The organism is Synechococcus sp. CS-1326, from assembly GCF_025128115.1.
GTDB lineage: Bacteria > Cyanobacteriota > Cyanobacteriia > PCC-6307 > Cyanobiaceae > Regnicoccus.
The window spans coordinates 1-54325 of the sequence record NZ_JAHLYV010000009.1 but is presented as its reverse complement, the minus strand read 5'-3'; the positions used below and the strand labels follow the sequence as shown (position 1 = coordinate 54325).

Here is a 54325-nt window from a genome sequence, read left to right as displayed (position 1 = left end):
AGGAGCTCTGACTCAATCAATCGTTTGGACTCACTGCAGGCGCTCCCTGGCAACCCTTCAGTGGCTGGCTGCTGAGAGAGCGTGCTGACGGCGCTCCCCGTCGACCCACAGTTCATCGTGGTCGGCATGCTCAAGGGCTAGGTCGAACCAGAAGGTGGTGCCGACACCCTGTTCGCTGACCATCCGGATCCGGCTGCCGTGCTTGTCAAGGATCCCCTGCACGATCGAGAGGCCCAGACCGGTTCCCACTTCGGTGTGAACGGCATTTTCGACCCGGTAGAACCGCTCGAAGATCCGTTGCTGGTCTTCCCTTGAAATTCCAGATCCGGTATCGGCGATCTCCAGCCGAAGGCGGGGCATCGGCGATGACAGGTCGCAGGATGGCCGGGCTGTGCAGGGGGCGGTGCTCGGATCGAGCGGACAGGCATCGGGCCACGGGTAGGCCCTGAGCTTGAGGTGGCCGCCGGCGGCGGTGAACTTGAGGCCATTGCCGACCAGGTTGTCGAGAACCTGCAGGATCAGATCCCAGTTGCCCATCACCCTTGGCAGGTCGGAGTCCACTTCCAGGTCAAGGCACACTCCTTTCTCAATGGCATTGAGCCTGTAGTTGCGAAGGGTCTGCTCGATCGCCGGCCGTAACTCGATCGGCTCCAGATTCCAGATCCGATCCGATTCCAGCCGGGAGAGATCCAGAACGTCATTGACGAGTCGGGTGAGGCGATCCGTTTCGGCATTGGCGATCGCCAGGAACTCCTGGGTTTCCTCCTCGCTGAGCTGATCGCGCAGGTCGTGGAGGGTTTCCACGTAGCTCTTGATGTTGAACAGAGGTGTGCGCAGCTCGTGGGAGACGTTGCTGATGAACCGGCTCTGGGCCGCATTGAGCTCGACCTCGCGGGTCAGGTCCTGGACGGTCATGGCAATGCCCTTGAGGCTTTCACCGCTGACATCCTTGACGCTCTGCAGGACGATCCGCAGCGTGCGGGCCGGCTCCCCGAAGCTGCAGCGAACATCGGCGGTGTCCCTCTCGCCACCCAGCAGGCTGTGCAGCGGTTCCTGCAACTCCATGGCCAGGATCTCGGGCAGCTCATCGCAGAGCTCGTTCCCCTCCAGGTTGCGGCCCTCCCAGCGAAACAGTCGGCGTGCGGCGGGGTTGACCAGCACGATGTTCCCTTCCCCATCGAGCAGGGCGGCACCATCCGCCATGGTGGCGATCAGGGTCTGCTGCTTCACCTGGGCAGCGGTGAGTTCTTCGATGTTGGCGGCGTCGTACACCTCCAGGCGGGATGCCATGTCGTTGAAGCCCTGCAGCAGCTCGCCCAGTTCGCCCCCCACCGGCAGGGAAATGCGGGCCTCGAAGTCGCCCCCGGCGATGGAGCGCACCCCCTCGAGCAGCTCCTTGATCGGCCGGGTGATCGTCAGCGCGTTGAACACCGCCCCGAGAATCACCAGCACCCAGATCGAGATGAACACCGCCACCGTGACTTCGCGGGTGAGGGCGGCACTGGCCAGCACCGCCTCATTGGGATTGATGCCGAGTGCCAGCACCCCGAGGTAGCGACCGTCGCTCACCATCGGCACGAACACATCGGTCACCTGGCCATCGGGGCTGAGGTGCTGACGGATCAGGGGGTTCTGGGGCCGCCGCTGCAGATCGGCGGGCAGCTCCAGCCGGCGGCTGAGCAGCAGCTCGCTGCCACCGTTGGTGGCGCTGATCGGGATCCCCAGATAGATCACCCCATCAGGATCCGCGAAAAAGATGTAGCGAAGGCTGCGGCTGGAGCGCCAGAAGCGCTCGGCCACCGCTGCCAGTTCCCTGTCCCTGCTTTCGGCCACCAGCGGCGTGACGTTGGCGGAAAGCAGCAGACCGAGGTCCCGGGCGAAGCGGGTGTCACTCATGCGGGCATCCCGCTGGATGCTGTGGAAGGCAAAGAATGTGATTCCCGTCATCATCAGGCTCACCACCAGGGTGGCCACGGCGAGCAGCTTGGTCTGGAGGCTGAATTCACCCCACCAGAGCAGGAACGTCCGCCACCAGGAAAGGGCTCCGGTCGTCGGGTTCGCCTCAGGGATCACGGCGGTGCCGGCGGCGGATTGGGGAGCGGCTGGAGTGGCGGCGGTCACGATCGGAACCGTCGTTCGGATGCACCCTAAAGGCTCCTGACCTGATGGCCGATATCCCGGCGGAAGTTGATTCCCTCGAAATGAATCAGCTCCAGGCCGGCGTAGGCGGCGGCGAAGGCGGCGTTGAAATCCTCCGCCTGGGCCACCACGGCCAGCACCCTGCCCCCGGCGGTGCGGCAGACGCCGGAGGAATCCAGCCGGCTGCCGGCATGGAAGAGCTGCCGATCGGCCTCCGAGGAAAGCTCGGTCTCGATCCGATCGCCGAGCCGTGGCTGCTCGGGGTAGCCCGCCGCGGCGGCCACCACGCAGGCGCTGCAGCGTGCCGCCACCGAGAGGGCGGGAGCCTGGTGGAGCTGGCCGGTGGCGCAGGCCAGCAGCACAGCCGCCAGCTCCTCGCCGAGCAGGGGCATCAGGGTCTGGCATTCGGGATCCCCGAAGCGGCAGTTGAACTCGATCACCTTGGGACCATCGGCGGTGAGCATCAACCCGGCGTAGATCACGCCGCGGTAGTTGATTCCACGCTTCTGCAGTGTCCGCAGCGTGGGCTCAAGCACAAGTTGGCGCACCTGCTCCAGGCCGGCGGCGTCGAGCAGCGGTGCCGGGGCGTAGGCCCCCATCCCGCCGGTGTTCGGTCCGGTGTCCCCCTCCCCGATGCGCTTGTGGTCCTGGGCGGGCGGCAGCAGCACCATCGTCGCCCCGTCGGTGAGGGCAAAGACGGATACCTCCGGTCCTGAAAGCCGCTCCTCCAGCACCAGGGGCGCGCTGGCGTCGTCGTCGTTGCCCTGGCTTGAGCATCGGTCGGCGAAGATCGCCTCGATCGCGCTGCGGCAGGCTTCGACCGTATCGGCGACGGTGACCCCCTTGCCGGCGGCAAGCCCATCCAGCTTGACCACCAGCGGTTCGGAACGACCCGCCAGAATGGCCAGGGCTTCCTCCAGGCTTGCAGGGGCCCAGTGGGCCGCCGTCGGCACTCCCGCCTCCTGCATCAACGCCTTGGCCCACTGCTTGCTGGCTTCCAGCCTGGCCCCGTCGGCCCCGGGGCCGAACACCGCCAGGCCTGCCTCCCGCAGCCGGTCGGCCAGGCCGTCGGCCAGGGGTCCCTCCGGACCCACCACGACCAGATCCACCGCCTGCTCGTGGCAGAACCGGATCAGCCCGGCCTGATCGCTGCTGGCGATCGCCAGGGGCTCGCAGCCCGGTTGGCTGGCCGTTCCCCCATTCCCGGGCGCCACCCACACCCGCTCGACGGCGGGAGCGCGACGCAGGGCCCAGGCCAGGGCATTCTCGCGGCCGCCGGAGCCGATCACCAACAGCCGGGATGGAGCGAAGGACGGGCTAGAGGCCTGGGATGTCATCGGATCGATCGGGTAGTGCGGAGGCGGTTCCCTAGGTTGTGCCCCTTGGATCGTCCGCCGTGCCGTTCCTTCTCTACAACTCAGCGGACCCCTGGCGCCGGGTGATCGCCTGGATCGGGGCGTCGGCCCTGGCACCGGCGGGTCTGCTCGGCGCTGGTCTGGCCTCGCTGGCTCAGCCGCTGCCCCTGCCCGTCGAGCCGGCAGTGATCGAGTCGGGTCAGGTGGAGCCGGGTCTGGTGGAGCCGGGCATGGAGGAGACAGTCTTCGCCGCGAGCCTGGCGTCCGCTGATCTGGTGCTGCTGGAAGGGGCCTGTCAGGATTCAGCCCGTTTTGATCGGACCGAACGGTTGCGACTGCTGCGGGAGCGGCTGGTGGCCCTGTGGCCGGCTCCCCAGCCCTTCGGCGTCGTGATCGCCAATGCCAATGCCCTGATCAGCTGCCTGGCACCGGAAGCGGCTCTCGAGGTGCTCGATCGTTTCGGCCCCGGCCCAGGAGTTCAGCGCCAGCAGTGGCTGATTCAGCAGTGGCGCGCGGCGAATGCCGGGCTGAACCACCGCCGCGCCGCTTCGGCCCTGCGGCGGCTGGCGGCAGGAAATCCGGCCAGCCTTGAGGCCATGCCCCTGCCGATGCGGCTCCGGGAGGACGGCAGCCTCGATACCCGCCCGGCCCTCGACGTGCTGGCGGACCACCTGACGACCCTGGGCCGGAACGAGGAAGCCGCGGCCCTGCTGCTGGCGGGACGGCTGCCTGGACGTGTCGCCGCCGAACGGCTGCAACGGGCCGCCCAGTTGCTGGATTCCGTGCCGCAGGCGGAGCGCGATCGGTTGCTGGAGCTGGCCCTGGATCAGGCCGCCGCCGCTGCCGCCTGGGGGATGGCGGCTGAACTGCTTGATCTGCAGAGGGCCATGCAGCAGCGGGCCGGCGGAGATGGAGCGGCGGCGGCGGCGCGGCGGTTGCGGCTGAGTCAGCGGATCGACGATGCCTACGCCGAATGGCGGCTGCGCCAGCAGGACAGCGGCCAGACGGCCCGCGCCGATGACCTGGAGCGGCAGTTGCGTTCGCCCCGGGCGGCCGGGGGGCACGCCGCCAGCCCCGCCGATGGCCCGACTCTCCTCCCTTCACCATGACGACGTATCAGCTCGGTCCCCTGCTCTACGAGGGCAAAGCCAAACGGGTGTTCCAGACGGACCGGGACGACGTGCTGGCGGTGGAGTTCAAGGACGACGCCACGGCGTTCAATGCCCTCAAGAAAGCCCAGCTGCCCGGCAAGGGGCCACTCAACTGCCGGATCTCGGCCCTGCTGCTCGAACGGCTGGCGCTGGCGGGCATCCCCACCCATTACCTGGGCATCGACGGCGATCGCTGGATGCTGGTCCGTCCGGTCCGGGTGATCCCGCTCGAAGTGGTGATCCGCAACGTGGCGGCCGGCTCGCTCTGCCGGCAACTGCCGATCGCCCCAGGCACCGTTCTGGAGCCGCCGCTGCTGGATCTTTATTACAAGGATGATGCCTTCGGCGATCCACTGCTCACCGAAGCCAGGCTGGAGCGACTGGCGCTCGTGACCCCGGAACAGCGCTGTGAACTGGAGCGGCTGGCGCGCTGGGTGAACGCCGAGCTGCGGGAGCTGTTCACCCAGGTGGAGCTGGAATTGGTGGATTTCAAGCTGGAATTCGGTTTCACCACTGATGGTGAGCTGGTGCTCGCCGATGAGATCAGTCCCGACACCTGCAGGCTCTGGGATGGCCGCATCGAGGACCCAACCGACCGCATTCTGGACAAGGATCGGTTCCGCCAGGATCTCGGCGGGGTGATCGAAGCCTATGGGGAGGTCTTCAAACGGGTCCAAGGTGTTTGCCCTGAACCCCACCTCTACCGGTAAGGTCACGCCAATTTGCGGCTTAGCCGCGTTGCCTCGGAGAACCATGGGTGGCACCCGCAACGCCCTGATGCGCCATTCCCTCCCTGACCGGCTCGCTCGCCGCGGCAGTCGCGGCCTGAGGGTGAGCCTGCCGCTGCTCGGGGTGCTCGCCCTGCTCGCTCCTGAGCGGGTGCTGGCCCAGTCCCAGCCTGCTCCAGCCGCCACCGAAGCCGCCCCCCAGGCTTCACCCCCCGCTGCGGCGCCCGCCACCCCGCCGGCCGGCTTCGAGCCGGTCCTGCCAGGCCCTGCCGCCTCCCCGCCAGCGGCCAGCCCGGGCAGCCTGGCGCCGGCGGCACCCGCCGAGCCCAAGGTGCTGATCAGCGAGGTGGTGGTCAATGGCCTTGAGGGTCACCCGGAGCGCGAAAGACTGGAGCTGGCCGTCTATGACGCCATGGTTGTGCGGCCCGGCAGCCGCGTTTCCCGCTCCGAGCTGCAGACCGATCTCGCTGCGATCTATGCCAGCGGCTGGTTCTCGGATGTGCGGATTCAGCCGGTCGACGGCCCGCTCGGCGTGCAGCTGGTGGTGATCGCCACCGCCAATCCCGTTTTGCAGAAGGTGGAGCTCGACACCGCCAAGGCCAAGCTTCCTGCCGAGGTTCTCCAGGACACCTTCGCCGCCGACGTCGGCAAGACCCTGAACCTCAACACCCTGCAGGGCCGTCTGCAGGAACTGCAGAAGTGGTACGCCGACCAGGGCTACTCCCTGGCCAGGATCACCGGCCCCAGCCGCGTCAGTCCGGAGGGTGTGGTTCTTCTGGCGGTCCGGGAGGGAACAGTCCAGGCGGTGGAGGTGCAGTTCCTCGACAAGGAGGGCTCCGCCACCAACGAAAAGGGTGAGCCGATCCGCGGCAAGACCAAGCCCTGGGTGGTCAGCCGCGAGATCTCGATCCTGCCGGGCCAGACCTTCAACCGCCGCAACCTCGAGGAGGACATCAAGCGCCTCTACGGCACCGGGCTGTTTGCCGATGTCAAGGTGACCCTGCGGCCCGTTCCGGCCCAGCCTGGTGAGGTGGTGATCGTGCTTGGGGTGGTGGAGCAATCCACCGGCTCCCTCTCCGGCGGCCTGGGTTACAGCCAGAGCCAGGGTGTGTTCGGCCAGGTGCAGCTCCAGGACAGCAACCTGAGGGGTCGAGCCTGGGATGTGGCCCTCAACTTCACCTATGGCCAGTTCGGCGGCCTGGCCGACCTGTCCTTCACGGATCCGTGGATCAAGGGGGATAAATACCGCACAGCTTTCCGTGCCCGCCTGTTCATCAGCCGGGATGTGCCGCAGATCTACCAGAGCCAGGAAAACGGCAACATCAACACCGCCTCGGATTTCTACGAAGCTCCTGGCACCAGCCTGGCTTACAACATCAACTCCGATAACAACCCCGAAGGCCGGCGCTTCGACTCGGTTGGTGAAGCCGAATCCGATTCCCCGGGGAACAGCTGGTTCGATTACGACGGCAACTCGATCGCGATCCAGCGGGTGGGCGGCAACATTCAGTTCGTGCGGCCGCTCAATGGTGGAAATCCCTTCAGGAAGGCCCTCTGGAGTCTGGTGGTGGGGGCCAGTGCCCAGGAGGTGAGGCCGATCAACTTCGCCGGTGAATCCATGCCCTTCGGTGTGAGCACCAACAACTTCGACGGCTCCGAGGCTCCGATCGAGAACGTGGTCTGCGTGGCGTTCAACTGCGCCACCACCAACCAGTTGGTGGCGGTGCGGGTGGCAGCCACCCGCAACACGCTCAACGATCCCCGCAATCCCACCTCCGGCAATTTTCTCAGCCTCAGCACGGAGCAGTTCGTTTCGGTCGGGCCCGATTCACCCACCTTCAACCGCCTGCGCGGCAGCTATTCCTATTTCATTCCAGTCAATTGGCTGCGGTTTTACAAGGGCTGTCGGCCAAAACCCGGTGAGGCGGCCGACTGCAAGCAGGCCCTGGCCTTCCAGGTCTCGGCCGGCACCAACGTCGGCGACCTGCCCCCCTACGAGGCCTTCTGCATGGGCGGCTCCAACTCGGTGCGGGGCTTCGCCGACTGTGACCTCGGGGTCGGCAAGAGCTTTGGCGAAGCCACGATCGAGTACCGCTTCCCGCTGTTCTCCGTCGTGAGTGGATCGTTCTTCGTGGATGGCGGCACCGATTTCGGCTCCCAGGCCAGTGTCCAGGGCAATCCAGGTGGTCTGCTGGCAAAACCGGGCAGTGGCTTCTCGGTGGGCACCGGTCTGATCGTCACCACTCCGGTCGGTCCACTCCGGCTGGAGGTCGCCAGCAAGGACTTCAGCGGTGATTGGCGCTTCAACCTCGGTGTCGGCTGGAAGTTCTAGCCATGGACTGGCCCAGCGATTACAGCCAGGCCTGGACCCTGGCGGCACCGGTGGAGCGCTCCGGGGTGGGCCTGCACAGCGGCAACCTCTGCCGGGTGCGCCTCGAGCCCAGTGATCAGCCAGGTTTTCAGCTGGGCTGGCTGGATCAGCCGGGCAGCTCTGTCAGCCGGCTTCATCCCGGCCTGGTGTGCGAAACCCAGCTGTGCACCGCCCTGAGGCTTGATCAACGCCGCCTCGCCACGGTGGAGCATCTGCTGGCAGCCCTGGCTGGGACGGGCCTCAGCCAGGTGACGATCCTGGTTGAAGGGGATGAGGTGCCGCTGCTTGATGGCTCCGCACTGTCGTGGGTGGAGGCGATCGCCGAGGCGGGCCTCCAGCTGGTGGGTGAGCGGGAGCCGTTGCAGGAGCTCGCTTCACCGCTCACCCTGCAGCAGGGCCGGAGCTTCGTGACCGCCCTGCCCAGCCTCCAGCCCTGGCTGGGAGCGGCGATCGAGTTTCCCCAGCCGGCGATCGGCCGACAGTCCTTTTCCCTGGAGCTCACGCCTCGGCGCTTCGTTGAGGAGATCGCCCCGGCCCGCACGTTCGGCTTTCGCGAGCAGGTGGAGCAACTGCAGGCGGCGGGGCTGATCAAAGGTGGGAATCTGGGCAATGCCCTGGTCTGTGATGGCCAGCAGTGGTTGAATCCTCCTTTGCGCCTCGAACAGGAGCCGGTGCGCCATAAGCTGCTGGACCTGCTGGGCGACCTGGCGCTGGTGGGCTTGCCTCGAGCCCAGGTGTTCGCATACCGCGGTTCCCATGGGCTGCACACCGCTCTGGCGGCTGCCCTGGCTGCTCACTCCCGATCTGCCTGAAGCCCGTTGACCGTTTCTCTTGCCGGCTCACCCCTGCTCACCAGTGAGCAGATCCTCAATCTGTTGCCCCACCGCTACCCATTTGCCCTTGTGGACCGGGTGGTCGAACATGAGCCTGGTAAGCGGGCGGTCGCCATCAAGAACGTCACCCTCAACGAGCCCCATTTCCAGGGCCATTTCCCGGGTCGTCCGATGATGCCGGGGGTGTTGATCGTCGAGGCGATGGCCCAGGTGGGGGGACTGATCATTGCCCAGATGCCTGAGTTGCCGAAGGGGCTGTTCGTCTTCGCCGGGATCGACGGGGTGCGGTTCCGGCGGCCGGTCGTGCCTGGCGATCAAATGCGGATCAGCTGTGAGCTGCTGGCCATCAAGCATCGGCGGTTCGGCAAGGTGAGGGGAGAGGTCACGGTCGATGGACAGCGCGTCTGTTCAGGAGAACTGATGTTCTCTCTGGTGGACTGAGGCGATGACCAGCGCAGCCGTGGAAACCTCGATCCATCCCACCGCCTTGGTCGATCCCCGCGCCAAGCTGGCTGTCGGCGTGGCGATCGGGCCGTTCTCCGTGATCGGCCCTGAGGTGCAGATCGGTCCCGGCAGCCGGATCGGGCCCCATGTGGTGATCGAAGGCCGCGTTCGGATGGGTGCCCGCAACCGGGTTTTCCCCGGGGCCTGCATCGGCCTCGAACCCCAGGACCTCAAATACAACGGGGCCCCCACCGAAGTGGTGCTCGGTGACGACAACACGATCCGGGAATGCGTCACGATCAACCGGGCCACCGCCGATGGCGAGCAGACCCGGCTTGGCAACGGCAATCTGCTGATGGCCTATTGCCACGTCGGCCATAACTGTGAACTGGGCGATGGCATCGTCGTGGCGAACAGCGTGGCGATCGCCGGCCATGTGGTGATCGGCGATCGGGCCGTGATCGGTGGGGTGCTCGGCATTCATCAGTTCGTCCACATCGGCACCCTGGCGATGGTGGGGGGCATGAGCCGCATCGACAGAGATGTCCCCCCCTTCGCCATCGTCGAAGGCCACCCCGGACGGCTGCGGGGACTCAACCGCATCGGCCTGCGGCGCAGCGGCCTGGCCGAACGGGCCGCCGGTGCCGAACTCAGGCAATTGCAGGAGGTCTGGAACCGCCTCTACCGCGGCGACGAGGTGCTGGTCCAGGCCCTCGCCCGCATCCGCCAGGACGAGCTGCTGCCGGCGGCGGAGCAGCTCTGCAGCTTCCTTGAAGCCTCGATCACCCCCGGACGCCGCGGTCCCCTGCCGCCCCATCGCTGATGGTGCGCTTGCTGATCAGCACCGGCGAGGTGTCGGGGGATCTGCAGGGTGGGTTGCTGATCCAGGCGCTCCATGCCGAGGCCAGGCGCCGGGAGCTCGACCTCGAGATCATCGCCCTGGGTGGGGAGCGGATGGAGAGGGCCGGTGCCCGGCTGCTGGCCAATACCGCGCCGATGGGTGCCATGGGTCTGTGGGAGGCACTGCCGCTGGTGCTCCCCACCCTGCGGCTGCAGCGGCGGGTCGGCAGGCTGCTGCGCCAGACCCCACCGGATGGGGTGGTCCTGATCGACTACATGGGAGCGAATGTGAGCCTCGGTCTCAAGTTGCGGCGCCAGCTGCCGGGGGTTCCGATCACCTACTACATCGCCCCCCAGGAGTGGGCTTTCCGGATCGGCGAGGGGGGCAGCACCCGTCTGATCGGTTTCACCGACCGCATCCTCTCGATCTTTCCCGAGGAGGCCCGCTTCTACGGCGAACGGGGGGCCGATGTGACCTGGGTGGGCCACCCCCTGCTCGACACGCTGGGTGACCTTCCCGGCCGCGAGGAGGCCCGCCGTGAGCTGGGCCTCCTCGCGGAAGAGCGCCTGCTGCTGCTGCTGCCCGCCTCCCGCAGCCAGGAGATGCGCTATCTGGTGCCCAACCTGGCGGCGGCGGCGGCGGAACTGCAACGGCTGCGGCCAGGTCTGCGGGTGATGGTGCCGGCCGGTCAGGCCGCCTTCGAGGCGCCGCTGGCGGCGCTGCTCCGCCAGGCCGGCGTGCAGGCCGAGGTGGTGCCCGCCTCGGACGCCGATCGGCTGCGGCCCGTTCTCTCCGCCGCCGCCGATCTGGCGCTCACCAAATCGGGCACCGTGAATCTGGAGCTGGCCCTGCGGGGGGTTCCCCAGGTGGTGGGATATCGCGTCAGCCGTCCGACGGCCTGGCTGGCCCGCCACCTGCTGCACTTCCGGGTCGACCATATTTCGCCGGTCAACCTGGTGCTGGGGGAGCGCCTGGTTCCGGAACTGCTCCAGGAGTCGTTCACAGCGGCGGCCGTGGTGGCTGCGGCCCTGCCCCTGCTCGATCCCGGTGAAGCCCGTGAGCGGATGATCGAGGGCTATGGGCGCCTGCGCCTCTGCCTCGGTGAACCTGGTGTCACCGGGCGGGCCGCCGTCGAGATCCTCGATCACCTGGCGATGGCGCAGCCGTCAGCAGCGGCGGCTGCGTTCAGCCCGGCAGGATGAGTGGATGGCCTCCACCAGCACCCCCGAGCCGATCCTGCCGATGCAACCGAGCCGAGCCTGGAAGTCCCGGCTGTGGTCAGGGGTCGCCCGTCCGCTGCTACTGGGGCTGCTGCTGCTTGTCGTCGCCGCCGCACCCGCCCAGGCGGCGATCGAGGAGGCGGTGTTCGCCGGCGGCTGCTTCTGGTGCCTTGAACACGATCTGGAGGGGCTCCCAGGCGTGGTGGAGGCAGTGAGTGGCTACAGCGGCGGCTCCAGGCCGAACCCCACCTACCGCCAGGTGACGGCTGGGGGTACGGGCCACCTGGAAAGCGTGCTGGTTCGCTTCGAGACCAGCCGCATCAGCTATCCCACCCTGTTGCGCGCCTACTGGCGCAACGTCGATGCCCTCGATGGGGGCGGCCAGTTCTGTGATCGTGGGGCCTCTTACCGGCCGGCGATCTTCACCAGGGGAACGCGGCAACAGGAGCAGGCCCAGGCCAGCCTTCAGGAGGCGGCCCGGGAGCTCAGGCAGAACCCGAGCTCGATCCGGGTGCAGATCCGTCCGCTGCAGCGCTTCTGGCCCGCCGAGGGATACCACCAGAACTACGCCGAGCAGAACAAGCTCAAATACAACTACTACCGCTGGTCGTGCGGCCGTGATCAGCGGCTCAATCAGGTCTGGGGCAGCAGGGCCCGCAGTTCCGTCCCATGGGCTGGAGCCAGGCCCTGAAGCCTGTTCAGAACGCTTCGATGTGCCTAGGGTGGAAATCCCAGACGGGAGGGTGGCGAATGTATCTACTGACGATTCGCGATGGTTTGACCACTCGGCACATCGGACCCTATGAGAGCCCGAAACAGGCTGCCGACGACCTGGAACGGCTGAGCAGCAGCCTCGGCGAGCGGGCTCGCTGGCAGATCCATGCCCTGGAATCACCCGAAACCCTGCTGGCAGCCCTCGAACCGGTCGCGATCTGAGCGGCAGGATCGAGCTGCAACCGAGCGAAACCGGGGCGAGGCTTCAACGGGCATTCCTGGGGTAGCCCCGCAGCAGGCCGCTCTCCACCATCAGCCCCACGCCGGCCACCACGCAGATCAGCCCGAGGGTGCCATACCAGAACCAGGGCCCGGCCGGCGAGACCATCTGGTTCAGCAGGGCCACCTTCTGCAGGGTCCGGCGGGTCACGGCCTCACCGACCAGGCACAGGCCCATCGGCAGCAACAGCACCCCGAGCTGGGCGCCCAGATACCAGCGGATCTTCTGAACGGCCATGGCCTCGCTCTGGAGCGTCTGCAGCCAACCTAGGCGCGGCCACCCTGGCTCACCCAGTTCACCAGGGTGCGCACCCCGAAGCCGGTGGCTCCGGCCGGATCCAGCCCCCGTCCCTTGTCGCTCCAGACGGTGCCGGCGATGTCCAGGTGGGCCCAGGCCGTGGCCGGGTCTACGAAGTCCTGCAGAAACAGGGCGGCGGTGATCGAACCGCCAGGCCGTGGGCCGGTGTTCTTCAGGTCGGCCACCGGGCTCTTGAGGCCCTCCTTGTAGGAGGCCTGGAGCGGCATGCGCCAGAACTGCTCACCGCCCTGGCGGCCGGCGTCCAGCAGGGCCGCGGCCAGTTCGTCGCTGGGGGACCAGAGGCCGGCGATCTCCTCACCCAGGGCGATCACGCAGGCGCCGGTGAGGGTGGCCAGATCAACGACCGCATCGGGCTCAAGGCGACTGGCGTAGACCAGCGCGTCGGCCAGGGTGAGCCGGCCCTCGGCATCGGTGTTGTTGATCTCGATCGTCTTGCCGTTGGAGGCGGTGAGAATGTCGCCGGGATGGATGGCGTTGCCACTGATCATGTTTTCGCAGGCGGCCACCAGCACATGGACCTCCACGTCGGCCGGCCGCAGTTCGGCGATGGCCCGGGCGGCGCCGAGCACGGCGGCGCTGCCGCCCATGTCGTACTTCATCATCTCGATCTGGGAGCCTGCCGTCTTGAGGTTGTAGCCGCCGGAATCGAAGGTGACGCCCTTGCCGATCAGCACCAGTCGGCGGCTGGCCCCGTCGGCTGGCCGGTAGGTGAGGTGAATGAACTTGGGAGGCAGGCAGGAACCCTGGGCGACCCCGAGGTAAGCGCCCATGCCGAGGGCCTCGCAGTCGGAGCGCTCCAGCACCTTGAGTTCCAGGCCGAACTCCCGGGCGATGGTGGCGGCGGTGTCGGCGAGGGCCTGGGGGGTGACCACGTTCGGAGGGGCCGCCACCAACTGACGTGCCAGCTCCACGCCCGCGCAGGTGGCCTCCAGGCCGGCAAGGCCGGCTGCGGCCGCCTCCGGCAGGCCCAGCAGGGTGACCGTCTGCGGCAGGTGCCGGGGTTCCGGCTCGCTCTTGAAGCGTGGGTCGGTGTAGAGGGTCAGGCGAACCGCCTCGGCCATCAGTCGGGCGGCCATGGCGGGCTCCAGCTCCGCGCTGGGCAGGGCGATGCCGAGCTCGGTGGCCCTGCCGGCGGCTGCCGCCCTGGCAATCGCCGCCACCGCGCTGCGCAGGCCCTGGCCATCGAAGTGGGCCGATTCGCCCAACCCCACCACGATCAGCTGGGCGGGGGAACGATCCAGCAGGGAGAGGCTGAGGGTTTCACCCGGTTTGCCCTTGAACTTGCGATGCTCGAGCAGGCTGATCAGGCCCTCACCGAAGCGGGCCTGCAACAGCTGGCGCGACTCCCCGTCATCGCCCTGGAAGATCCCCACCGCGAGGGTCTCGCCGTCCCATTCGCTCAGGGGGATGGGGGAACAGCGGAACTCCATGGGGCCAGGACTGGGGGCCGTGATCGTAGCGATGCCACCTGGTGCGGCCCTGACCTGGGGCCGGCCGCGCTCAGGCCGGATCGCTGGTGAACGGCGTGGCCCAGCGCTGGCGGGTCTCCTTGTTGAACGGCGGCAGCCAGCGGCGGATCAGGGCCTGCTCCAGGGCACGACGCGACCTGGCTGCCGCTGGCACATCGCACCAGAAGCGGATGCTGAGCCGGGTGGTCAGCTTGGCCTGCAGCATGGCTTCGGCGTAGGCGGACAGGTAGGTCTTGCAGTCGTGCTCTCCTTTCCAGCGAAGCTCGGCCCGGCCGGTTTCGCCCACATAGAGCAACAGGGAGGTTTGCAGGTGGGGTGGCTGGTCGATCACCACATAAATGGCCGCTCCCCCCTGGGGCGGCTGGGGCCAGCGCCAGAACTGCAGGCTCTGGGGGGCCAGGGCGAGGGGGTTGAAGCCGCTCGCCAGGCTTTCGGGGCCCGGAAGCTGGCCGGGGAACTCCGGCGGGAACAGCCAGCCCTGTTCCCGGCAGGGGGCTCCGGCCGGATCAGTGGCTGGCCGGGTTGGATCGAACAGCGGCTGCTGAAAATCAGCCAGCCGCCCCTGCCAGGCGACCAACTGGTGCCGGAGCAGCGGCAGGGCAGTGGTTCCGTCGAGCGGATCCGATCCGGAGCCCGGCTCGAACAGTTCTCCCTGCCGGCCCGGGGCCCGGCTCAACGGGAGGGAGGGCCATCACCGGGCCGGGGCAGATCCGGACCCACCGGCCCCTTGCTGAAGCTCACCTTGCCGATCAGGCCTTCCACCAGATCGGCAGGGAGGGCCAGCCGCTGCTGGAGGTCGGCGAGATCCTGGAACGGGCCCCGGCTGCGCTCCCGCACCAGCCGCTGGCAGCGCTGGGCATCGAGGGGCAGACGGTCGTGGAGTTGCTCCACGCCGCAGCGGTTCAGGTCGATCGGGGCGGACCGGGGCGGGGCGGCATCGCCATACCAGCGGAAGGCGAGCAGAGGTTGCCAGCAGCGGATCCGCTCCTCCGGCAGCGTCAACAGCCGTTGCAGATCCTCGACACCGCTCAGCTGCACGCCACCGGCCTGCAGGCGCAGCAACAGGTCCACCTGGCTGGGGGTGCAGCCGGGCAGGCGCAGCCAGTCGGCCGCCGTGGCCCGGTTCACATCGAGGCGCCAGCCCAGGGCCGCCGCCTGCCGCACCTCCTCGGCGTTGCGGAGCCGCAGGCCGGGATTGCCGGCCAGCTTGAGGGCGAGCAGGTCACGCTCGATCGCCTCGGCCTCCGGCTGGTGCGGGCTGGACGGGGGGGGGGCCGGGCGCCCGGCAGGTGCCGGCAACTGGCCGGTGGCGACCAGAAGCCGGCGGGCCATGCCATCCAACCAGTGCCCTTTGGCCATGGTGGCACTCGCCCAAACGCACGTCTGGACTGAAGTTAGCGGTCATTGCCGCCCGATTACGTCAATCCACACTCCCCTGGAGGCGGTGGGCCGCTCAGAATCAACGGCAACGCACCACGCCTGGCCTCTGCCATGGGATTCTTCGAATCCGAAATCGTTCAGGACGAAGCCAAGCGGCTGTTCGGCGATTACCAGCAGCTCACCCAGCTCGGTGGCGACTACGGCAAGTTCGATCGCGCCGGCAAGAAGCTGTTCATCGAGCGGATGGAGGAGCTGATGGATCGCTACCGGGTGTTCATGAAGCGCTTCGAGCTCTCCGAAGACTTCCAGGCCAAGCTCACCGTGGAGCAGCTGCGCACCCAGCTGGGTCAGTTCGGCCTCACCCCTGATCTGATGTTCGTGCAGATGAACCAGACGCTTGAGCGGATGAAGAGCGAGCTGGAGAAAGCCGGCTGAGCAGCGGCGGCGAACAGCCGGACGCCGCTGGGTACGATCCGGCTGGGTCAAGCGATGCTGCCGGGGGATGGCCATGGGTGCTGATGCATTGCCGGGCTGGTTGGAGCGGGGCATGGCCGATCTCTTCCCCACCGGGGCTGAGGACAACCCCGATCAGCGTCTGACGGCCCGGCTGGCGGAAGCGGAGCGCAGCGGCCGCCCCCTGCGGGTCAAGCTCGGCATCGACCCCACCGGCACCGACATCCATCTGGGGCACGCGATCCTGTTCCGCAAGCTGCGGGCCTTTCAGGACGCGGGCCACACCGCAGTGCTGATCATCGGTGATTTCACCGCCCGCATCGGCGATCCCACCGGCAAGAACGCCACAAGGGTGCAGCTCGGCGCCGCTGCGGTGGAGGCCAATGCCGCCACCTACCTGGCCCAGCTGGGTGAGGGGCTGCCGAAGGAGCGGGCCCTGCTGGATTTCGAAACCCCCGGCCGACTCGAAGTGCGCCGCAACAGCGAGTGGCTCTCAAGCCTCGATCTGCCCAGGGTGATCGAGTTGCTGGGCACCGCCACCGTGGGTCAGATGCTGGCCAAGGACGATTTCTCCAGGCGCTACGGCGGCGGCCTGCCGATCTCCCTGCACGAGTTCCTCTACCCCTTGCTGCAGGGCTACGACTCGGTGGCGGTGCGCTCCGACCTGGAGCTGGGCGGCACCGACCAGAAGTTCAACGTGGCGATGGGCCGGGATCTGCAGCGGCACTTCGGCCAGAAGCCCCAGTTCGCCCTGCTGATGCCGATCCTGCCGGGGCTCGATGGTGTGGCGAAGATGAGCAAGAGCCTGGGCAACACCTTGGGTCTGCGGGAAGATCCGCTCTCCACCTATTCGAAGCTCGAAAAGCTGCCGGACGCGGTGGTGGGCGACTACCTCACCCTGCTCACCGATCTGGAGCCGGTAAGCCTGCCGGCCTCCCCGCGCGAACGTCAGATGGCGATGGCGCTGGAGGTGACCGCCGGGCTGCATGGTGAGGCGGCAGCCCGGGCGGCCCAGCTGGATGCGCGGCAACTGGTGGCGGCGCCCCATGGCAGGGTCGGGATGGCCGGCGCGGCGGGGATTCCAGCGGCACAGGGCGCCCAATCCGTTCCTGAACTGTCTCTGAAGCCCGTGAACTTCCCGGCCAAGGCGTTCTATCTGCTCAGTGCCCTGGGGCTCTGCGTCAGCAGCAGCGAAGCCCGGCGCCAGATTCAGGGGGGTGGCGTGCGCCTGGATGGCGAGAAGCTGGCTGATCCGAACCAGGAGTTCAGCGCCGCCGCAGAGCTGGAAGGAAGAGTGCTGCAACTGGGCAGGAAGACGTTCCGGCGGTTGGTGATCTGATGACCATCTCCCTCAGCCCTGCCGGGCGGATCATCCTGGCGCTCGATCGGCCCGATGCCGCCGCCGCCCTCGAACTGGCCGGCCGGATCCCCGGGTTGCGGCGGGTGAAGGTGGGGCTGGAGCTGTTCACCGCCGCCGGCCCGGCCGTGGTGAGCGCCCTGCGGGAGCGGGGTCTCGGCGTGTTCCTCGATCTCAAGTTCCACGACATCCCCGCCACCATGGCCGGCGCGGTGCGCAGCGCCGCCCGGCTGGGGGCCGAGCTGATCACGGTGCACGCCGCCGCCGGCCATCAGGCCCTGGTGGCGGCCCAGGCGGCGGCGCTGGAGGGGGCCGCCGCCGCTGGTGTGGCGCCGCCAACCCTGCTGGCGGTCACAGTGCTCACCAGCTGGGATCCGGCCTGTTTCGCCGCCGAGCTGGCGATCACCGAGCCGCTGCCCAGCCATGTTCTCCGGCTGGCGGGTCTGGCGGCCTCCGCCGGGATCGGCGGTGCCGTCTGCTCCCCCCTGGAGGTGGCGGCGTTGCGGGCCATCCACCGGGAACCCTTCACCCTGGTGACCCCCGGCATCCGCCCGGCCGGCAGTGGCAGCGGCGATCAGGTGCGGGTGCTCACCCCGGCCGAGGCGATCGCCGCCGGGGCCAGCTTCCTGGTGATCGGTCGGCCGATCAGCGCCGCCGAGGATCCGGCGGCGGCCTTCGAGGCCTGCTGCGCCGAGCTGCAGGCCTGAACCGCCCGGGTAACTGGCTGCGATGCTGGGCTTCATGGTGATGACGCAGGCGGAACCCGTTGATGTCGTGGTGGTGGGAGCTGGCCTGGCGGGGCTGGTGGCGGCGCTGGCCGTGCAGCGGGCCGGCCGCTCGGTGCGCCTGATCGAGGCGGATGCCCGGCTCGGTGGGCGGATGTGCCGGCAGAGCGTGCGGCTCGATGGGGAGCTGACGCCAGGGGGCTGCCCGGACAGCTGGATCGACCTGGGCGGCCAGTGGGTCGGCCCCAGCCAGAGCCGCTTCCTCGCCCTGCTGGATCAGCACGGCATCCGCCGCTTCGACTCTCCCCACGACGGTGAAACGGTGCTGGTGTTCGGCGATTGCCGCTGCACCTTCGCCGGATTCTTCCAGGGTTTCCCCGAAGGCCAGCCGCCGGCCGTGCCAGCCGCCGACTGGGACGATGCCATGGCGGCTCTGGCCCGCTTCCAGGCGCTGGTGGCCCAGTTGCCGGAAGGTCACCCCCACCACCATCCCGCCGCTGCCGAACTGGATCGGCTCAGCTTCCAGGACTGGATCGACGCCCACACCCACACCCCGTTCGCGGCCTGGTATTTCGCCTATTTCTGTCGGGCGGTCGGTTTCCTGGGCCCGGCTGAGCCGGAGCAGGTGTCGCTGCTGCATGTGCTCTGGGGCCAGCGCACCGCTCCCCAGGGCGAGCAGCCGGAGCAGGAGCTGCTGCATGGCGGCGCCGGCCAGCTGCCGGCCCTGCTGGCGGCGCAGCTGGCTGAGGGGGTGGTGCGGCTGGGCGAGCCGGTGCTTGCCGTGCTGCAGCCACCACAGACGTCCGCGGCGGATTGTTTGGTTCGGGTCCAGACCGGCCAGGCGGAGTATCCCTGCCGCGCCGCGATCGTGGCGATGCCGCCGGCGCTGGCGGCGCGGCTCCGTTTCACGCCGGAGCTTCCCGCCGACCGCCAGGAGCTGCAGCAGCAGATGGCGATGGGCGCCTGCGCGAAGCTGCTGATCGTCTATGCCACGCCCTGGTGGCGTGAGCTGGGGCTCTCGGGGATCGCCATCGGCGATCGCCCCTGGGTGGAACTGGTGGCCGACAGCTCCGATCCCGAGACCGGTTGCGGCGCGCTGGCCGCCTTCGTGGTGGGCCACCGCTACCACCGCTGGGCGCCGTTGAGTGAGGCGGAACGGAAGGAGGCGGTGCTGGGCGATCTGGCCGCCTATCTGGGCCCGGCGGCCCTGACGCCTGTGGCCTACGTCGAGAAGGACTGGCCGGCGATGCCGTTCGTGGGTGGCGCCTACGCCGCCTGGATGCCGCCGGGGCTCTGGAGCCGCTGTGGCGATGCCCTGCGCCGGCCCCATGGCCAGGTGTTCTGGGCGGGCACCGAGGTGGCCGAGCGCTGGCCGGGCTTCTTCGATGGGGCGGTGCGCAGCGGTGAGGAGGCCGCAGCGGCGGTGCTGGAGCGGCTGGGCTGATTCGGGCGCAGCCGCTTCCATACTGGAATCCGCCTTCTGTGGCTCCGCAGCTCCGCCGATGCCAAGGATCCTTGCCTGCCTGCTGACCCTGCTGCTCCTGGTCACGGCGCCGTCCGGGGCCCGGGCCGAGGGTGCCCCCTTCTCCCTTCCTCCCCTGCCCTACGGCAACGATGCCCTGGAGCCGGCGATCGACGCCACCACCCTGGCGATTCATCACGACCGCCATCACCAGGCCTATGTGACCAACCTGAACAGCGCCGTGGCAGCGGATCCGTCCTTGCAGGGCCAGGGCCTGGAGGCCCTGCTGAAACGGCCTTCGCGTCGCTCGGCCGCAGTGCGGAACAATGCCGGAGGCCATTGGAACCACAGCTTTTTCTGGGAGTCTCTGGCGCCGCCGGGCCAGGGCGGAGCGCCGTCGCCGGCGTTGCTCGCGGCGATCGATCGGGATTTCGGCTCGTTTGAGCAGTTCCAGGCGGGCTTCAAGGCGGCTGGTCTGCAGCGCTTCGGATCGGGATGGGTGTGGCTGATCGTCAATCCGAAGGGAACGCTTGAGCTGGTGAGCACCGCCAACCAGGACAACCCGCTGATGGATGTCAGTGATCGGCGGGGCATCCCGCTGCTCGGCAACGATGTCTGGGAGCACGCCTACTACCTCCAGTACCAGAACCGCCGCGCCGACTATCTCGAGGCCTGGTGGTCGGTGGTGAACTGGGAGGCGGTGTCGAGGCGCTTCGCGGAGCAGCCGGTCTGATGGGGATGGGCGAGAGCGGCCGTCCAGCGGCATCAGGCGTGATCAAACGGCTCGACCAGGCCCTGTTCGATGCGGTCGCGGACCAGGCCCGTCGATCGCCGCGGCTGCGGTGCAATCACAATTTCCATGCCGAGCCCGAGCCGGTGCAGCGTTTTCTGAATGTGCTGCAGCCCGGCACCTACGTGCGCCCCCACCGCCATCTCCGCCAGGAACCCGGTGCGGCGTTTGAGTGCTTCGTGGTCCTGCAGGGGGCGATCGGCGTGTTGCTGCTCAATGGGGCCGGCGATGTGCTGCTGGGCGAACGGCTTGAGGCGGCCGGTCCGCTGCGGGGCATTGAGCTGGCCGATGGCCAGTTCCACACCCTGGTGGCCCTCCAGCGCGACTCCGTGCTGCTGGAGGTGAAACAGGGCCCCTACATCCCTGCCCAGGACAAGGATTTTCTGCCCTGCTTCCCGGCGGAGGGCAGCCCTGCCGCCGCTGCCCAGGTGCGGGCCTGGACACAGCTGTTCGGCTGAACGGCCCCCTCCGGCCGCCTGGCCGTCAAAGCCCCGCAGACTGTTGGCCCCGGTCGGCGATTCCGCCGCCCTTGAGAGCCCCATGCCAAGCGCCAAGGTCCAGGCCGCCCAGCCCGCCCTGGGCTTCATCCAGCCGGCCTACACGCCCTGGCTGCATCGCCTCTGCCGGCTGGCCCTGCCGGCCGTGCTCGGCTCACGGCGGATCGGCATCGGTGCGGTGAGCGGCGTGGTGGAGCTGGCGGAGTTGTGCGCCGCGGCCCAGAACGGTGAGGTGCGCCTGCTGATCGCCTTCCGGCATCCGAGCACCACGGATCCGCTGGTGATGGCCCAGCTGCTCTGGAAGGAGGTGCCCCGGGCGGCCCGCCGCCATGGCATCCGGCTGGCCCATCCGGTGCACAGCCAGTTCCTCTACGACCGGGGAATCCCCCTCTGGGCCGGTGCCGCCGCCGGCTGGATGCTGGCCAGGCTGGGTGGAGTCCCGATCCAGCGCGGCAGGCTCGACCGCCGGGCCTTGAAGACGGCCCGCCATCTGCTCTGCTCGGGCCCTTTCCCCCTGGCGATCGCGCCGGAGGGGGCCACCAACAACCACGACGAACTGCTGGGCCCCCTGGAGCCTGGCCTGGCCCAGATGGCGTTCTGGTGCTGCGAAGATCTCGTGGCCGAAGGGCGGGAGGAGCGGGTTGTGATCGTGCCGGTCGTGCTGCGCTACAGCCTGCTGCATCGGGACTGGGCACCGATCGACCGGTTGCTCACCGCCCTGGAGGGCGTGCTGGGCATCACGCTCCCCCCTGCCGGGGCGCCGGCCCTTCCCACCGAGGAGGCCGACCACCGCTACGGCCGTCTGCTGCTGATCTCCGGCCGCTTGCTCACCCAGCTGGAACACTTCTACCGGCTGGGCAGGGGCGAGGAGCCTGGGCTGACCCCCGGCGATCCCGCCCTCTCGGCCCGCCTGAGCAGGCTCCAGGCAACGGCCCTTGCGGCAGCGGAATCCCACTTCGATCTGCAGCCGAGGGGCACGATCCTGGAGCGCTGCCGCCGGATCGAGCAGGCCGGTTGGCAGGCGATCTACCGCGACGACCTGGCCGCCTGCGCCCCCCTTGAGCGCAGCCTGGCCGACTGGTGTGCCGTCGAAGCGGCCCGCCACCTCGACCACATGCGCCTGGTCGAGTACTTCGCCTCGATGGGAGATGCCTATGTGGCCGAAAAGCCCAGCGTCGATCGCTACCTTGAGGTTCTGCTGATCCTGTGGGATGCGATCGCCTGGATCCGGGGCCGGCGGGGCGAGCGGCCGCCGGCCCCGGCGGCGCGGCAGGTGAGGATCATCGTCGGGGATCCGATCGAAGCCGGCCCACGCTTGGCCGACTACCGCCGCGATCGCCGCCTCGCGGTGGATCAGCTGACCGACGTGCTCCGCGCCAGCCTGGAGGCGGCGATGCTCGATTGAGCCAGGCAGGGCCCTGCCGCTTCAGGCGGCCAGCGACCGCAGCGGCACCAGCTGGCCATAGAGCGCTTCGAGAGCCTCGATGTTGCGGGTGAGGGTGTATCTCTCCAGCACCCTGGTCCTGGCCCGGCGCCCCAGTTCGGCGCTGAGCACCGGTTGATCCCGCAGCACCGGCAGCAGGGTGCGCAGCTGGGTGGTGACCCCCTGGGTGCTGATCACGATCCCGGCGCCACCTTCCAGAACCTCCCCGTCGGCGCCGGCATCGGTGGCCACACAGGCGGTTCCGCAGGCCATCGCCTCCAGCAAGGCCAGCGACAGCCCCTCCACCAGGGAGGGCAGCAGGAACACCTCGGCAACCTGGAGCAGGGCCACCCGCATCGCCTGGTCGGCTTCGTATCCCCACCAGGCCACATCCGGGTCGTCACCACTGGCCATCAGGGAGCCGCGCAGGGGACCGTCTCCGACGATCAGCAACAGGCAATGGCGGGGCCGCACCAGCCGCCAGGCCTTGAGCAGGGCCTCCACGTTCTTCTCGGTGGCCAGCCTGCCCATGTACAGGAACACGCGCCGACCCTGGAAGCGCAGGCGCAGCTGGGCCAGCTCCCCCGTCCCCCCATGGGCCGGGGCGGGCTGCCAGCGGTCGGTGTCCACCCCGTTCGGGATCACGGCCAGGCGCTCCTCCCGCACCCCCAGCCTGGCCAGCACCTCCGCCTGCCGCTCGGAGAACACGATCACCCGGTCAAAACGGGCCAGGGTCGGTGCGTACAGCTGATAGGTGAGCTGCTGGGTGCCGGCGGTGAGGTTGCGCAGGCTCGCGTCAAAGGCCGGATGGAAGGTGGCCACCAGCGGCACACCCAGGTGCTGGCAGAGATCGGGCAGGCGGAAATCCAGCGGCGACAGGGTGAGGCTGGCGTGGACCAGATCGGGCTTGAGCTGCTCCAGCGATTCCCGCAGCTCCCGCTGCGCCCCGGGCGAGGGAATGGTGTACACCTGCGACTTGACCAGATAGGGCAGGGCCACTTCACGGCTGCCATCTCCAGGTGGCCCGACACCCCTGGCGGATCTCAGGGCTGCCGCCGCGCTCTGCCTGCCATCGGGGTTGAGGGTGTCCCAACCGAGGCCAAGGCCCGTGGAGGGGGTGTCGAAATGGATGAAGCTGATCCGATGACCCCGCTCCCGGAGCCGCTCAGTGGTGGACAAGCCATAGGAGACATTGCCGCAAAACGGAGATTTCTTGCCCAGCCAGGCGATATGGGCCACCTGCCGCCGTTCTTCCGATGAAGAAGATTAGCAGCGCCGCCAGGGACGCTCCAGCAGGGCGGCCACAAAGGCGATGGCGGCCAGGATCCACAGCACCGGCAGCAAGCCGTAGCGGCTCACCACCGTTCCGGCCAGCACCAGCGGCAGGCTGAGGGCGATGTTGATCAGGTTGTTCTGCAGGCCGAACACCTTGCCGCGCATCGGCTCGGGCGTGTCTTCCTGGATGGTGGTCTGGGCTGGGATCGCCAGCAGTGAGGCCCCGATCCCCAGCAGCGTGCAGAGGCCAAGCGTGAAGATCAGGTTGCCGCGCACCTGGCCCAGCAGCACCAGGCTGAAGGCGATCGTGGCCAGGCCCGTCGAGGCCATCACCCGGCGGCTGACGCCATGGCCGAGCTGGGCGACGGCAAGGGCTCCGGTTGCCATGCCCAGACCGCTCATCGCCAGCAGGGTGCCGAACTGGGTGGGTCCAAGGCCCTCGATTGCGCCGGCCAGGCTGATCGCCAGGACATAGAGCGCCGCCAGAATGCTGTAGAGCAGCACCAGGTGCAGCATGGCGCTGCGCACGCTGGTGCGTTCCCGCAGCACCTGGATGCCTTCGGCGATTTCACTCCAGACGCTGGTGCCTTCGGCTTGGCGCGGTTCCTCACGCATCGGAATCGTGCTGATGATGAAGGCCGCCAGGCCGTAGCAGAGCGGCAGCAACAGGAACTCTCCTCCTTTGAAACCCACTTCCGCCAGGCCGTTGCGCAACAGCCTCAGCACCGGATCGCCGAGGGCGAAGCCCACGATCGTGGCCCCCATGCTGGTGGCCTGATAGAGCGAATTCGCCGCCAGCAGCCGCGTGCGCGGCACCAGCAGCGGGATGGCCGCCTGCTCGGCCGGGGCGAAGAACTGGGTGAGCACCGACTCCAGGAAGGTCATCACCACCAGCCACCAGTAGCCCCAGCTCAGGCCGAGCCAGTAGGGCCCTGGCACCAGGGCCAGCGGGGCCAGCGTCACCAGGCCGGCCCGGAGGGCATTGGAGGCCACCATCACCTGCCGCTTGGGCCAGCGATCGGCCCATACCCCGGCCACCGTGCCGAGGAACATGGCCGGCAGGGTGTTCGCCACGTAGATCCCGGTGGCCAGCAGGGTGATCATCTGGGTCCGGGTCTCCAGATCCAGTCGCAGGCTGGCCGCCGCCTCGGCCAGGGCGCCGTTGTCCTGGGGGGTGTCCGTCACCCAGTACTGGGCGATCAGGAACACCATCAGCACGATGTAGAACTTGTCGGCCAGCTGGGAAAAGATCTGCCCCAGCCACAGCCTGCGGAAGCTGGGCAGGGCAAGCACGGCCTCGATCCCCTCCTGCCTGGGCGGCACGGCCTCGGCGGGAGCGGGCGGGGGTGTGGGTCGGGAGAGTCCGCTCAAGGTGTCAGCCGTTCGGCGGCAATGATGACCCAGAGCCCAGCGTCAGTCGCGTGGCGGGCTCGAAACAGCCGCGCAGCAGTGCGGGAGAGCGGCAGCGGCGGCCGAGATGCTCCCCGCACCAGACTTCCACCAGTTGAAGCAGACGCAGCCAAACCAGCACCGGTCCGATCAGGGTTCCATCCTGGCGGCGCGGCAGACCAGGCCGGGGCAGGCGCTGCAGCAGGGCGAGTTCCGAGGCGTTGAGCACCAGCACAGCCCCCGCTTCGGCCCCAACCACCAGCCCCTCGCTGGGCAGGAGGCTGCAGCGCCAGGCGCCGTTGCCGAGGGGGGGATCAAGCGCCAGGCCGCTGCGGGCGCAGCTCTGCAGCGGCAGGCCGTAGCCGCCCAGGGCAAGCAGGTGGACGCAGCCCTGCACCGCCACCGCCAGGGCCTCCAGGTTGTCCTGCCGGCCCTGCACCACCAGCTCCAGGCGACCCAGCTGCATCACGAGATCATCGAGGATTCCGGCCACCCCATCGCCGCTGGGCACCAGCAGCAGGGCGAGCTCGCTGAGGGTCTGGGCCGCGGCAAGGGTTTCCAGCCGTTGGGCCAGGTGGCTGAAGCTGCGCAGCACCTTGAGCTGCCGGACCCGCCGCAGGCCGCTGCCGCCACTCACCTGCAGCTGCAGCAACGACAGCGGCACCGCCGCCGCCAGGCTGCTGCGGGGCCTTCGGGCACCGGGAACGGCCAGCCGGGTCAGGCCCTCAGCATCACTGAGCAGGGTGAGCAGCCGATCGTTCTCACCCAGGGCGCCGCACTTGAGCGAAAGCCCTTCGAGCCGCCCATCCGGGCTCACGCCGGCACACCGCCGGACTCACGGCCGGCGGGGGGGCGCCGCATGGCCTCGATCAGGGCCACCCCGCGGCTGGTGCCCAGCCGGCTGGCGCCCGCCTCCACCAGGGCGAAGGCCTGCTCCAGGTTGGTGATCCCGCCGGACGCCTTGATGCCGGCCCGTCCCCTGGCCAGTTCCCGCAGCAGGCTCACCTGCTCCACCGTGGCCGCCGGACCGAAGCCGCTGCCGGTCTTGAGAAAGGCGGCTCCGGCATCGATCGAGGCCTCCACCAGCAACTGCAAGGCCTCGGGGCCGAGCCGCCCCGCCTCAAGGATCACCTTCACCGGCAGACCCAGCGCCACGATCGAGCCGATCTCGTCGTAGACGGCGCTGCCGTTGCCATCGGCGAGGGCACCGAAATCAGGCACCATGTCGAGCTCATCGGCGCCGGCTTCGGCAGCCGCCTCAGCCTCGGCCTGCTTGACCCGGCTGGGCACGGCGCCGAACGGGAAAGCCACCACTCCGATCAGTTTCACCCGGGTGTCGCTGCCGAGCCGCTCCCGGGCCACGGTCAGCCAGCGGGAGGCCACGCAGACGCCGGCGAAACCGAAATGCCTGGCCTGGTCACAACAGATTTCAATCGCTGCTTGACCCTGGTGAGGGTCGAGCAGGGCGTGGTCGATCAAGGGGGCAAGGTCGGGGCGATCGCGGGCCAACGGTTCAGGACTCCCGGGCTTGGATCACGCCGTAGCCGCCGTGGTTGCGGTGATACACCACCTGGATGCCGCCGCTCTGCCGGTCCCGGAAGACATAGAAGTCATGGTCGATCACTTCCAGTTGATCAAGGGCTTCCTGCAGGGACATCTCCGGCATGGCGTAGTACTTGCGCCGCACCGCGGGAGCCGGCAGGGCAGGCTCGCGACCGCCGATCAGATCGCCGGGCAGCTCCGTTGCTGCGGCTGCCTCCAGGGAGTCCGGTCCGTCCTCCTGCTGTCCCACCGGGCGATCGCCGGCGAACAGCTCACCGCCATGGTGCTCGGTGAGGCGCTCCTTGTAGCGCTTCAGCTGGCGGCTGAGCTTGCCGGCCACCATGTCGATGCTGGCGTAAAGGTTTTCGCTGCGTTCCTGGGCCCGGATCACCGTGCCGTTGGCGAACACCGTCACTTCGGCGGTCTGCTGGGTCACCCGTGGATTGCGGGCGACGGAGAGGTGGACATCGGCCTCCTTGACCAGCCCCTCGAAATGGCTGATCGCCCGGCTTAACTTGGATTCGGTGTAATCGCGAATGGCCTGGGTGACGTCGAGATTGCGCCCGTGGATCAGTAGCTTCATCGAACACCTCTGCGGGAGAGACGGCTGCAACGCCGGCAGCAGGATCGAAGCGTTGCTTCAACGATTCGATCGTTTTCATCGTACGAAGACCGGCCGATGAATCCTGGCCTCGATGCAATCCTTTTTGTTCCGGATGCCCCTGTACCGTTCGCACGGGCCTGGCGTTGGCAGCGGTTGCTGCAGGAGCGCCTGCTGGCCGATTCCCGGGGCCCGGAAGCCCTGCTGATCCTCCAGCACCCCAGGTGTTACACCCTGGGCCGCGGCGCCAGCGAGGCCCATCTGGGTTTCGATCCGCTCGCCCCCCCCGCCCCCCTGTTCCGGATCGATCGGGGTGGCGAAGTCACCCATCACCTGCCCGGTCAGCTGGTGGCCTATCCCGTGCTCAACCTGCAACGCCATGGCGCCGATCTGCACCTCTATCTCCGCCAGCTGGAGGGGGCTGTGCTCGATGTGCTCGGCCAGCTCGGTCTGGCCGGCGAACGCATCGATGGCCTGACCGGAGTCTGGCTGGAGGGCCGCAAACTGGCGGCGATCGGCGTGGGGGCGAGGCGCTGGATCAGTCAGCACGGCCTGGCCCTCAATGTGAACTGTGACCTCTCCGGTTTCGCCGCCATCGTTCCCTGTGGCCTGGCTGATCGAGCCGTCGGCCGACTGTGCGACTGGTTGCCGGGCCTGGGCATCGACCAGGTGCAGCCGCTGTTGAGGGAGGCCATCGCCACCCGGTTCGGGTTGACGCTCCGCCCACCGGTTGGCACGGAGAGGCTCTGGGGGTGATAAGGCTGGGGCCAGTTCAGCTGGAAAGCACCGTGACCGGGAAGGCGGAGATTCACTGGCAGGCCGATCAACGCGACAGGCTCGCTCTGGCTGAGGCCACCGACTGGAGTGAGCTGGTGGGCCTGGAGCAGCTCTGGCCCGCCCTGGCCAGGCGCTACGGCGAGGCACCCGCCCTGGAAGCGCCCCATGCCAGTCCGCCTGAAACCCTCAGCTTCCAGCAGCTCGACGCAGCGATCAGCACGGCTGCCAGCGCCTTCGCGGCACTTGGCGTGCGGTCTGGTGATGTGGTGGCCCTGTTCGCGGAAAACTCCCCCCGCTGGCTGGTGGCTGACCAGGGCCTGATGCGAGCCGGTGCCGCCGATGCGGTGCGGGGGAGCAGCGCACCGCTCGATGAGCTCCGCTACATCCTCGAAGACTCAGGCGCGATCGGCCTGGTGCTGGAGTCGAAAGCCCTGTTGCAGCGGCTCGAGCTCAGCGACCCCCAGCTGGAACGGCTTCGCTTCGTGCTCGTTCTCGACGATGGCCCGGCCGAGCTCACCCCAGCCACCGCCCCTCCAGCCACCACCACCCCGGTCAGCGCCTTGCTGGACTGGGCCGCGTTCCGGCAACGGGGGCTGGCGGCGCCGCTCCCTCCGCCACCTTCGGGAGGGGCACAGCGGCTGGCCACGCTGCTTTACACATCCGGCACCACCGGCCGCCCCAAGGGGGTGCCGCTCAGCCACGCCAATCTTCTCCACCAGCTCGCCACCCTCGGCGTGGCGGTCTCGCCCCGACCGGGCGATCGGGCCCTCAGCGTGCTGCCGATCTGGCACGCCTATGAGCGCACCGCCGAATACTTCCTGCTCTCCTGCGGCTGCCAGCAGGCCTACACCACCCTGAAGCACCTCCGCACCGACCTTCAGCGGGTGAGGCCCCAGTACATGATCAGCGTGCCCCGCCTCTGGGAGGCGCTGCTGGCCGGATTCGAGGATGCGCTGGTGGCCATGCCGGCCTCGCGCCGTCGGCTGATCGAGCGGGCCCTCGGTCTGAGCCGATTCCATGCCCTGCAACGTCGCCGTGCCCTGGACCTCACCCTGCAGCCCGAACCAGCGCCGCAGCGCCTGCTGGCGGCCTGCCTGGTGGTGGTCAGCTGGCCCCTGCATGCCCTCGCTTCGCGGCTGCTCTGGCCGAAGGTGCGCCAGCAGCTGGTGGGGGGGGTGATGCGCACGGCGATCAGTGGTGGCGGCGCCCTGGCTCTCCATGTGGATGGCTTCTTCGAGGCGATCGGCATCGAGCTGCTGGTGGGCTACGGACTCACCGAAACCAGTCCGGTGCTCACCTGTCGCCGCCGTTGGCACAACCGCCGCGGCAGTGCCGGTCAGCCCCTGCCGGGAACGGCGCTGCGGATCGTTGATGCCGAGAGCGGTGCGCTGCTGGCCCTGGGCGAACGGGGCCGGGTGCTGGGCCGCGGGCCCCAGGTGATGGCGGGCTACTTCGGCAAGCCCGAAGCCACCGCCGCCGTGCTGGATGGTGCCGGTTGGTTCGATACCGGCGACCTGGGCCACCTGATGGCCGATGGCACCCTGGTGCTCACCGGCCGGGCCAAGGACACCATCGTGCTCAGCAGTGGCGAGAACATCGAGCCCGGCCCCCTGGAGGAGGCCCTGGTCGCCCATCCGCGGGTGGAGCAGGTGATGCTGGTCGGCCAGGACCGCCGCCAGCTGGCGGCTCTGGTTGTGCCCAGGGGGGAGAGTTTCGATCGCGAGGAGCTGCGGACCCTCAAGGGTGCGTTCAACCGGCTGCTGGCTGCCCGTCCCGGATCCCGCCCCGATGAACGATTGGCCGGCGTGGCGGGGGTGGAGCCGTTCACGATCGAGAATGGCCTGCTCACCCAGACGCTCAAGCAGCGCCGTGATCGGATCACCAGCCGGGATGCGGCGGCGATCGAGGCCATCTACCGCAGTTGACCCCTGGTCGCCGGGCTGACAGCCTGAACGTTCTTACAGGCATGTCATGTCCGAGGGCCAAACGCTGACGATCAAACGCACGATCACGGTGCGGGCCGTGGTGACTCCCCGCTGGAAGGAGGATGCCGAGCGCGAACTGAGCGCTGCGGTGAGCAACTCCGACCAGCAGCTCGCCCAGCTCGAGCAGGAGGGCCAGCAGCTGGTCGATGAAATCCGCAGCCAGAGCTTCAATCCGCTCGATCCGCGGGTGCAGGAGCAGGTGGGCTCGGTGCAGCAGCAGGTGGCGGCCAAGCGGGCCGAACTGGAGGAGCAGAAGCGCACCCTCCTGGAGCAGCAACGTCAGGTGCGGGAACTGGATTTCGAGCAGGTCGTCGACCAGGGCCAGATCGAGGGTGCCTGCAAGGTGAAGGTGGGGGACAACCTGGTTCAGAAGCTGCAGGTGGCCGTTCTGGTTCGCGACGGGGTGATCGAAGCGATCGAGGGGGGCTGAGTCCTGGCGGGGCACCCTTAAAATGCCGGTGCTCGCTGCCCCTTTGGATCAAGATTTTGGCGACCCACGACATCTTCATGCCCGCCCTCAGCTCCACCATGACGGAGGGGAAGATCGTCGAGTGGCTCAAGAAACCCGGCGATCCGGTCGCCCGCGGTGAGTCGGTGCTGGTGGTGGAGTCGGACAAGGCGGACATGGACGTGGAGGCCTTCCAGGCAGGCTTCCTCGCCGCCGTGCTGATGCCGGCGGGGCAAACGGCACCGGTGGGCGAAACAATCGGTCTGATCGTCGAAACCGAGGCCGAGATCGCCGCCGCTCAGGCCAGTGCCCCGAGCGCCCCCACGGCCGCCCCTGCCATTCCGGTCGCTGTCGCTGTCCCGGTAGCAGCGGCAGTTGCAGCGCCGGCTCCGCCCCCTGTCCCCGCCCCAGCGGCGGTTGCAGCGGTTGCTCCGCCGGCGGTGCCTTCCCCGCCCCCCGCAGCGGGCCGGCTGGTGGCCACCCCACGGGCCCGCAAACTGGCCACGCAGCTCGGGGTGGCGCTGGAATCCCTGCGGGGCAGCGGACCCCATGGCCGCATTCAGGCCGAAGATGTCGAGCTGGCCAGCGGCCAGTCCGTGAGCGTGCCGCGGGTGGCCGAAGGCACCGCGGCCTTTGCACCGGCTGCCGCCGCCGCCGCTGGCAACGGGGCCGCCCGGGCCGCCGCCCCGGCCGCCGCCTCTGGCCAGGCCTTCGGGCGCCCTGGCGACACCGTGGCCTTCAACACCCTGCAGCAGGCGGTCAACCGCAACATGAACGCCAGCCTCGGCGTTCCCTGTTTCCACGTCGGCTACACGATCACCACCGACAGGCTTGATGCCCTCTACAAGACGGTCAAGGGCAAGGGGGTCACGATGACCGCCCTGCTGGCCAAGGCGGTCGGTGTCGTGCTGGCCAGGCACCCCCAGGTGAATGTGGCCTTCACCGAAGCCGGCATGGCCTATCCCGACCGGGTGAACGTGGCGGTGGCGGTGGCCATGGACGACGGTGGCCTGCTCACCCCCGTGCTGGTCGATGCCGACAAGACCGATCTCTATTCGCTCTCCCGCAGCTGGGCCGACCTGGTCGCCCGTTCCCGCACCAAGCAGCTCAAGCCGGACGAATACAGCACCGGCACCTTCACCCTCTCCAACCTCGGCATGTTCGGGGTCGATCGCTTCGATGCGATCCTGCCGCCGGGTACCGGCGCCATTCTGGCGGTGGCCGCTTCCCGTCCCACCGTGGTGGCCGGAGCGGATGGCTCGATTGCCGTGAAGCGGCAGATGCAGGTGAACCTCACGGCCGATCACCGCGTGATCTACGGCGCCCACGGGGCGGCCTTCCTCAAGGATCTGGCTGCCCTGATCGAAACCAACCCCGAAAGCCTGGCCCTCTGAGGTGAAGGGGGTCGAGTCCGAAGGCGCGGTTCACCCGGACCTGCTGCTCTCCAGCTATGAGTTCGTGCTGCCGGAAGCCTGCATCGCCCAGCGGCCGGTGGAACCCCGTCATGCGGCCCGCCTGCTGGCCGTTGATGCCGATTCCGCCTGCCGGCACCTGACGGTCTGGGACCTCCAGAACGAGCTTCTGCCGGGGGATCTGCTGGTGGTCAACGACACCCGGGTGCTCAAGGCACGGCTGGCCGCTCGCCGGGCCAGCGGCGGGGCGGTGGAAGTGCTGCTGCTGGATCCCCTCGGTGACGGCTGCTGGCGTGCCCTGGCCCGGCCCGCCCGGCGACTGAAGCCAGGCGAATGGCTCCAGCTCGAAGCGCCCGACCAGCCGGCCCTGGCCGTGGAGGTGGTGGCTCTGGAGCGGGAGGCCGGCACCCTGGTGATTCGCTTCCCCGCCGATCGGGATACGGCTGCGGCGATCGAGGGGTTGCTGGATCGTTACGGGGAGATGCCGTTGCCCCCCTACATCCATCAGCACGAGCCGAGCGACGATGAGCGCTATCAGACCCGCTTCGCCGATCGGCCCGGTGCGGTGGCGGCACCGACGGCCGGTCTGCACTTCAGTGATGCCCTGCTGGCGGCCCTGGCCGAGCGGGGTGTGACGATCGCCCGGATCACCCTGCACGTCGGCCTGGGCACCTTCCGGCCGGTTGAGCGTGAAGATCTCTCGGGGCTGGAACTGCACAGCGAGTGGGTGGAGCTGAACGCCACCGCGGTGGAGGCCGTGGCGGCCTGCCGCCGCCGGGGTGGCCGGGTGATCGCGATCGGCACCACCAGCGTGCGCTCCCTGGAAGGGGTGGCTGCCCTCCATGACGGTCAGCTGGTTCCTTATCGCGGACCGGTGAATCTGGTGATCCAGCCCGGTTTTCGCTTTCAGGTGGTGCAGGGGTTGTTGACCAACTTCCACCTGCCGCGCAGCTCGCTGCTGCTGTTGGTGAGCGCCCTGGTGGGCCGTGAGCGGCTCCTGGAGCTGTACGGCACGGCGATCAAGGCGGGCTACCGCTTCTTTTCCTACGGAGACGCGATGTGGATCCCGCCAGCTGCGGTTCTGGAGAGCGCCCGGCCGACAGCGGCGGAGCCCTCAACGCAGGCGCCGCCGCAATCAATCACCGGCTGATCGCTCAGGCCGCCGCCAGGTTGGCAGCGACAAAGTCCCAGTTGACCAGCTTGTCGAGGAAGGTGGTCATGTAATCGGGACGCCGGTTCTGGTAATCCAGGTAGTAGGCATGCTCCCAGACATCCATGGTGAGCAGGGCCGTCTGGCCATGGGCCAGGGGGAGATCCGCGTTGGCGGTCTTGGTGATCTTGAGGGTGCCACCATCCAGCACCAGCCAGGCCCAGCCACTGCCGAACTGGGTGGCTCCCGCCGCCTTGAACTGCTCCACGAAGGCTGCATAGCTGCCGAAATCTGCGGCGATCTTCTCGGCCAGGGCTCCAGCGGGGGCGCCGCCACCACCGGCCTTCATTCCCTGCCAGTAGAAGGTGTGATTCCAGACCTGGGCAGCGTTGTTGAAGATGCCGGCCTTGCCGGCATCACCGGCCACCGCCACGATCACCTCTTCGAGGCTCTTGGTTTCGAGGTCGGTGCCTTCCAGCATCTTGTTGAGATTGGTCACGTAGCCGGCATGGTGCTTGCCGTGGTGGAACTCCAGGGTCTGGCGGGAGATGTGGGGTTCAAGCGCTTCGAGGGCATAGGGAAGCGCGGGCAGCTGGTGGGTCATGGGGAATCAGGAAGGTTGACGGAGATGCGCTGGTGACGAATACGCCGACTGGCCGGCCATGGTGAATCGGCCGGCAAGCCGCTCAGCCCTGTGACAATTGTAACAATGGCTTCGTAGACGTGGCTGCGTAGACGTGGCTGTTCAGCCGCCGATGCCGAGCAGCTCCACCTCGAAGATCAGGGTGGCATTGGCGGGAATCACGCCACCGGCGCCCCGCTCGCCATAGGCCAGATCGGGCGGGATCACCAGCTTGCGCTTGCCTCCCACCTTCATGCCGGCCACCCCTTCATCCCAGCCCTTGATCACCCGACCAGCGCCGAGGGGGAAGCTGAACGGACCGCGTCCATAGCTGCTGTCGAACTCCTTCCCACTGGTGAGAGTGCCTCTGTAGTTGACCTGCACGGTTTGCCCGGCGCCGGCTTCAGGGCCCTCACCAACCAGAAGATCGGTGATGCGCAGGCCGCTGGCGGTGGTGCGTTCCGGGGAGGCGGTGAGTTCACCTCCGAGGGCACCCGCCCCGGCCTGGGCGAGGGTGTTGCTGTCGGAAACGATCGGGTCGGGAGCCATCGCGAACAGGGTGGGATTGGGGTCGTCGGGGTCGAGCTCGAAGCGGTTGTCCGCGGCCTGGCTGACGGCGGGCCGGGCAGCGGGGATGGGGGCAGCCGCCGCGATCGGGCTGGCCGCCTCCACGCCGCTCGGGGCGATCAGCTGGCTGAACAGGGCCACAAGCAGACAGGCCACGCAGACGGTGGCACTGATCAGGATTTCGCGCATGACGCGGCGGCCGCCACAGAGACATTCAATTCTGCCAGGCGCCGCTTCGCCCCCAGCCGCCCGCCAGGGGTCAGTCCGGGACGTTCTCCGATTCCCGCCTGGAGCGGAGCAGCTGTTCGAGTCGGTCGATGCGTCCACGCAGTTCATCGATCTCCTTCTGCCGCGCCAGGCCCACGTCCTGAAGGAAGTGGTCGATGTTGCGCTCCATCTGGCGGCTGGCCTGCTTTTCCAGCTCGGGGTTGTCACCCCGCAGGGCCCGCATGACATCGTCCACCAGGGCGGTGGCCTGGCCAGGGTCGAGCTGGCCGCTCCTCACCCAGTCCTGGGTCACACTGCGCAGGCGATCCGCCACCAGGGAACTGGTGCCGAGTCCTCGGAGCAGAAGCTGTTGCAGCAGGTTGTCCCTGTCCATGGCGATGTGTTGGTGCTCGTTCTGATCATGGTCATCGGTTTGGCTCCAGGTCATGGGCGATGACCGCCAACCCGGCTGGGTGGTCTCCACACCCGTGGCAGCTCTGGCCGGTGGGCTGGCCGGCCTGAGCCTCGCGCCGCTCGGCTGGCCGCCCGTGCTCTGGCTGGCTCTGGTGCCGCTCTGGGCCCAGACCCAGCGTCAGTGGGCTCGCCACCGGGTTGCTGGAATCGGCGCCAGCCTCCGGGCGGCGGCGCTGTGGGGTGGCTGCGGGGTGCTGGTCAGCCATCGCTGGCTGCTCTGGCTCCATCCTCTCGACTGGTTGGGGGTTCCGCTGCCGCTGAGTTTGCCGATCTGTCTGCTGCTCTGGCTGGCCTGCGGCCTGGCGGCCGGATTGCTGGTGGCCCTCTGGTGCGGTCTGGCGCGCTGGCTGGGGCCGTCTCGCTGGAGCACGGCTCTGCTGCTGGCGGGGTTGTGGGGGCTGGCTGAGGTGCTGCTGGCCCGCAGCCCCCTCTTCTGGCTGGGGCTGGGCGCGGCCCCGCTGCCAGGGGACCGGGCCCTGGCGGGGCTGGCGGCCATCGGCGGCAGTGGGATGGTGGCGGCGGCCCAGTTGATGCTCGGCTGGTGGCTCTGGCGAGCCCTCGGCGCCCCGCCGGCGCGACGGCAGCGCTGGTGGCTGGGCTTGATCGCCGTGGGGGTGGCGCTGCATCTGCTGGGCTGGAGCCAGCTCAGAGTGTCCCGGGCAGAGCGCGGCGAGCCGGTGGAGGTGTTGGTGCTGCAGCCGGCGGTGCCCACCCGGGAGAAGTTCGCGCCCAGCCAGCAACAGCGCCTGCTGCAGCGGCTGGCTGCGGCCCGGCGGGAGGCGGCCCGGCTCGGGGTTGACAGCCTGCTGCTGCCGGAGGGTTCCCTGCTCCGGGGCCAGGCGCTGCCTGGCCCGGAGCCGGTGGAGGTGATCGCCGGTGGCTTTCGCCTTGAGCGGGAGGAGCTGCGCAGCAGCGTGCTCCGGTTCGAGCCTGGGCAGCTGAACCCCTCCGGCTGGATCGACAAGCACCGGCTGGTGCCGCTGGGGGAATGGGTGCCGCTGGCCGGACTCTGGCGCTGGAGCGGTCTGTCCGCCGTCGGCGGTGTGGAGCCCGGCGATCCCTCCCGGCTGCTGCAGCGGCCGGCTGGGGCCATCGGCGTGGCGATCTGCTACGAGATTTCCGATGGCCAGGCACTGGCGGCAGCCAGCCGCGGTGGTGCCGGCTGGTTGCTGGCGGCGGCCAATCTCGATCCCTACCCCGCCCTGCTTCAGCACCAGTTCACGGCGCTCAGCCAGTTACGGGCGATCGAAACGGGTCGCTGGCTGGTCAGTGCCGCCAACACCGGCCCCAGCCTGGTGATCAACAGCCAGGGGGTGGTGATGCAGCGTCTCCCCGCCAATCGAGCGGCGACAGCCCGGTTCAGGCTCGAAGCGCTGAGCCGGCTGACGATGTATGCCCGTTGGGGGGAGCTGCCCCTGGGGCTGCTGCTGCTTCTGGCGGCCTCGGCCTCGGCCCTCAGCTCTGGGCGCATCAGCCGACAGCCAGGCGGCGAAACGGGGGCAGAGCAGGAGCTCCGGCCATGAAAAAACCCCGCGTCAGCGGGGTTTGGGGAGAAACCACAGGGGTGTGGATGCTGGTTGGCAGCTCAGTAGCGGCTGCGGCCACCGCCGCCACCGCCATAACCGCCGCCGCCACCACCACCGCCGCCGCCGTAGCCGCCGCCACCACCGCCGCCGCCGTAGCCGCCACCGCCGCCACCACGGTTACCGCCGCCGCCACCGCCGCCACGGGGCTCGGCTTTGTTGACGCGGATCATCCTGTTCATCCATTCGACGTTCTGGAGATCGTCGATGGCTTTCTGTTCTTCGGCATCATTGGCCAGTTCGACAAAGGCAAAACCGCGCTTGCGGCCGGTTTCCCGGTCGAGCGGCAGGCTGCACTGACGAACTTCTCCGTATTGACTGAAAAGGTCACGGAGATCCTCCTGTTCGGCGTCGAACGAAAGGTTGCCTACGTAGATTGTCATGTAACTGGGAAAAACTTGAACTGATCCGTCGAGGGCTCTAGCCCAGTTGTGAGCTAGCCAGAGATCTATGAACCTTGATCACCCTACATCCCACCGGCGGCCGAATCCGCTCCCCAGTCCCATTCGAATCCGATCTTCACCCGGTCTTTACCGAAGTCTGGCTTCCATGTCACATCGTGATCAACTGTTGCGTGAACTGGACCAGCCTGGTCAAGGCGGCGATCGCCGGGTCGAAACCCTGATTCAGGCCCTTGAGCAGGAGGAGCCGGCCGATCTCGAGCGGCAGCGGGCGCTGCTGGAGGGGGTATGGGAACTGCGCTGGAGCAGCAGCCGTCTGCCCTATCTCCTGGTGGCGCCCTGGCTGGAGAATCTGCAGATCCTCCTGCCGGAGCAGGGGCGCGGCATGAATCTGCTGCGTCCGGCCGGTCCGCTCGGGGCCCTGGCCGCCATCAGCATCGAAGCCAGCCTTGCGGTGGTGGGTCCCCAGCGTGTCAGCGTCGCGTTTGAGCAGGGTGGCTGGCTGGGTCCTCGCTTCGGTGAGCAGCGGCTGCGGTTGTTCCGGGCCGTTCGCCAGCCCTATCCCGCCTGGCTCGACATCACGGTTCTCGACCAGGACCTCCGCATCTGCCGTGGCAATGCCGGCACCGTCTTCGTCCTGAAGCGACGGACCGATCTGCGTCCCGGCGATTTCCTGTCTGTGGCCTGAGCCTGCCTGGACCTCCTGAGTGGTGCGTGGCACCTTGTGGCGATGAGCCGATTCCCCGACTTGCCTCCCGAGGTGGTTCTGATGGAACCGATGAGCTTCGATGAGGTGATGGCGGCCGTCCATGCCGTGCGGGAACGCAAGACGGTGTTGCTCAACCTCAGCTCGATGCCCCCGGAGGAGGCCCAGCGCTCCGCCGATTTCGTGGCCGGCGGCGTTTTCGCCCTCGACGGTCAACAGGAGCGGCTCGGGGAGCTGGTCTTCCTGTTCGCTCCCTTCGGAGTGGAAATCACCCGGGATCCCGGCGGATTGAGCGAGCGCTGAGCCCGCCGCAGGGGGATCGCCGGCTTCAGCCTGGGCAATCCAGGCCGAAGTGCCGCAGTCCCTCGGCAATGCCGGCGCAGCCATGGGCTTCGGCCAGGTAGGTGTTGGGAAGCTCGGGATGCAGGGCCCGCAGCTTGGCTTCGGCGTTGCCCACCATCACCCCATTCAGGCCGGTCTGGAACATCGCGAGGTCGTTGAGGGTGTCGCCGGAGGTGACCACCCGGCCGTGGGGGAGATCGAGCAAGGCCAGCAGGTTGAGCAGGGTGGAGCCCTTGTTCACCCCGGCGGGAAGCACATCGAGATACTGCTCATCGGAGAGCAGACAATCCACCCCGAGCTGCTCCAGGCTCTGGAGAATGGAGGCATCGAAGACCCGGGGCTCGTAGTTGAAGGAGTAGCGCCGCTCCACGTTCCTCAGCTGGGGGCTCAGCCCCGCCAGGCCCTGCAGGCAGCCGTCGAGCCGGGGCCGCACCGCCTGCCACTGGGCCTCGATCGGATCGACGGCGATCGGCACCGTTTCGAGGCTGCTGCCGCAGGCCACCGTGCAGCCCACATCGCTGATCACCAGGTGGGGAGTGGGGGGAGCGAGCCCGTTGTCGCCAGCGAGCAGCCCCCGCACGGAGGCACGGTCGCGGCCGGTGCAGAAGATCTGCAGCACCCGCTCGCGCCGGTTTTCCAGCCAGTGATAAAGCCGGCGCCGCTGGTTCACCGTGCCGCCCAGCAGGGTTCCATCCAGATCCATGACCAGGATCAGTTCCGGCTGCTCCGGCAGGCTGCCGCTGATCTGGGAGGTGAACTGTCGGCGTGAGAGGGTCACGGCCTGGTCCATCGCGTTGGCGGGGCTGCAGAACGATCGGGCGTCGGTGGCCAGTGAGCGGCCCGGGGAGAAGCCCGGGGAGTGGCCAGATGGAGCTGATTGTCCCAGGGGGGAGAGGCCTCAGCCTGTCAGCTGCTGGCGCCGCAGACGTTCATAGGCCTGGCAGAACGGCTCCCCCAGGGAATCCCGCAGAATCCGGTCGTTCGCGAAGGCCTCCAGGGCCTCGTGCGGGCTGGCCGGCAGGGGCCTGGCCGCTGCGCCGGTGGGGGGATCGGTGTAGGTGTTGGCGTCGCTGCGGGGGCCTGGATCCAGGCCCCTCTCGATCCCATCGAGACCGGCGGCGAGTACGGCGGCCGGCAGCAGATAGGGGTTCGCGTCCCCGTCGGCCAGCCGCAGCTCCAGGCGCTGGTCGTCGGGGATGCGCACCATGTGGGTGCGGTTGTTGCCGCCGTAGCTGATCCAGCCCGGCGACCAGGTGGCACCGGAACTGGGGGCCCGCCCCGCCAGCCGCCGGTAGCTCTCGGCGGTTGGATTGGTGAGGGCGCAGAGGGCGGCGGCATGCTCCAGCACGCCGGCCAGGAAGGCATAGGCCAGTTCGGAGAGGCCCTGCTCACCAAGCGGGTCGTGGAAGAGATTGCGGCCGTCCGCGTCCCAGAGCGAGTGGTGGAGGTGGGCACCGTTGCCGGTGAGCGCAGCGAACGGTTTGGGCGCAAAGCTCACCTGTGCCCCCTGCTCCTCCGCCATGGCGCTGGCCATCACCCGGAAGAAGGCGTGGCGGTCGGCGGTCACCAGCGCATCGGCGAAGGTCCAGTTGATCTCGAACTGGCCGTTGGCGTCTTCATGGTCGGCCTGGTAGGGGCCCCAGCCCAGCTCCTCCATCGCCTCCAGCAGCCCGCCGATCAGGGGCAGCTGGCGCATCAGGGCCAGCTGGTCGTAGCAGGGCTTGCTCTGGGTGTCGGCGTGATCGGCGATCGCTTCACGGTCCGGCGTCAGCAGGAAGAACTCCGCCTCCACGCCGGTGCGGAACCGGTAGCCCAGGGCGGCGGCCCGCTCCAGCTGCCGTTTCAGCACCCAGCGGGGCGACTGCTCCAGGGGCTGGCCTTCCACCACCAGGTCGGTGGCCACCCAGGCCAGCTCCCGCTGCCAGGGCAGCACCATCAGGCTGGCCGGATCCGGCAGCCCCAGCACATCGGGATCGGCGGGGGTCATGGCGAACCAGGCGGCGAAACCGGCGAAGCCAGCTCCCGCCCGGGCCACGCTCTCCACGGCGCAGGTGGGCACCAGCTTGGCCCGCTGCACGCCGAACAGATCGGCGAAGGAGAACAGGAAGTGGCGGATGCCGTGGCTGGCGGCGAAGCGGGCCAGGGCGGCGGGGTCTTGGGCGGTTGGGTCTGAAGCGGTCATGGGGTTCAGGTGGGGCAGAGACGATCGAGGGCGGCGCGGATCAGGGCCTGCTCCCGCGGCGCGTCACGGGGATTGCCGGCCCGGTGCCCCAGCACCGATTCGATCCGCTCGAAGCGGCTGCCGGGGATCAGGGCCGCCTCGGCTGCACAGTCGTCGGGGAGGAAGTAGAGATCGTGGCTTCCGGCCATCACGGTGGTGCGGGCCTGGATCGCTCCCAGGGCCGCCGCCAGATCGCCGGGCTGCGTGGAGCCATTGGCGGCCGCCATGGCGAGGGCGAGGTCGTTGTCCAGCCAGGTATCGAGCATGGCGACCAGGTCGTGGGGGTCGTGGCGGCGGTAGGCGGGCAGCCAGCTGCGCTCCACATAGTCGTCGACCGAGGGATAGCCGAGCGCCTCATGGCGGCGTTCGCGGTAGAAGGCCTGGCTGGCGGCCCAGCTGGCGTAGATGAGTGCAAAGCTGCGCAGGCCCTGCTCCGGCAGGGCGCGGAAGCGGAGGCCGTCCCAGGCCGGATCGGCGGTGAGCGCCTGGCGGAGGCTCAGCAGGAACAGGCGATTGTGGGGGGTGGTGCGGGCCGTGCCGCAGAGGCAGAACAGCCGCTCCACCGCCGCCGGGGCCAGGGCGCCCCAGTGATAGGCCTGCTGCGCCCCCATCGACCAGCCGTAGATCAGGGCGATCCGCTCCACGCCGAACCGCTCGGTCACCAGGCGTTGCTGGGCGCGCTGGTTGTCGCGGTGGCTGATCACCCAGCCGTCTTCCCGCAATCCCATCGCGCTGTTGCTGGGGCTGCTGGAGCGGCCGTTGCCGAACTGGCTCACCAGCAGCACGCACCACCGCGTCGGGTCGAGGATCGGACCCACCACCCAGTCGATGTCTTCCGGCCAGGCGCCGTAGGAGCTGGGATAGAGCACCAGGTTGGAGCGCTCGGCGTTGAGTGTGCCGTACACCCGGTAGGAGAGCTGGGCCTCGCTCAGCTGCCGGCCGCAGTGGAAATCGAAGCATCCGAGCGCGAAGGATCGGTCGCCGCTGCTGGCCGGGGCGGCAAGGGCGGCGGCGGCGGTGCTCAAATCGCCGGAGCGGGGCTGGCGGCTGGGGCGGGCAGGGCGAGCAGCTGCGGATCAGCCAGAAAGCGGCGGTGCAGCGCCAGGTAGCCGGAATCCAGATGGCGCAGCCGGGGTGCCAGCCAGGGGTGGGTTGCCGGCAGGGCGTGAAACGGCACCGAGGCGAACAGATGGTGTTCGGCGTGGAAGGGCATGTTCCACATCAGCCAGCGCAGCGGCGCCAGGGTTTGGGTGGTGCGGGTGTTGCTGAGCCCATCGGTGCCGGTGTCGCAGCCGCCGTGCTCGGCCAGCAGCACAAAGCGCAGCAGCGGTTGCCCCAGCGTCAGCGGCAGCAGCCAGTGCCAGAGCAGAAAGCCATTGCCGCCCGGCAACGACAGCAGCAGCAGCACCCCGTAGAGGGCCGCCTGTTTCAGCAGCGAGGCGCGCACCGCAGCGGCCGCTTCGGCGGGGATGTAGGGGTTGGCGCTGAAATCGCCACGCAGGCCGCGGGCGTGGCCGCGCAGCTTGGCGGCCCACCAGGGCAGGCCGCTCAGTTCCAGCAGGTAGCCCCAGCGCGTGGTGGGCGGCTGGTCTTCCAGTTCCGGGTCGAGGCCCGGCTGGTGGGTGTAGCGGTGATGCCACTGGTGGTAGCGGCGGTAGAAATCGGCGTTGTAGAAGCTCAGCACCCCGGCCCACCAGGCCACGGCATCGTTGACGGCGCGGCTGGCGAAGGCGGTGCGGTGGCCGCATTCGTGCATGGCGCAGAAGGCGAAGGCCAGGCCCCAGCCGCAGAGCAGCAGGGCCGGCAGGCGCAGCAGCAGGCTGAGCCGCTCATCGCCCCAGACCCAGCCCGCCGCCAGGATCAGCGCCGCATGGAAGAGGGTCTGCAGCCAGCCGGCCCGATCAGAGCGGGCGTTGAGTTGGCGCAGGCTGTCTGCGGGGATCAGGCTGCTGTTATGCGTCGGGATGTCCACGGCCGTCATGAGCCAAGCAATGCCGTGCATTCCAGTTGGTCCTGGCTGCCGTCGCGAGGGCGGAGCCGCCACTCGATCCGCTGGGCGATGTGGTCGGCGTCGCTGCCCACGCCGCAGAAGCGGCCGGAGCCCCAGGTGTGAAGCCACGGCAGGCCGATGAAATAGAGACCTTCGGCTCCGGTGAGGCCCCGCTGGTGCACCGGTTCGCCGCTGCCATCGAACACCGGCACCTCCACCCAGCTGAAATCGGAGTGGTAGCCCGTGCACCAGATCACGGCCGCCAGCGGCTCTGCAGCCAGGTCGAGTCGGCTGCTGCCGGTGTTCGGCGCCGGGCGCCAGCAGGGTTCGTAGGGAGGGTCGTGGGGAACGTCCAGGTCGGTGGCGTCGATGTGGGCGTCGATGCTGGCTCGGATGCGGTTGTAGACGGCATCAGCGCCATCGAGGTTGGCGGCCAGATCGGCGGCGAAGCTCAGCCCCGTGACGGCGATCCCCTCCAGGCGGCCGTGCAGCACCATGCCTTCGCCGGCCCGCTGGCGCAGGTCGATCTCGCGGCCACCGTCGCGGCCGGTGAGGTAGTGATTGGTCTTGTGCCGCACGGCACGGGGATCGTCGTGCGCGTCGATGGGGGTGGAATACACCCCCATCCGCTCCAGCCACTCAACCACGTCCCGGCCGCGGTAGCGCCGTGGGGAGCGGGGTGCCGATCCGACGCTCAGATGGACGCGGCGCCCGGAGAGAAAAAGGTCTTCGGCGATCTGACAGCCCGACTGGCCGCTGCCCACCACCAGCACCGGCCCCACCGGCAGCTGGTCTGGGCGGCGATAGTCGCGGGCATCGAGCTGGAGCACCGTGGCTGGCAGTCGCTCGGCAAGCGGGTGGCGGCGCGGCCGGTGGTAGGCGCCGGTGGCGATCACCACCTGCGCGGCCTCCAGCACTCCGCCGCTGGTGAGCAGCCGGTAGCCGCCGCCGCAGCGCTGCAACCGCTCGACGCGCACCCCTTCTCGGACATTCACCCTGGCGCGATGGGCGAAACGGCGCAGGTAGGACACGATCGCGTCGCGGCCCATGAAGCCATCGGGGTCGTCGCCGTCGTAAGGGAAGCCGGGCAGGCGGCACTGCCAGTTGGGGGTGACCAGGCAGAACGAATCCCAGCGCTGCGCTTCCCAGGCGTGCCCGACCCGGTGCCGTTCCAGCACCAGGGCGTCGATACCGCGTTGCTGGAGGCAGGTGGCCACTGACAGCCCCGCCTGGCCGCCGCCGATCACCACCACCGGAGCGGCGGCCGGCGACGCCAGCGGGGCGGCGTCGGACGAGCGGACTGGGGACGCCACGGACAGGCTGTGATGGAAGTTCATCGTGAGCCGCAGAGCGGCAGGCCGGTGGTAGCGAGCAAGACCAAACTTCCGGCCAGGGCGCCCGGCTGGTTTGGTGCCTGCCGATACACAAGTTCACACACGCCTGGTGCAGGGTCGTGACGCCGTTTCCATGACAGGTCGCTGGTTCATGCCTGAGGTCACCCGCCCCGCCAATCAACCTGGCGATTTCCTCGTGGATTACGAGGAGAAGGTGTTCCCCGATGTGAAGGCGGAACTTGGCGAAAAAGCGCTCATCACCTTTCACACCGTGGCCTTCGAAGGCTCGATCGGCCTGGTGAACCTGCTGCAGGCCAGTCGCCTGATCAACAAGGGCTTCGACACCTCGATCCTTCTGTACGGACCCGGGGTCACCCTCGGGGTGCAGCGCGGTTTCCCCAAGCTCGGGGATGCCGCCTTCGACGGCCATCTCAACTTCAACGCCCGCCTGCAGAAGTTCATGGACCAGGGCGGCAAGGTGTATGCCTGCCGCTTTGCCCTCCAGGCCCTCTACGGCCACGGCGAAGGGGCGCTGATGGCGGGCATCACCCCGGTGAATCCGCTCGATGTGCTCGACATCGTGCTGCTGCACCGCAAGGAAGGCGCCTTCATCCTCGACACCTGGACGCTCTGACGATGAACGGCCCGATCGTCGTGGCCGCCGCCCAGATCCGTCCGGTGCTCTACAGCCTGGAGGGGTCTGTGGAACGGGTGCTGGCGGCGATCAGGGAGGCGGCCGGCCAGGGGGTGCAGCTGATCGTCTTCCCCGAAACCTTCCTGCCCTACTACCCCTATTTCTCCTTCGTGGAGCCGCCGGCGCTGATGGGCCGCTCCCACCTGCGCCTCTATGAGCAGGCGGTGACGGTGCCAGGCCCGGCGCTTCGCCGCATCGCGGCCGCCGCCCGCGAGCACGCCATGCACGTGCTGCTGGGCATCAACGAACGGGAGGGCGGCAGCCTCTACAACGCCCAGCTGCTGATCGACGCCAGCGGCACGCTGCTGCTGAAGCGGCGCAAGCTCACCCCCACGTATCACGAGCGCATGGTGTGGGGGCAGGGCGATGGGTCCGGCCTCACGGTGGTGCCCACGGCGCTGGGACGCATCGGTGCCCTGGCCTGCTGGGAGCACTACAACCCCCTGGCCCGCTTCAGCCTGATGGCCCAGGGGGAGGAGATCCACTGCGCCCAGTTCCCCGGGTCGCTGGTGGGCCCGATCTTCAGCGAGCAGACGGCCGTGACCCTGCGGCACCACGCGCTGGAGGCGGGCTGTTTCGTGGTGAGTTCCACCGCCTGGCTGGATCCGGCGGATCTGGAGCGGATCACCACGGATCCGGCGCTGCAGAAGGCGTGCCAGGGGGGCTGCCACACCGCCGTGATCAGCCCGGAAGGCCGCTACCTGGCGGGTCCGTTGCCGGAGGGGGAAGGGCTGGCGATCGCCGAGCTCGACCCGGCCCTGATCACCAAGCGCAAACGGATGATGGACAGCGTGGGCCACTACAGCCGCCCCGACCTGCTGGGCCTGCGCCTCGATCGCACGCCGGCGCGTCAGGTGCAGGAGCAGGGAGACGGCGGAGCGCCCGCCGCCCTGCCGGCACTGCTGGAGCCGTTTCCGGAGCTGCTGCCGCACCCCCTGGCGGTCGTGCCGCCCCCGCTCGTTTCCCATCCGGAGCCGGTTCCCCATGGCTGACCCCCGCGACCATGCCGCGCTGGCGCGGCTCGTCACCGACCTGCAGGTTCAGGGCCTCGTGGAACCTGGGGTGCCCGGCAACAAGGGTCGCCGCGGCGGTGCCGGCCCCTCCGACCACCGCGCCCTCAGCCTCGATGGCACCACGGTGATGGTGCCCGTCTACAGCAGCGCCGCCCAGCGCTCGCCCTATCGCCTGGAGGCCGGCGCCGCCGGGCTGGAGCTGCGGCGGGAGGCGCCGCTGGGGGTGGCGGTGCAGGTGGAGGCTCCGCCGGAGCCGCGCTTCTACGGCCTGCACACCGCCGACGGCACGCCCTACCGCTCGATCGCGCTGCTGCACAGCCGCGATGTGCTGGCCACCACGCTTCTGCAGACCTGCATCCGCTTCCGCGACCGCAGCCAGTCGTGCCAGTTCTGCGCCATCGAGCAATCGCTTGAGGATGGCCGCACCGTGGTGAGAAAGACCCCGGCCCAGGTGGCCGAGGTGGCGGAAGCAGCGGCGCGGCTCGATGGGGTGCGCCAGCTGGTGATGACCACCGGCACCCCCAACAGCGACGACCGCGGCGCCCGCCTGCTGGCCGAGACGGCAGCGGCGGTGAAGGCGCGGGTGAACCTGCCGATCCAGGCCCAGTGCGAGCCGCCGGAGGATCCGATCTGGTATCAGCGCATGAAGGACGCCGGCGTCGACAGCCTCGGCATGCACTTGGAGGTGGTGGAGCCCGATGTGCGGCGCCGCATCCTGCCGGGCAAGGCGGAGCTGAGCCTGGAGCGCTATTTTGAAGCGTTCGCGCAGGCGGTGGCGGTGTTCGGCCGCGGCGAGGTGTCCACCTATCTGCTGGCGGGGCTGGGCGACAGCGCCGCCGCGATCGTGGCCTGCAGCGAGCGCCTGATCGCCGCCGGTGTGTACCCCTTCGTGGTGCCATTCGTGCCGATCAGCGGCACGCCGCTGGAGCACCATCCCGCGCCCAGCGCCGCCTTCATGGTGGAGATCTACACAGCCGTCGCCCAGCAACTGGCGGCGTCGGATCTGCGGTCTGCCGCGATGTCGGCGGGCTGCGCCAAGTGCGGCGCCTGCTCGGCCCTGTCGCTGTTCGAGCAGGCGGCCACCCCTCCGGCGGGCGGCGGCTCCGCCAGCGCCTGATGTTCTTCATTGATCCCTCCAGCCACGAGATCGGCCGCAGCCCCACCTCGGCGCCGGCCGCCTTCACCCCATCGGTGCGCTGGGGCCTCGGCATCGACGCCGAGGATTTCCGCCTCTCGCCCTCGGCCAGCTCCGAGCGCTTCTCCTTTCATCTGCTGCGCCCCGGCACACCGCTGCTGGCTGGCTACTGGCACCTGCGCCGCCGCATCTTCTGCCAGGAGCAGCACCTGTTCGAAGCCTCCGACCGCGACGATCGCGATGGGGTCGCCACGCCGATCGCGGCGATCGCCCATGGGGCCAACCGGGCGGGGGAACACCAGGGCGGCACGGGGCCGGTGGTGGGGGTGGTGCGGATCCTGGAGCAGGAACCACGGCTCTGGTACGGCGGCCGGCTCGGTGTGGATGCCGCCTTCCGCCGCCACAACCAGATCGGCAAGGGCCTGATCTGGAAGGCCGTCACCACCGCGAACGGCTGGGGCTGCGACCGCTTCCTGGCCACGGTGCAGGAGCAGAACGTGCGCTTCTTCCAACGCCTGCACTGGCGCTCGGTGGAGCGGCTGGAGATCAAGGGCCTGCCCCATCACCTGATGGAGGCCGACCTCAGCTACTACAGCCCGTCGCGGGAACGCCGCCCGGTGGCATGAGCGCCATCGACCTGGCGCCGCTGGCGGCGCGGCTGCGTGCCCTGGCCGGCCTGCAGGGCAAGCGTGCCATCCAGCACCCCGCCGCCCATTTCCCGCACCAGCCCTTCGCCGCGCTCGGCCCGGCCGCCCTGCTCGGCGATGACGCCGCCCTGCTGCCGGCCAGCAGCGGCCAGCTGCTGCTGGCCAGCGAGGGGATGGATCCGGGCCTGCTGATCAAGGATCCCTGGTTCGCCGGCTGGTGCGGGGTGCTGGTGAACCTCAGCGACATCGCCGCGATGGGCGGCCGGCCGCTGGCGCTGGTGAACAGCCTCTGGTGCCGCGACGCGGCGCGGGCCGAGCCGGTGCTGGCGGGCCTGCAGGCGGCGGCGGCGCGCTTCGGCGTGCCGGTGGTGGGCGGCCACACCAACCTGAGCAGCCCCTATGACGCGCTGGCGGTGGCGGTGCTGGGCACGGCCGCCGGGGCTGTGCTCTCGGCCCGGTTCGCCCGCCCCGGCGACCGTTGCTTCCTGCTGGTGAATGGCGACGGCCAGATGCGCCACCCTGATCTGTTCTGGGATGCGGCCACCACCGCGGCGCCGGAGCTGCTGCGCCGCCAGCTGGCCCTGCCGGCACAGCTGGCCGAAAGTGGTGTGGTGCATGCCGCCAAGGACATCAGCATGGGCGGCCTGGTGGGCACGGCGGTGATGTTCTGCGAGAGCGCCGGCTGCGGCCTGGCGCTGGAGCTTGAGGCGATCACCCCGCCTGATGGCGTGCCGCTGGACGACTGGCTGGCCTGCTTCCCCAGCTTCGGCTTCCTGCTGGCGGTGGCCCCGGAGCAGGAGCCGGCCCTGCGGGAGGCCGTCGCGGCAGAGGGCCATGGGCCGGCGCTGATCTGCCAGCCGATCGGCAGCTTCACGGCGAAGCCGGGCGTGCGCCTGCGGGCCGGCGGTGGCGAGGAGCTGCTGTGGAGCGGCGCCGAGGCGCTCACCGGCTTCGGCCCGGTGCCGTCGGGGTAGGCGTGCAGCTTTCACCGCCAGTGCTTAGCACCGTTCACCGCTCAACTCCACCTTCTGCTTTCCGGCCATGCCCGAAGTGTTGCTCCAGCTCGAATGGCCCGATGGCCACCTCACCACGCTCTACTCGCCATCGACGGTGATCCTGCAGCACCTGAAGCCCGGCGAGCGGCTGCCGGTGGGGGAGCTGCAGCAGCGCGCCGAGCGTGCCCTGGCGGAGGCGTCCGAGCGGGTGCGGGCCCGCTACGGCTTCGCCTGCACGCGCACCGATGAGGAGCGCAGCAAGTTGCGCCACACCGCCACCGCCTACGCCGCCGACCAGTTCGTTCAGATCAACGCCGCATGAACGTCTCCTTCCTCGCCAAGTTCCGCGGTGACCGGGCGCCACTGCCCCCTCGCCCAGCCGGCCGGGCCATCGCCCTGGCCTGGCTGGGCGGCTTCCTGGCGATCGCCGCCGTTGCCCTGCTGCGCCTTGGCCTTGGCCAGGAACTGGTGCTCGGCTCCTTCGGCGCCACCTGCGTGCTGGCCTTCGGTTACCCCGATGTGCCCTTTTCCCAGCCGCGCAACATCGTGCTGGGCCACACGCTCAGCTCCGCCGTGGGTCTGCTGTTTCTCAGCCTGTTCGGACCGCAGTGGTGGGCCATGGCCGCTGCCCTGGCCACGGCGATCGCCGTGATGATGGCCACCGGCACCGTGCACCCACCGGCCGGCTCCAATCCGGTGATCGTGTTCCTGCTGCAGCCAGGCTGGGGCTTTCTGCTGTTTCCCACCGTGCTGGGCGCCGTGATCGTGACGGCGGTGGCGCTGATTTACAACAACGCGGTGAGGGTTGGCAGGTATCCGAAGTATTGGTGAACTTGATTGCTGAAACCAGGCAACGCAGCAATCAACCAGCAGGTGCGGCTCGGGAAGATTGGCCGAGTCTTCCAGGCTCTCGTCGCGGAGCCAGAAGAGATCAAGCTCACCTTGTGGCAGGCCACGACTTCATCAAGGTCGGCGCGGGCCATGCGCTTGGTCTTGAGGGTGAGGTGAATGTTCGGGCGCAGGTCGTACACCCACACGGTTTTTGTCCACGGAGCTTCCGCACCCGGCCGCGGTCGAAGAACAGCACTTTGGCCTTCACGCCCTGGGCGTAAATGATGCCGGTGGGCAGGCGCAGCAGGGTGTGGACCTCACATTCCTTGAGCAGATTGCGGCGCACGGTTTCGCCGGCGCCGTACCAGGAAGGCTTCAGCAGCTGCCACCCAACCCTCACCCCGGGTGCACCACCCGCTGCGGGAAGGGGATTTCGATGCCTTCGCTGGCGAAGGCGTGCCAGACGGCCGTGGACACCTCGCTCTTGATGCCGGCGTTGTCCATTGGATTGGCGATCCAGTAGCGCAGCGCGTAGTTGATGCCCGAATCGCCATAGCTGAGCAGGAGGGCCTTCGGGGCGGGCTGGGGCAGCACCCGCGGGGAGGCCAGGGCCACCTGCTCCAGCAGGCGGATCACCAGCTCCGGGTCGTGCTGATAGGCGGCGGATACATCCACCTGGCTGCGGCGCATGCGGTCGCTGCCGGTGTAGGTGGTGGTGGTCTTGGTGAAGAAGTCCTGGTTCGGCACCACCAGCTCGGCGTTGTCGCGGTCGCGCCAGAGCACCGCCGCCCGCATGCCGAGGCTGCGCACCTCACAGGGGTCGCCATCGATGAACAGGATCTCGCCAGGACCCACCGACCCCTCGAACAGCAGCCACAACCCACTGATGAAGTTCGAGAACACCTCCTTCACGCCGAAACCCAGCCCCACCGACAGACCGCCGGCCACGGCGGCGATCGCGTTGGCGTTCAGTCCGATCCGGTGCAGCACCCAGAGGAACCCGCCGCCCACCAGCAGGTAGCGGCAGGCGATCTGGATCGCTTCGCGGGTGCCCCGGCTGAATCCCAGCAGCCGCTGCAGCAGGCTGCCCAGCCAGGTCACCGGAAACTCCGAGAGCACCACCAGGAAATAGGGAATGCTGAACAGCAGCACGATTCCGCCGGTGGTGAGCGGTTCGTTGAACAGGGGAAAGAGTGGAATGTCGGCAAAGTCTTCCAGTGAATCGAACTGATTCACCAGGGACCCCGCCAGGAACAGCAGAAAGATCGGCTTGATGATCCGGCCGTACAACCGATCGATCGGCGTCGCTCCGAAGCGCTGGGTCAGCAGCACCCGCCCCGCGATCAGCACCTGCCAGATCGCATAGATCCTCACCGTGTACTCCACCAGGCCGCTCGGTTGCCCGAGCACCTGGAGCAGCTGGGCGCCGAGCCGCAGCGCCAGCAGCAACCCGAGTGTGCCCAGCAGCCGCACCACAGGGGCGCGCGCGGCCAGGCGGGGTTGGATTCCCCAGCGATAGCCCAGCATCAGGGCGGCGATCATCAACCCCTGCAGCAGCACCAGGGGGCGGCCGAGGTAGCCCAGCCAGCCGGAGATCTCGATGAGCAGTTTGTCCATCGGCCGGGCTTCAGGGGGTGTCCAGGTCGGGGGGGGCGCCGGGATCGTTCAGGTCCCGGAGCACCCCAGGAGCATCGATCGTTCCCACAATCAACTGACGCAGGAGGTCGTGCAACTGGCCCACCCGTTCCTCCACGCTGTCGGGATGGCGGAAGCTCAACATGCGGGAGTGGTCGAGGCTGGCAGCCATCGCCGCAAAGCGGCGGGAACTCTTGACCGGGATCAGCACCTCCCTGTTCACGGGCAGATTACCGGGGCCGGCCTGCATCAGCCGGCGTTGATTCACGGTGTTGAGGGTGAACAGCACGAAGGCTTCCGCCAGCTCCCGCTGGCGGGGGCTGGAGTGTTCGCCGAAACTCCAGACCTTCAGCCGGGTCAGCGTGGTGGCCGGCTGATCGTTCGCACCCGGCAGCTCCGACACCCCGAGCGAGCTTCCGAGCTCCTTGCTCAGGCGGCCCAGCCAGAGGCTGTTGCAGCTGATCCAGTCCCGCTCTCCCTTGCCCAGCCGTTCGACCAGATCGATCGATTCCTCGGCGAATTCCACGTTCTGCTGCCGGTTGGCGTTGTCCAGCCAGTTGAGCCAGCCCAGCAGCCGGAGCTGGTCGGTGGGCGTGATCGCTGGGGAAGCGGCGCCGGCTTGCTTGCCGGCTTGCTCGGAGCCGAGCAGGGTGATCAGGCTGTCAGCGGCTCCGTTGCCGCTGGCCGTCCAGAACAGTTCGGTGGCACCCAGGGGGAGGCCCACCCGCATCCCCTTGGCGCTGAGGTCGATCAGCTGGTCGAGGCTGGTGGGTGGAGCCGGAACGCGGCGCTTGTTGAAGCAGGCGAGCTGCGGTTCAGCCAGCAGCGGAACGGCCAGCAAGGTGTTTTCGGTGAGTCGGAATTCGGCCAGGAAGCGGGGGTGGATCTCGCTCAGACGCTTGCCGGAAAACCGCACCGGGGTGGTCAGTTTCTGCTCGTGCAGCTTCAGTGCCGTGATCACCCTTGTCACCAGCAGATCCGGACCGAGGGCGCGGGAGGAGCGAAAGGTGGTGGCCGGCAGGATCTCTTCGCTTGAGAAATGCCGCACCTGGATACGGACGCCTGGATTGACCTGCTCGAAATCCTTGAGCAGGCCTTCCACCACACCCCTGGAATCGCCGATCTCCGCCTGTCGGGTCTGATTGGATTCGTTCTCAACGAAAATGAACAGGGTGTCGGAGAGGAGGCCATCGCTGCAGCCGCTCAGCCCCAGCGACAAGGCCAGGGAGCTGGCCATGGCGCCGGCCATCCGCAGCCATGGCCTCAAGACCGAGCCTCCGTGAGCGATTCACTCAGCTCCCAGAGCCGGCGCCGCTGGCTGGAATCGAGGGCGGCCTGGGCGATCCGCGCCTGGGTGGGCCAGCCCCGCATCCCCCCCCATTGATCAGGCCCGTAGAGCTCGCCGCCGCGCGCTTCGGGGGCCGTGGCGGCATGGAGCTGGGGCAGTGCCCCCATCGCGGCGCTCTGGAACAGCGGGTCCATCAGGCGGTAGGCCAGCCCTTCCAGCCGCGAACCGGCGGCCGCCAGAGAGGCGGGCTGCAGGTTGGTGCGGGCCAGGCCGGGATGGGCGGCCAGGGAAGCGAGGCTGCTGCCACTCGCCGAGAGGCGCTCCTGGAGTTCGAGGGCGAACATCACATTGGCCAGCTTGCTCTGGCCGTAGGCCGCCCAGCGGTCGTAGCGGTGCTCACCCTGCAGATCATCGAAGGCGATCCGGCCGAAATGCTGGGCCCCGGAAGTCACCGTTACCACCCGGGAGCCGGGCCGCTGCTCCAGCAGGGGCAGCAGGGCCATGGTGAGGGCGAAGTGGCCGAGGTGGTTGGTGCCGAACTGCAGCTCGAAACCATCGTGGGTGAGCTGCCGCGGTGTGCCCATCACCCCGGCGTTGTTGAGCAGGAGGTCGAGCCGGCCGTACTGCTCGGCCATCCAGTTCGCCGCTGCCCGCACACTGGCCAGATCGGCGAGGTTGAGCTCCAGGACCTCCAGCCCGGCGGCCGCGGCCGGCAGCAGCACGTCCCTGGCCGCTTCCCCCTTGCGCCGGGAGCGGCAGGCCAGCACCACGGTGGCGCCACGCCCGGCCAGGGCACGGGCCGATTCGAGGCCAAGGCCGCTGTTGGCACCGGTGATCAGGGCGATCCGGCCGGTCTGATCGGGGATGTCGGCGATGGTCCAGCGCATCGGCGTGGCGGCTGCGTGGTGGTTTCTGCTGGGCTGTTGTGGGTCAGTCTTCGGCGGGGAACAGCAGGTCGGCCAGTTCGTCGGGATCGACGTCGTAGACGCGGGCGAGGCTGGTTTCGATCGCTGAGGTCACCTCACCGGGCAGGAAGCGCATGGCGTTGAGGGCGTCCTCGGCGATGTCGTCGGTGAGCAGCTTGTCCTCGGCGCCGAGCTTCTCGTCGTTGATCACCGCCATCACCCAGCTCTGGTAGGCGTAGACCAGATCCGCAAACTCCAGATCCGGATCGTTGAGGTCGAGGGCCATGGGTCTGTCACGTTGAGGCCCCTGTAGTTTGCCCCCCTGCTGGCTCCGCTGGCCAGGGAAGGGGTGGTGGCAGTGTTGGCGTCTGGACCTGCTGTGCCTTGAATGTCAGCCCCTCCCAAGGCGTCAGATCCCGCCGTGCTGCAGGCGGCGCTGTTTGAGTTCGCGATCGGCGAGCTGGTGCGCCAGCACCGCAGCAGCTTCCCGCCGCTTTGGACCGCCGAGAGCTGGGCCAAGCTGATGATCTGGCTGGCGCTGAGCTGTGGCTGCAGCGGCGACGACGAGGGCCTGCGGCGCTTCGCGGCAGCACTGGAGCCGGCCCTGGCGCGGCGGCTGCGGCAGACCTTCTTCGAGCGCACATTGGAAGATCTGGAGCTGCGCCTGCTGGCCGATCCAGCCGACAGCCAGGTGGTGGTGCTGCCGCTGCACCCCTCGGTGGAGCTGTCGCCTGAACGGGTGGCCGAAGCGCTGGCCCGGGTGGGGCTGAGCGAGCGGGTGGCAGGCGATCCGGCCGGCTGGCAGCAGCTGGAGGGCCTGGTGGCCGTGCCCTGGGCCAACGCGGCGGCCCACACCAGCACGGTGGCCCACCCATGAACCTGATCGGCACCTACCGCAACGCCGGCTATGCGGCCCTCGCCGACGGCATCTGCGCCTTCTACGACCGCCGCACCGACCTGCAACGCCGCGGCGTCGCCTTCGGCGAACCGCAGGCCGAAGGCGTTGCTCCAGCCACCCCTGCCAAGGTGTCGACCGACATCAGCCTGGTGGCGATCGACCGCAGCGATCCGGAAGCCTTCGCCCTGGCTGAGGTGATCGTGCGCGGCGTGAACGCCGGGCTGGAGCGCTACCTGCAGGAGCGGCCGTTGCTGCGCCAATGCGCGCCGGAGCAGGCGCTGTTCGTGCTGCCGATCTTCAACCTGCAGCGCTACGCCCCCGGCGAAGCCTTCCACGCCTGGCACTGCGACTGGACCACCAGCGACGAGGCCACCGAGCCGATCCGCCGCGTGCTGGCCTGGATCCTCTACTGCAACGATGTGCCCGACGGCGGCACCGAATTCCACTGGCAAGACCACCACGTGGAAGCCGTGAAAGGCACCCTGGCGATCTTCCCGGCGGGCATCTCCCACATCCACCGCGGCCGGGTGAGCCACGAGCACACCAAGACGATCGCCACTGGCTGGATCAACACGGGCAGGCGGGAGGATTACATCGCTCGGCTTGCGAGCAGCTGAAGCGCAGGTTGGCGGCGGGGAATGGGCATGTGTGGAGAAGCGTTATGGCCCAAGAGCCCCAGGTCGCTTACTCGCGTGTGAGCTGAACCTTGAGCAACAGATCAACCTTTTGGCATGGGTGGATAGCGGATCCGCATAAGATCCGGCTCTGCAACCGCTTCAAAGGGCAAAAGCCTGGCGCCGCTGCCGATTCAAGGCCAAGAGGTAGCCAATGCAATGGTTCTTAGACTGTCAAAAAGCCTGGGTTTAGCGTGGATACCGGACCCGCCCATTCAGCGTTAGACATCTTCTGGAGGATCTATGAGCATCCATTCAAAGCTATTTGAACTACTCGAAACTTCTAACATTCAATACCCTATATGCGATAGGGGAGATTACGAGGTAGTTCCCGTTCCGAAGGGGCCTGTTACGAGAATTGCAGGCAGGGCATTCTTCCCAGGAGGCTCGGGAAGCTCTGTGGGCGAAAACCATCTCGTCCCAGAGAATCCAATTCTTGTGATCGGCAATAATTTCGGCTCTTACTCATACTATTTAGACTGTGTACAAATCTACACTTGATTAGGTAGCTGGCTCCGCACTCCTCAAGAAGCGTTCCGGCCGAGCGCCGCAGCTGCAGATGGCATGAACCACTCGCTCAGTCATCGTTGCCAAGTTGAAGCGCCGGTTGAAGCGGTAATTGAAGGCACCCAGG

Annotated in this window: 58 protein-coding genes and 2 pseudogenes (1 of these 60 cut by a window edge); 34 read left to right on the top strand and 26 right to left on the bottom strand. The window is 68.6% G+C overall.

The window, feature by feature from the left end:
- On the top strand, nt 1-11 hold the end of the coding sequence (kaiC, locus tag KQ307_RS01960; RefSeq protein WP_259726767.1) for a circadian clock protein KaiC. 1531 nt of this gene lie to the left of the window's left edge; only the last 11 of its 1542 coding nucleotides appear in the window; the start codon falls outside the window, past its left edge; it ends in the stop codon at nt 9-11.
- A 46-nt stretch (nt 12-57) separates the two neighbouring features.
- Here kaiC and KQ307_RS01955 read toward each other — a convergent pair whose 3' ends face one another.
- Together KQ307_RS01955 and purD are read right to left on the bottom strand one after the other, a co-directional pair.
- On the bottom strand, nt 58-2073 hold the full coding sequence (locus KQ307_RS01955; RefSeq protein ID WP_259702197.1) for a cell wall metabolism sensor histidine kinase WalK: 2016 nt from the start codon (nt 2071-2073) through the stop codon (nt 58-60).
- A 74-nt stretch (nt 2074-2147) separates the two neighbouring features.
- Nucleotides 2148-3476 carry a phosphoribosylamine--glycine ligase gene (gene purD, locus KQ307_RS01950; RefSeq protein ID WP_259726766.1) on the bottom strand — a complete coding sequence of 443 codons (1329 nt, stop codon included), beginning with the start codon at nt 3474-3476 and terminating at the stop codon, nt 2148-2150.
- 59 nt (nt 3477-3535) lie between these two features.
- On the opposite strand from purD, the gene KQ307_RS01945 reads away from it, so the two are divergent.
- From KQ307_RS01945 to KQ307_RS01905, 9 genes are all read left to right on the top strand, one after another.
- Nucleotides 3536-4603, top strand: a complete 1068-nt coding sequence (locus KQ307_RS01945) for a hypothetical protein (RefSeq protein WP_259726765.1) — start codon at nt 3536-3538, stop codon at nt 4601-4603.
- A complete protein-coding gene (gene purC / locus KQ307_RS01940; protein ID WP_259726764.1) occupies nt 4600-5355 on the top strand; it encodes a phosphoribosylaminoimidazolesuccinocarboxamide synthase in 756 nt (251 codons plus the stop codon). The genes KQ307_RS01945 and purC overlap by 4 nt, the downstream gene beginning before the upstream one ends.
- 67 nt (nt 5356-5422) lie before the next feature.
- A complete protein-coding gene (locus KQ307_RS01935; protein ID WP_399242382.1) occupies nt 5423-7705 on the top strand; it encodes a BamA/TamA family outer membrane protein in 2283 nt (760 codons plus the stop codon).
- Nucleotides 7706-7707: 2 nt separating this feature from the next.
- On the top strand, nt 7708-8556 hold the full coding sequence (gene lpxC / locus KQ307_RS01930; protein WP_259726762.1) for a UDP-3-O-acyl-N-acetylglucosamine deacetylase: 849 nt from the start codon (nt 7708-7710) through the stop codon (nt 8554-8556).
- Nucleotides 8557-8589: 33 nt separating this feature from the next.
- The gene (fabZ, locus tag KQ307_RS01925) at nt 8590-9018 is read left to right on the top strand and encodes a 3-hydroxyacyl-ACP dehydratase FabZ (RefSeq protein WP_259726815.1); all 429 of its coding nucleotides are present in this window, start codon (nt 8590-8592) and stop codon (nt 9016-9018) included.
- Nucleotides 9019-9022: 4 nt separating this feature from the next.
- On the top strand, nt 9023-9844 hold the full coding sequence (gene lpxA / locus KQ307_RS01920) for an acyl-ACP--UDP-N-acetylglucosamine O-acyltransferase (protein WP_259726761.1): 822 nt from the start codon (nt 9023-9025) through the stop codon (nt 9842-9844).
- Entirely contained in the window at nt 9844-11064 is a 1221-nt protein-coding gene (gene lpxB / locus KQ307_RS01915; protein ID WP_259726760.1) for a lipid-A-disaccharide synthase, read from the top strand. Before lpxA ends, lpxB begins: the two co-directional genes overlap by 1 nt.
- Nucleotides 11065-11104: 40 nt before the next feature.
- Nucleotides 11105-11773 (top strand): peptide-methionine (S)-S-oxide reductase MsrA, encoded by a 669-nt coding sequence (msrA, locus tag KQ307_RS01910; protein ID WP_259702199.1) that lies wholly within the window; start codon nt 11105-11107, stop codon nt 11771-11773.
- A gap of 59 nt (nt 11774-11832) precedes the next feature.
- Entirely contained in the window at nt 11833-12018 is a 186-nt protein-coding gene (locus KQ307_RS01905) for a hypothetical protein (RefSeq protein WP_259702104.1), read from the top strand.
- Between the two features lie 43 nt (nt 12019-12061).
- Here KQ307_RS01905 and KQ307_RS01900 read toward each other — a convergent pair whose 3' ends face one another.
- The 4 genes from KQ307_RS01900 to KQ307_RS01885 form a co-directional block, all read right to left on the bottom strand.
- Nucleotides 12062-12313 (bottom strand): hypothetical protein, encoded by a 252-nt coding sequence (locus KQ307_RS01900; protein ID WP_259702105.1) that lies wholly within the window; start codon nt 12311-12313, stop codon nt 12062-12064.
- Between the two features lie 29 nt (nt 12314-12342).
- Nucleotides 12343-13824 (bottom strand): leucyl aminopeptidase, encoded by a 1482-nt coding sequence (locus KQ307_RS01895; RefSeq protein WP_259726759.1) that lies wholly within the window; start codon nt 13822-13824, stop codon nt 12343-12345.
- 70 nt (nt 13825-13894) lie between these two features.
- Nucleotides 13895-14539: a GIY-YIG nuclease family protein gene (locus tag KQ307_RS01890; protein ID WP_259702107.1), complete on the bottom strand. Its 645-nt coding sequence runs from the start codon at nt 14537-14539 to the stop codon at nt 13895-13897.
- Complete coding sequence (locus tag KQ307_RS01885; RefSeq protein ID WP_259702108.1) at nt 14536-15222, bottom strand: hypothetical protein; 687 nt, start codon at nt 15220-15222, stop codon at nt 14536-14538. The genes KQ307_RS01890 and KQ307_RS01885 overlap by 4 nt, the downstream gene beginning before the upstream one ends.
- A 132-nt stretch (nt 15223-15354) precedes the next feature.
- On the opposite strand from KQ307_RS01885, the gene KQ307_RS01880 reads away from it, so the two are divergent.
- The 7 genes from KQ307_RS01880 (at nt 15355) to KQ307_RS01850 (ending at nt 21932) form a co-directional block, all read left to right on the top strand.
- On the top strand, nt 15355-15678 hold the full coding sequence (locus tag KQ307_RS01880) for a DUF1825 family protein (protein WP_259702109.1): 324 nt from the start codon (nt 15355-15357) through the stop codon (nt 15676-15678).
- A 67-nt stretch (nt 15679-15745) separates the two neighbouring features.
- Entirely contained in the window at nt 15746-17035 is a 1290-nt protein-coding gene (gene tyrS / locus KQ307_RS01875) for a tyrosine--tRNA ligase (RefSeq protein WP_259726758.1), read from the top strand.
- Nucleotides 17035-17760: an orotidine-5'-phosphate decarboxylase gene (pyrF, locus tag KQ307_RS01870; RefSeq protein WP_259702111.1), complete on the top strand. Its 726-nt coding sequence runs from the start codon at nt 17035-17037 to the stop codon at nt 17758-17760. Before tyrS ends, pyrF begins: the two co-directional genes overlap by 1 nt.
- A 40-nt stretch (nt 17761-17800) precedes the next feature.
- Nucleotides 17801-19222, top strand: a complete 1422-nt coding sequence (locus KQ307_RS01865; protein WP_259726757.1) for an FAD-dependent oxidoreductase — start codon at nt 17801-17803, stop codon at nt 19220-19222.
- A gap of 58 nt (nt 19223-19280) precedes the next feature.
- On the top strand, nt 19281-19973 hold the full coding sequence (locus KQ307_RS01860) for a superoxide dismutase (protein ID WP_259726756.1): 693 nt from the start codon (nt 19281-19283) through the stop codon (nt 19971-19973).
- A 5-nt stretch (nt 19974-19978) separates the two neighbouring features.
- Nucleotides 19979-20488, top strand: coding sequence for a WbuC family cupin fold metalloprotein (locus KQ307_RS01855; protein WP_259702113.1), 510 nt, complete (start codon nt 19979-19981; stop codon nt 20486-20488).
- A gap of 82 nt (nt 20489-20570) precedes the next feature.
- Nucleotides 20571-21932 (top strand): 1-acyl-sn-glycerol-3-phosphate acyltransferase, encoded by a 1362-nt coding sequence (locus KQ307_RS01850; protein WP_259726755.1) that lies wholly within the window; start codon nt 20571-20573, stop codon nt 21930-21932.
- Between the two features lie 21 nt (nt 21933-21953).
- Here KQ307_RS01850 and KQ307_RS01845 read toward each other — a convergent pair whose 3' ends face one another.
- From KQ307_RS01845 to hpf, 5 genes are read right to left on the bottom strand one after another with little or no spacing between them, the layout of a single operon-like run.
- Nucleotides 21954-23189: a glycosyltransferase family 4 protein gene (locus tag KQ307_RS01845; protein WP_259702115.1), complete on the bottom strand. Its 1236-nt coding sequence runs from the start codon at nt 23187-23189 to the stop codon at nt 21954-21956.
- 27 nt (nt 23190-23216) lie between these two features.
- Nucleotides 23217-24596: an MFS transporter gene (locus KQ307_RS01840; RefSeq protein WP_259702116.1), complete on the bottom strand. Its 1380-nt coding sequence runs from the start codon at nt 24594-24596 to the stop codon at nt 23217-23219.
- 4 nt (nt 24597-24600) lie between these two features.
- Nucleotides 24601-25431, bottom strand: a complete 831-nt coding sequence (recO, locus tag KQ307_RS01835) for a DNA repair protein RecO (protein WP_259702117.1) — start codon at nt 25429-25431, stop codon at nt 24601-24603.
- Nucleotides 25428-26123 (bottom strand): deoxyribose-phosphate aldolase, encoded by a 696-nt coding sequence (deoC, locus tag KQ307_RS01830; protein WP_259702118.1) that lies wholly within the window; start codon nt 26121-26123, stop codon nt 25428-25430. Before deoC ends, recO begins: the two co-directional genes overlap by 4 nt.
- Nucleotides 26124-26127: 4 nt before the next feature.
- Nucleotides 26128-26739, bottom strand: a complete 612-nt coding sequence (gene hpf, locus KQ307_RS01825; RefSeq protein ID WP_259726754.1) for a ribosome hibernation-promoting factor, HPF/YfiA family — start codon at nt 26737-26739, stop codon at nt 26128-26130.
- A 96-nt stretch (nt 26740-26835) separates the two neighbouring features.
- Between hpf and lipB the strand changes: the two genes are divergently transcribed.
- From lipB to queA, 5 genes are read left to right on the top strand one after another with little or no spacing between them, the layout of a single operon-like run.
- Entirely contained in the window at nt 26836-27513 is a 678-nt protein-coding gene (lipB, locus tag KQ307_RS01820; protein WP_259702120.1) for a lipoyl(octanoyl) transferase LipB, read from the top strand.
- Between the two features lie 32 nt (nt 27514-27545).
- Nucleotides 27546-29459, top strand: a complete 1914-nt coding sequence (locus KQ307_RS01815) for an AMP-binding protein (RefSeq protein WP_259726753.1) — start codon at nt 27546-27548, stop codon at nt 29457-29459.
- A gap of 46 nt (nt 29460-29505) precedes the next feature.
- Nucleotides 29506-29949: a YlqD family protein gene (locus KQ307_RS01810; RefSeq protein WP_259702122.1), complete on the top strand. Its 444-nt coding sequence runs from the start codon at nt 29506-29508 to the stop codon at nt 29947-29949.
- A gap of 56 nt (nt 29950-30005) precedes the next feature.
- The gene (locus KQ307_RS01805) at nt 30006-31361 is read left to right on the top strand and encodes a dihydrolipoamide acetyltransferase family protein (protein WP_259726752.1); all 1356 of its coding nucleotides are present in this window, start codon (nt 30006-30008) and stop codon (nt 31359-31361) included.
- 1 nt (nt 31362) lies between these two features.
- Nucleotides 31363-32529: a tRNA preQ1(34) S-adenosylmethionine ribosyltransferase-isomerase QueA gene (gene queA, locus KQ307_RS01800; RefSeq protein ID WP_259726751.1), complete on the top strand. Its 1167-nt coding sequence runs from the start codon at nt 31363-31365 to the stop codon at nt 32527-32529.
- A gap of 4 nt (nt 32530-32533) precedes the next feature.
- On the opposite strand, the gene KQ307_RS01795 is transcribed toward queA, so the two are convergent.
- The 3 genes from KQ307_RS01795 to KQ307_RS01785 form a co-directional block, all read right to left on the bottom strand.
- Nucleotides 32534-33133: a superoxide dismutase gene (locus KQ307_RS01795; RefSeq protein ID WP_259726750.1), complete on the bottom strand. Its 600-nt coding sequence runs from the start codon at nt 33131-33133 to the stop codon at nt 32534-32536.
- A gap of 141 nt (nt 33134-33274) precedes the next feature.
- Nucleotides 33275-33907 (bottom strand): FKBP-type peptidyl-prolyl cis-trans isomerase, encoded by a 633-nt coding sequence (locus KQ307_RS01790; RefSeq protein WP_259702126.1) that lies wholly within the window; start codon nt 33905-33907, stop codon nt 33275-33277.
- Nucleotides 33908-33977: 70 nt separating this feature from the next.
- Nucleotides 33978-34319 (bottom strand): phasin family protein, encoded by a 342-nt coding sequence (locus KQ307_RS01785; protein WP_259702201.1) that lies wholly within the window; start codon nt 34317-34319, stop codon nt 33978-33980.
- A 52-nt stretch (nt 34320-34371) separates the two neighbouring features.
- Between KQ307_RS01785 and KQ307_RS01780 the strand changes: the two genes are divergently transcribed.
- Nucleotides 34372-35922, top strand: a complete 1551-nt coding sequence (locus KQ307_RS01780) for an apolipoprotein N-acyltransferase (protein ID WP_259726749.1) — start codon at nt 34372-34374, stop codon at nt 35920-35922.
- A 62-nt stretch (nt 35923-35984) separates the two neighbouring features.
- On the opposite strand, the gene KQ307_RS01775 is transcribed toward KQ307_RS01780, so the two are convergent.
- Entirely contained in the window at nt 35985-36365 is a 381-nt protein-coding gene (locus KQ307_RS01775; protein ID WP_259726748.1) for an RNA-binding protein, read from the bottom strand.
- A 166-nt stretch (nt 36366-36531) separates the two neighbouring features.
- Between KQ307_RS01775 and KQ307_RS01770 the strand changes: the two genes are divergently transcribed.
- Together KQ307_RS01770 and KQ307_RS01765 are read left to right on the top strand one after the other, a co-directional pair.
- A complete protein-coding gene (locus tag KQ307_RS01770; RefSeq protein WP_259702129.1) occupies nt 36532-37071 on the top strand; it encodes a PAP/fibrillin family protein in 540 nt (179 codons plus the stop codon).
- Nucleotides 37072-37140: 69 nt separating this feature from the next.
- Nucleotides 37141-37362 (top strand): annotated as a pseudogene (locus KQ307_RS01765) (cell division protein SepF); the annotation flags it as partial.
- 55 nt (nt 37363-37417) lie between these two features.
- On the opposite strand, the gene KQ307_RS01760 reads toward KQ307_RS01765, so the two are convergent.
- The 5 genes from KQ307_RS01760 to KQ307_RS01740 form a co-directional block, all read right to left on the bottom strand.
- Nucleotides 37418-38209 (bottom strand): HAD family hydrolase, encoded by a 792-nt coding sequence (locus tag KQ307_RS01760; RefSeq protein WP_259726747.1) that lies wholly within the window; start codon nt 38207-38209, stop codon nt 37418-37420.
- 120 nt (nt 38210-38329) lie between these two features.
- Entirely contained in the window at nt 38330-39613 is a 1284-nt protein-coding gene (gene glnT / locus KQ307_RS01755) for a type III glutamate--ammonia ligase (RefSeq protein ID WP_259726746.1), read from the bottom strand.
- Nucleotides 39614-39618: 5 nt separating this feature from the next.
- Nucleotides 39619-40677, bottom strand: a complete 1059-nt coding sequence (locus tag KQ307_RS01750; protein ID WP_259726745.1) for an alpha/beta fold hydrolase — start codon at nt 40675-40677, stop codon at nt 39619-39621.
- Nucleotides 40674-41654 (bottom strand): fatty acid desaturase, encoded by a 981-nt coding sequence (locus KQ307_RS01745; protein WP_259726744.1) that lies wholly within the window; start codon nt 41652-41654, stop codon nt 40674-40676. Before KQ307_RS01745 ends, KQ307_RS01750 begins: the two co-directional genes overlap by 4 nt.
- Nucleotides 41630-42961, bottom strand: coding sequence for an MSMEG_0569 family flavin-dependent oxidoreductase (locus KQ307_RS01740; protein WP_399242386.1), 1332 nt, complete (start codon nt 42959-42961; stop codon nt 41630-41632). Before KQ307_RS01740 ends, KQ307_RS01745 begins: the two co-directional genes overlap by 25 nt.
- A gap of 166 nt (nt 42962-43127) precedes the next feature.
- Between KQ307_RS01740 and KQ307_RS01735 the strand changes: the two genes are divergently transcribed.
- The 7 genes from KQ307_RS01735 (at nt 43128) to KQ307_RS01705 (ending at nt 48291) form a co-directional block, all read left to right on the top strand.
- The gene (locus KQ307_RS01735; protein ID WP_259726743.1) at nt 43128-43610 is read left to right on the top strand and encodes an MSMEG_0572/Sll0783 family nitrogen starvation response protein; all 483 of its coding nucleotides are present in this window, start codon (nt 43128-43130) and stop codon (nt 43608-43610) included.
- Nucleotides 43611-43612: 2 nt separating this feature from the next.
- A complete protein-coding gene (locus KQ307_RS01730; RefSeq protein WP_259726742.1) occupies nt 43613-44662 on the top strand; it encodes a Nit6803 family nitrilase in 1050 nt (349 codons plus the stop codon).
- On the top strand, nt 44655-45800 hold the full coding sequence (locus KQ307_RS01725; protein WP_259726741.1) for an MSMEG_0568 family radical SAM protein: 1146 nt from the start codon (nt 44655-44657) through the stop codon (nt 45798-45800). Before KQ307_RS01730 ends, KQ307_RS01725 begins: the two co-directional genes overlap by 8 nt.
- Complete coding sequence (locus KQ307_RS01720) at nt 45800-46444, top strand: MSMEG_0567/Sll0786 family nitrogen starvation N-acetyltransferase (RefSeq protein WP_259726740.1); 645 nt, start codon at nt 45800-45802, stop codon at nt 46442-46444. The genes KQ307_RS01725 and KQ307_RS01720 overlap by 1 nt, the downstream gene beginning before the upstream one ends.
- On the top strand, nt 46441-47439 hold the full coding sequence (locus KQ307_RS01715; RefSeq protein WP_259726739.1) for a sll0787 family AIR synthase-like protein: 999 nt from the start codon (nt 46441-46443) through the stop codon (nt 47437-47439). The genes KQ307_RS01720 and KQ307_RS01715 overlap by 4 nt, the downstream gene beginning before the upstream one ends.
- Before the next feature lie 67 nt (nt 47440-47506).
- A complete protein-coding gene (locus KQ307_RS01710; protein WP_259726738.1) occupies nt 47507-47782 on the top strand; it encodes an MSMEG_0570 family nitrogen starvation response protein in 276 nt (91 codons plus the stop codon).
- Nucleotides 47779-48291 carry an HPP family protein gene (locus KQ307_RS01705; RefSeq protein WP_259726737.1) on the top strand — a complete coding sequence of 171 codons (513 nt, stop codon included), beginning with the start codon at nt 47779-47781 and terminating at the stop codon, nt 48289-48291. Before KQ307_RS01710 ends, KQ307_RS01705 begins: the two co-directional genes overlap by 4 nt.
- Before the next feature lie 106 nt (nt 48292-48397).
- Here the strand turns inward: KQ307_RS01705 and KQ307_RS14850 are convergent, their stop codons facing one another.
- Genes KQ307_RS14850 through KQ307_RS01685 form a run of 5 tightly spaced genes read right to left on the bottom strand, consistent with a single transcriptional unit; the run spans nt 48398 to nt 52405 of the window.
- Nucleotides 48398-48637, bottom strand: a complete 240-nt coding sequence (locus KQ307_RS14850; RefSeq protein ID WP_399253929.1) for an N-6 DNA methylase — start codon at nt 48635-48637, stop codon at nt 48398-48400.
- Nucleotides 48638-48687: 50 nt separating this feature from the next.
- Nucleotides 48688-49908, bottom strand: coding sequence for a mechanosensitive ion channel family protein (locus KQ307_RS01700; protein ID WP_259726736.1), 1221 nt, complete (start codon nt 49906-49908; stop codon nt 48688-48690).
- A gap of 10 nt (nt 49909-49918) precedes the next feature.
- Complete coding sequence (locus KQ307_RS01695) at nt 49919-51163, bottom strand: extracellular solute-binding protein (protein ID WP_259726735.1); 1245 nt, start codon at nt 51161-51163, stop codon at nt 49919-49921.
- A gap of 26 nt (nt 51164-51189) precedes the next feature.
- Nucleotides 51190-52101, bottom strand: a complete 912-nt coding sequence (locus KQ307_RS01690) for an oxidoreductase (protein WP_259726734.1) — start codon at nt 52099-52101, stop codon at nt 51190-51192.
- Nucleotides 52102-52144: 43 nt separating this feature from the next.
- Nucleotides 52145-52405 (bottom strand): hypothetical protein, encoded by a 261-nt coding sequence (locus KQ307_RS01685; RefSeq protein ID WP_259726733.1) that lies wholly within the window; start codon nt 52403-52405, stop codon nt 52145-52147.
- 102 nt (nt 52406-52507) lie between these two features.
- On the opposite strand from KQ307_RS01685, the gene KQ307_RS01680 reads away from it, so the two are divergent.
- Nucleotides 52508-52996: a protein phosphatase gene (locus KQ307_RS01680; RefSeq protein ID WP_259726732.1), complete on the top strand. Its 489-nt coding sequence runs from the start codon at nt 52508-52510 to the stop codon at nt 52994-52996.
- The gene (locus tag KQ307_RS01675; RefSeq protein ID WP_259726731.1) at nt 52993-53634 is read left to right on the top strand and encodes a 2OG-Fe(II) oxygenase; all 642 of its coding nucleotides are present in this window, start codon (nt 52993-52995) and stop codon (nt 53632-53634) included. Before KQ307_RS01680 ends, KQ307_RS01675 begins: the two co-directional genes overlap by 4 nt.
- Nucleotides 53635-54192: 558 nt before the next feature.
- Here the strand turns inward: KQ307_RS01675 and KQ307_RS01670 are convergent.
- Nucleotides 54193-54325: pseudogene (locus KQ307_RS01670) on the bottom strand (IS1595 family transposase); the annotation flags it as partial.

What these genes read in the sequence shown, in the direction of transcription:
- KQ307_RS01900 (WP_259702105.1), bottom strand. Translation starts at nt 12,313, where the DNA reads ATGGCCGTTCAGAAGATCCGCTGGTATCTGGGCGCCCAGCTCGGGGTG.
- KQ307_RS01880 (WP_259702109.1), top strand. Translation starts at nt 15,355, where the DNA reads ATGGGATTCTTCGAATCCGAAATCGTTCAGGACGAAGCCAAGCGGCTG.
- KQ307_RS01935 (WP_399242382.1), top strand. Translation starts at nt 5,423, where the DNA reads ATGCGCCATTCCCTCCCTGACCGGCTCGCTCGCCGCGGCAGTCGCGGC.
- msrA (WP_259702199.1), top strand. Translation starts at nt 11,105, where the DNA reads ATGCAACCGAGCCGAGCCTGGAAGTCCCGGCTGTGGTCAGGGGTCGCC.
- KQ307_RS01715 (WP_259726739.1), top strand. Translation starts at nt 46,441, where the DNA reads ATGAGCGCCATCGACCTGGCGCCGCTGGCGGCGCGGCTGCGTGCCCTG.
- lpxC (WP_259726762.1), top strand. Translation starts at nt 7,708, where the DNA reads ATGGACTGGCCCAGCGATTACAGCCAGGCCTGGACCCTGGCGGCACCG.
- KQ307_RS01790 (WP_259702126.1), bottom strand. Translation starts at nt 33,907, where the DNA reads ATGCGCGAAATCCTGATCAGTGCCACCGTCTGCGTGGCCTGTCTGCTT.
- KQ307_RS01700 (WP_259726736.1), bottom strand. Translation starts at nt 49,908, where the DNA reads ATGGACAAACTGCTCATCGAGATCTCCGGCTGGCTGGGCTACCTCGGC.
- KQ307_RS01680 (WP_259726732.1), top strand. Translation starts at nt 52,508, where the DNA reads ATGTCAGCCCCTCCCAAGGCGTCAGATCCCGCCGTGCTGCAGGCGGCG.
- KQ307_RS01770 (WP_259702129.1), top strand. Translation starts at nt 36,532, where the DNA reads ATGTCACATCGTGATCAACTGTTGCGTGAACTGGACCAGCCTGGTCAA.
- KQ307_RS01850 (WP_259726755.1), top strand. Translation starts at nt 20,571, where the DNA reads ATGCCAAGCGCCAAGGTCCAGGCCGCCCAGCCCGCCCTGGGCTTCATC.
- KQ307_RS01705 (WP_259726737.1), top strand. Translation starts at nt 47,779, where the DNA reads ATGAACGTCTCCTTCCTCGCCAAGTTCCGCGGTGACCGGGCGCCACTG.
- KQ307_RS01785 (WP_259702201.1), bottom strand. Translation starts at nt 34,319, where the DNA reads ATGGACAGGGACAACCTGCTGCAACAGCTTCTGCTCCGAGGACTCGGC.
- KQ307_RS01720 (WP_259726740.1), top strand. Translation starts at nt 45,800, where the DNA reads ATGTTCTTCATTGATCCCTCCAGCCACGAGATCGGCCGCAGCCCCACC.
- KQ307_RS01725 (WP_259726741.1), top strand. Translation starts at nt 44,655, where the DNA reads ATGGCTGACCCCCGCGACCATGCCGCGCTGGCGCGGCTCGTCACCGAC.
- KQ307_RS01860 (WP_259726756.1), top strand. Translation starts at nt 19,281, where the DNA reads ATGCCAAGGATCCTTGCCTGCCTGCTGACCCTGCTGCTCCTGGTCACG.
- KQ307_RS01855 (WP_259702113.1), top strand. Translation starts at nt 19,979, where the DNA reads ATGGGCGAGAGCGGCCGTCCAGCGGCATCAGGCGTGATCAAACGGCTC.
- KQ307_RS01675 (WP_259726731.1), top strand. Translation starts at nt 52,993, where the DNA reads ATGAACCTGATCGGCACCTACCGCAACGCCGGCTATGCGGCCCTCGCC.
- KQ307_RS01685 (WP_259726733.1), bottom strand. Translation starts at nt 52,405, where the DNA reads ATGGCCCTCGACCTCAACGATCCGGATCTGGAGTTTGCGGATCTGGTC.
- KQ307_RS01895 (WP_259726759.1), bottom strand. Translation starts at nt 13,824, where the DNA reads ATGGAGTTCCGCTGTTCCCCCATCCCCCTGAGCGAATGGGACGGCGAG.
- KQ307_RS01695 (WP_259726735.1), bottom strand. Translation starts at nt 51,163, where the DNA reads ATGGCCAGCTCCCTGGCCTTGTCGCTGGGGCTGAGCGGCTGCAGCGAT.
- KQ307_RS01690 (WP_259726734.1), bottom strand. Translation starts at nt 52,101, where the DNA reads ATGCGCTGGACCATCGCCGACATCCCCGATCAGACCGGCCGGATCGCC.
- pyrF (WP_259702111.1), top strand. Translation starts at nt 17,035, where the DNA reads ATGACCATCTCCCTCAGCCCTGCCGGGCGGATCATCCTGGCGCTCGAT.
- KQ307_RS01905 (WP_259702104.1), top strand. Translation starts at nt 11,833, where the DNA reads ATGTATCTACTGACGATTCGCGATGGTTTGACCACTCGGCACATCGGA.
- lipB (WP_259702120.1), top strand. Translation starts at nt 26,836, where the DNA reads ATGAATCCTGGCCTCGATGCAATCCTTTTTGTTCCGGATGCCCCTGTA.
- purC (WP_259726764.1), top strand. Translation starts at nt 4,600, where the DNA reads ATGACGACGTATCAGCTCGGTCCCCTGCTCTACGAGGGCAAAGCCAAA.
- KQ307_RS01885 (WP_259702108.1), bottom strand. Translation starts at nt 15,222, where the DNA reads ATGGCCAAAGGGCACTGGTTGGATGGCATGGCCCGCCGGCTTCTGGTC.
- glnT (WP_259726746.1), bottom strand. Translation starts at nt 39,613, where the DNA reads ATGACCGCTTCAGACCCAACCGCCCAAGACCCCGCCGCCCTGGCCCGC.
- KQ307_RS01745 (WP_259726744.1), bottom strand. Translation starts at nt 41,654, where the DNA reads ATGCACGGCATTGCTTGGCTCATGACGGCCGTGGACATCCCGACGCAT.
- hpf (WP_259726754.1), bottom strand. Translation starts at nt 26,739, where the DNA reads ATGAAGCTACTGATCCACGGGCGCAATCTCGACGTCACCCAGGCCATT.
- KQ307_RS01710 (WP_259726738.1), top strand. Translation starts at nt 47,507, where the DNA reads ATGCCCGAAGTGTTGCTCCAGCTCGAATGGCCCGATGGCCACCTCACC.
- KQ307_RS01775 (WP_259726748.1), bottom strand. Translation starts at nt 36,365, where the DNA reads ATGACAATCTACGTAGGCAACCTTTCGTTCGACGCCGAACAGGAGGAT.
- tyrS (WP_259726758.1), top strand. Translation starts at nt 15,746, where the DNA reads ATGGCCATGGGTGCTGATGCATTGCCGGGCTGGTTGGAGCGGGGCATG.
- KQ307_RS01810 (WP_259702122.1), top strand. Translation starts at nt 29,506, where the DNA reads ATGTCCGAGGGCCAAACGCTGACGATCAAACGCACGATCACGGTGCGG.
- lpxB (WP_259726760.1), top strand. Translation starts at nt 9,844, where the DNA reads ATGGTGCGCTTGCTGATCAGCACCGGCGAGGTGTCGGGGGATCTGCAG.
- lpxA (WP_259726761.1), top strand. Translation starts at nt 9,023, where the DNA reads ATGACCAGCGCAGCCGTGGAAACCTCGATCCATCCCACCGCCTTGGTC.
- KQ307_RS01795 (WP_259726750.1), bottom strand. Translation starts at nt 33,133, where the DNA reads ATGACCCACCAGCTGCCCGCGCTTCCCTATGCCCTCGAAGCGCTTGAA.
- KQ307_RS01865 (WP_259726757.1), top strand. Translation starts at nt 17,801, where the DNA reads ATGACGCAGGCGGAACCCGTTGATGTCGTGGTGGTGGGAGCTGGCCTG.
- purD (WP_259726766.1), bottom strand. Translation starts at nt 3,476, where the DNA reads ATGACATCCCAGGCCTCTAGCCCGTCCTTCGCTCCATCCCGGCTGTTG.
- KQ307_RS01735 (WP_259726743.1), top strand. Translation starts at nt 43,128, where the DNA reads ATGCCTGAGGTCACCCGCCCCGCCAATCAACCTGGCGATTTCCTCGTG.
- KQ307_RS01780 (WP_259726749.1), top strand. Translation starts at nt 34,372, where the DNA reads ATGGGCGATGACCGCCAACCCGGCTGGGTGGTCTCCACACCCGTGGCA.
- KQ307_RS01730 (WP_259726742.1), top strand. Translation starts at nt 43,613, where the DNA reads ATGAACGGCCCGATCGTCGTGGCCGCCGCCCAGATCCGTCCGGTGCTC.